This window comes from Gordonia sp. NPDC003422 (assembly GCF_053588675.1).
The window spans coordinates 115,217-171,854 of record NZ_JBSFQL010000007.1; the positions used below are offsets into that span (position 1 = coordinate 115,217).

The 56,638-nt window shown below is 66.9% G+C and carries 53 protein-coding genes and 4 tRNA genes (2 of these 57 cut by a window edge); 30 read left to right on the plus strand and 27 right to left on the minus strand.

All coding sequences use genetic code 11. The features are described 5' to 3' along the window. Window positions 1-388: the end of an MFS transporter gene (locus ACWDTF_RS08315; protein WP_355275506.1), read on the plus strand. It extends 1,067 nt beyond the left edge of the window; only the last 388 of its 1,455 coding nucleotides appear in the window; the start codon falls outside the window, past its left edge; it ends in the stop codon at window positions 386-388. A 210-nt stretch (window positions 389-598) separates the two neighbouring features. Here the strand turns inward: ACWDTF_RS08315 and ACWDTF_RS08320 are convergent, their stop codons facing one another. Further along, window positions 599-1,600, minus strand: coding sequence for an alpha/beta hydrolase family protein (locus ACWDTF_RS08320; RefSeq protein WP_355275508.1), 1,002 nt, complete (start codon window positions 1,598-1,600; stop codon window positions 599-601). A 91-nt stretch (window positions 1,601-1,691) separates the two neighbouring features. Between ACWDTF_RS08320 and ACWDTF_RS08325 the strand changes: the two genes are divergently transcribed. Next, entirely contained in the window at window positions 1,692-3,353 is a 1,662-nt protein-coding gene (locus ACWDTF_RS08325) for a flavin monoamine oxidase family protein (RefSeq protein WP_355275510.1), read from the plus strand. 4 nt (window positions 3,354-3,357) lie between these two features. Then, window positions 3,358-4,152, plus strand: coding sequence for a carbon-nitrogen hydrolase family protein (locus ACWDTF_RS08330; RefSeq protein ID WP_355275512.1), 795 nt, complete (start codon window positions 3,358-3,360; stop codon window positions 4,150-4,152). 69 nt (window positions 4,153-4,221) lie between these two features. Here the strand turns inward: ACWDTF_RS08330 and ACWDTF_RS08335 are convergent, their stop codons facing one another. The 3 genes from ACWDTF_RS08335 to ACWDTF_RS08345 form a co-directional block, all read right to left on the minus strand. Next, window positions 4,222-4,509, minus strand: a complete 288-nt coding sequence (locus ACWDTF_RS08335; RefSeq protein ID WP_355275514.1) for a hypothetical protein — start codon at window positions 4,507-4,509, stop codon at window positions 4,222-4,224. A 117-nt stretch (window positions 4,510-4,626) separates the two neighbouring features. Beyond that, a complete protein-coding gene (locus ACWDTF_RS08340) occupies window positions 4,627-5,505 on the minus strand; it encodes an AlbA family DNA-binding domain-containing protein (RefSeq protein ID WP_355275538.1) in 879 nt (292 codons plus the stop codon). Window positions 5,506-5,708: 203 nt separating this feature from the next. After that, the gene (locus ACWDTF_RS08345; RefSeq protein WP_355275516.1) at window positions 5,709-6,083 is read right to left on the minus strand and encodes a VOC family protein; all 375 of its coding nucleotides are present in this window, start codon (window positions 6,081-6,083) and stop codon (window positions 5,709-5,711) included. 29 nt (window positions 6,084-6,112) lie between these two features. On the opposite strand from ACWDTF_RS08345, the gene ACWDTF_RS08350 reads away from it, so the two are divergent. Continuing rightward, entirely contained in the window at window positions 6,113-6,328 is a 216-nt protein-coding gene (locus tag ACWDTF_RS08350) for a hypothetical protein (protein WP_433258206.1), read from the plus strand. A 128-nt stretch (window positions 6,329-6,456) separates the two neighbouring features. Here the strand turns inward: ACWDTF_RS08350 and ACWDTF_RS08355 are convergent, their stop codons facing one another. The 3 genes from ACWDTF_RS08355 to ACWDTF_RS08365 all read right to left on the minus strand — a co-directional run bounded on the left by ACWDTF_RS08355 (window position 6,457) and on the right by ACWDTF_RS08365 (window position 7,881). Continuing rightward, window positions 6,457-6,768 carry a hypothetical protein gene (locus tag ACWDTF_RS08355; RefSeq protein WP_355275520.1) on the minus strand — a complete coding sequence of 104 codons (312 nt, stop codon included), beginning with the start codon at window positions 6,766-6,768 and terminating at the stop codon, window positions 6,457-6,459. A gap of 112 nt (window positions 6,769-6,880) precedes the next feature. Continuing rightward, window positions 6,881-7,447 carry an RNA polymerase sigma factor gene (locus ACWDTF_RS08360; RefSeq protein WP_355275522.1) on the minus strand — a complete coding sequence of 189 codons (567 nt, stop codon included), beginning with the start codon at window positions 7,445-7,447 and terminating at the stop codon, window positions 6,881-6,883. A gap of 125 nt (window positions 7,448-7,572) precedes the next feature. Next, entirely contained in the window at window positions 7,573-7,881 is a 309-nt protein-coding gene (locus ACWDTF_RS08365) for a hypothetical protein (RefSeq protein WP_355275524.1), read from the minus strand. An 80-nt stretch (window positions 7,882-7,961) separates the two neighbouring features. On the opposite strand from ACWDTF_RS08365, the gene ACWDTF_RS08370 reads away from it, so the two are divergent. The 7 genes from ACWDTF_RS08370 to ACWDTF_RS08400 all read left to right on the plus strand — a co-directional run bounded on the left by ACWDTF_RS08370 (window position 7,962) and on the right by ACWDTF_RS08400 (window position 17,322). After that, the gene (locus ACWDTF_RS08370; RefSeq protein ID WP_449754266.1) at window positions 7,962-9,371 is read left to right on the plus strand and encodes a GTPase; all 1,410 of its coding nucleotides are present in this window, start codon (window positions 7,962-7,964) and stop codon (window positions 9,369-9,371) included. Between the two features lie 38 nt (window positions 9,372-9,409). Then, entirely contained in the window at window positions 9,410-11,257 is a 1,848-nt protein-coding gene (locus tag ACWDTF_RS08375) for a dynamin family protein (RefSeq protein WP_355275528.1), read from the plus strand. A 100-nt stretch (window positions 11,258-11,357) separates the two neighbouring features. Next, entirely contained in the window at window positions 11,358-12,848 is a 1,491-nt protein-coding gene (locus tag ACWDTF_RS08380; RefSeq protein ID WP_355275530.1) for an Hsp70 family protein, read from the plus strand. A 300-nt stretch (window positions 12,849-13,148) separates the two neighbouring features. Continuing rightward, window positions 13,149-13,847: a hypothetical protein gene (locus ACWDTF_RS08385; protein ID WP_355275532.1), complete on the plus strand. Its 699-nt coding sequence runs from the start codon at window positions 13,149-13,151 to the stop codon at window positions 13,845-13,847. Window positions 13,848-13,890: 43 nt separating this feature from the next. Next, a complete protein-coding gene (locus ACWDTF_RS08390) occupies window positions 13,891-15,081 on the plus strand; it encodes an esterase/lipase family protein (RefSeq protein ID WP_355275534.1) in 1,191 nt (396 codons plus the stop codon). 121 nt (window positions 15,082-15,202) lie between these two features. Next, on the plus strand, window positions 15,203-16,378 hold the full coding sequence (locus ACWDTF_RS08395) for a DNA polymerase IV (RefSeq protein WP_449754267.1): 1,176 nt from the start codon (window positions 15,203-15,205) through the stop codon (window positions 16,376-16,378). Continuing rightward, the gene (locus ACWDTF_RS08400; RefSeq protein ID WP_374247440.1) at window positions 16,375-17,322 is read left to right on the plus strand and encodes an esterase/lipase family protein; all 948 of its coding nucleotides are present in this window, start codon (window positions 16,375-16,377) and stop codon (window positions 17,320-17,322) included. Before ACWDTF_RS08395 ends, ACWDTF_RS08400 begins: the two co-directional genes overlap by 4 nt. A gap of 754 nt (window positions 17,323-18,076) precedes the next feature. Here the strand turns inward: ACWDTF_RS08400 and ACWDTF_RS08405 are convergent. From ACWDTF_RS08405 to ACWDTF_RS08420, 4 genes are all read right to left on the minus strand, one after another. Then, on the minus strand, window positions 18,077-18,205 hold the full coding sequence (locus tag ACWDTF_RS08405; RefSeq protein ID WP_449754268.1) for a hypothetical protein: 129 nt from the start codon (window positions 18,203-18,205) through the stop codon (window positions 18,077-18,079). A gap of 191 nt (window positions 18,206-18,396) precedes the next feature. After that, entirely contained in the window at window positions 18,397-19,587 is a 1,191-nt protein-coding gene (locus ACWDTF_RS08410) for an alkaline phosphatase family protein (RefSeq protein WP_433259417.1), read from the minus strand. A 24-nt stretch (window positions 19,588-19,611) separates the two neighbouring features. Further along, window positions 19,612-20,733, minus strand: a complete 1,122-nt coding sequence (gene menC, locus ACWDTF_RS08415) for an o-succinylbenzoate synthase (RefSeq protein WP_449754269.1) — start codon at window positions 20,731-20,733, stop codon at window positions 19,612-19,614. Beyond that, a complete protein-coding gene (locus ACWDTF_RS08420) occupies window positions 20,730-21,572 on the minus strand; it encodes a GNAT family N-acetyltransferase (protein WP_449754270.1) in 843 nt (280 codons plus the stop codon). The genes menC and ACWDTF_RS08420 overlap by 4 nt, the downstream gene beginning before the upstream one ends. A 70-nt stretch (window positions 21,573-21,642) precedes the next feature. Here ACWDTF_RS08420 and ACWDTF_RS08425 point away from each other — a divergent pair, with 70 nt between their 5' ends. The 5 genes from ACWDTF_RS08425 to ACWDTF_RS08445 all read left to right on the plus strand — a co-directional run bounded on the left by ACWDTF_RS08425 (window position 21,643) and on the right by ACWDTF_RS08445 (window position 24,872). After that, entirely contained in the window at window positions 21,643-22,164 is a 522-nt protein-coding gene (locus tag ACWDTF_RS08425) for a YtxH domain-containing protein (RefSeq protein ID WP_449754271.1), read from the plus strand. Between the two features lie 102 nt (window positions 22,165-22,266). Beyond that, the gene (locus tag ACWDTF_RS08430) at window positions 22,267-22,647 is read left to right on the plus strand and encodes a copper resistance CopC family protein (RefSeq protein WP_449754272.1); all 381 of its coding nucleotides are present in this window, start codon (window positions 22,267-22,269) and stop codon (window positions 22,645-22,647) included. 34 nt (window positions 22,648-22,681) lie between these two features. Further along, a complete protein-coding gene (locus ACWDTF_RS08435; RefSeq protein WP_433259419.1) occupies window positions 22,682-23,389 on the plus strand; it encodes a DUF1775 domain-containing protein in 708 nt (235 codons plus the stop codon). Then, entirely contained in the window at window positions 23,382-23,936 is a 555-nt protein-coding gene (locus tag ACWDTF_RS08440; protein WP_240860155.1) for a copper resistance CopC family protein, read from the plus strand. Before ACWDTF_RS08435 ends, ACWDTF_RS08440 begins: the two co-directional genes overlap by 8 nt. A gap of 3 nt (window positions 23,937-23,939) precedes the next feature. Next, window positions 23,940-24,872, plus strand: coding sequence for a copper resistance D family protein (locus ACWDTF_RS08445; RefSeq protein ID WP_449754273.1), 933 nt, complete (start codon window positions 23,940-23,942; stop codon window positions 24,870-24,872). 15 nt (window positions 24,873-24,887) lie between these two features. Here ACWDTF_RS08445 and ACWDTF_RS08450 read toward each other — a convergent pair whose 3' ends face one another. Continuing rightward, on the minus strand, window positions 24,888-25,805 hold the full coding sequence (locus ACWDTF_RS08450) for an alpha/beta fold hydrolase (protein ID WP_240860156.1): 918 nt from the start codon (window positions 25,803-25,805) through the stop codon (window positions 24,888-24,890). Between the two features lie 187 nt (window positions 25,806-25,992). Here ACWDTF_RS08450 and ACWDTF_RS08455 point away from each other — a divergent pair, with 187 nt between their 5' ends. Next, a complete protein-coding gene (locus tag ACWDTF_RS08455) occupies window positions 25,993-26,796 on the plus strand; it encodes an alpha/beta fold hydrolase (protein ID WP_240860182.1) in 804 nt (267 codons plus the stop codon). Window positions 26,797-26,898: 102 nt separating this feature from the next. Continuing rightward, a complete protein-coding gene (locus ACWDTF_RS08460; protein WP_240860157.1) occupies window positions 26,899-28,479 on the plus strand; it encodes an aspartate:alanine exchanger family transporter in 1,581 nt (526 codons plus the stop codon). Window positions 28,480-28,486: 7 nt separating this feature from the next. Here the strand turns inward: ACWDTF_RS08460 and ACWDTF_RS08465 are convergent. Continuing rightward, window positions 28,487-28,559, minus strand: a tRNA-Lys gene (locus tag ACWDTF_RS08465). A gap of 196 nt (window positions 28,560-28,755) precedes the next feature. On the opposite strand from ACWDTF_RS08465, the gene ACWDTF_RS08470 reads away from it, so the two are divergent. From ACWDTF_RS08470 to ACWDTF_RS08510, 9 genes are all read left to right on the plus strand, one after another. After that, a tRNA-Glu gene (locus tag ACWDTF_RS08470) sits at window positions 28,756-28,828 on the plus strand. A gap of 45 nt (window positions 28,829-28,873) precedes the next feature. Continuing rightward, window positions 28,874-28,950 (plus strand) — tRNA-Asp (locus tag ACWDTF_RS08475). 30 nt (window positions 28,951-28,980) lie between these two features. After that, window positions 28,981-29,057: transfer RNA gene (locus ACWDTF_RS08480), tRNA-Phe, on the plus strand. A gap of 259 nt (window positions 29,058-29,316) precedes the next feature. Next, the gene (gene ppk2 / locus ACWDTF_RS08485) at window positions 29,317-30,138 is read left to right on the plus strand and encodes a polyphosphate kinase 2 (protein WP_374246951.1); all 822 of its coding nucleotides are present in this window, start codon (window positions 29,317-29,319) and stop codon (window positions 30,136-30,138) included. A gap of 5 nt (window positions 30,139-30,143) precedes the next feature. Continuing rightward, window positions 30,144-31,244: a hypothetical protein gene (locus ACWDTF_RS08490; RefSeq protein WP_240857723.1), complete on the plus strand. Its 1,101-nt coding sequence runs from the start codon at window positions 30,144-30,146 to the stop codon at window positions 31,242-31,244. Window positions 31,245-31,275: 31 nt separating this feature from the next. Then, window positions 31,276-31,878: an NUDIX hydrolase gene (locus ACWDTF_RS08495; protein WP_374246949.1), complete on the plus strand. Its 603-nt coding sequence runs from the start codon at window positions 31,276-31,278 to the stop codon at window positions 31,876-31,878. A 135-nt stretch (window positions 31,879-32,013) separates the two neighbouring features. Continuing rightward, window positions 32,014-32,568, plus strand: coding sequence for a YceI family protein (locus tag ACWDTF_RS08500; RefSeq protein ID WP_355278297.1), 555 nt, complete (start codon window positions 32,014-32,016; stop codon window positions 32,566-32,568). 171 nt (window positions 32,569-32,739) lie between these two features. Beyond that, entirely contained in the window at window positions 32,740-34,455 is a 1,716-nt protein-coding gene (locus ACWDTF_RS08505) for an adenylate/guanylate cyclase domain-containing protein (RefSeq protein ID WP_355278294.1), read from the plus strand. Window positions 34,456-34,527: 72 nt separating this feature from the next. Beyond that, window positions 34,528-35,406 (plus strand): oxidoreductase, encoded by an 879-nt coding sequence (locus tag ACWDTF_RS08510; protein ID WP_240857719.1) that lies wholly within the window; start codon window positions 34,528-34,530, stop codon window positions 35,404-35,406. 518 nt (window positions 35,407-35,924) lie between these two features. Here ACWDTF_RS08510 and ACWDTF_RS08515 read toward each other — a convergent pair. The 5 genes from ACWDTF_RS08515 to ACWDTF_RS08535 form a co-directional block, all read right to left on the minus strand. Continuing rightward, window positions 35,925-36,437, minus strand: coding sequence for a hypothetical protein (locus ACWDTF_RS08515; RefSeq protein ID WP_240857718.1), 513 nt, complete (start codon window positions 36,435-36,437; stop codon window positions 35,925-35,927). A gap of 69 nt (window positions 36,438-36,506) precedes the next feature. Beyond that, complete coding sequence (locus ACWDTF_RS08520) at window positions 36,507-37,136, minus strand: alpha-ketoglutarate-dependent dioxygenase AlkB (protein WP_240857717.1); 630 nt, start codon at window positions 37,134-37,136, stop codon at window positions 36,507-36,509. A gap of 111 nt (window positions 37,137-37,247) precedes the next feature. Beyond that, window positions 37,248-38,951 carry an FAD-dependent oxidoreductase gene (locus tag ACWDTF_RS08525; protein ID WP_449754274.1) on the minus strand — a complete coding sequence of 568 codons (1,704 nt, stop codon included), beginning with the start codon at window positions 38,949-38,951 and terminating at the stop codon, window positions 37,248-37,250. Continuing rightward, window positions 38,948-40,465 (minus strand): flavin-containing monooxygenase, encoded by a 1,518-nt coding sequence (locus ACWDTF_RS08530; RefSeq protein WP_449754275.1) that lies wholly within the window; start codon window positions 40,463-40,465, stop codon window positions 38,948-38,950. Before ACWDTF_RS08530 ends, ACWDTF_RS08525 begins: the two co-directional genes overlap by 4 nt. Continuing rightward, window positions 40,462-41,040, minus strand: coding sequence for a TetR/AcrR family transcriptional regulator (locus ACWDTF_RS08535; protein ID WP_240857714.1), 579 nt, complete (start codon window positions 41,038-41,040; stop codon window positions 40,462-40,464). The genes ACWDTF_RS08530 and ACWDTF_RS08535 overlap by 4 nt, the downstream gene beginning before the upstream one ends. Before the next feature lie 83 nt (window positions 41,041-41,123). On the opposite strand from ACWDTF_RS08535, the gene ACWDTF_RS08540 reads away from it, so the two are divergent. Next, window positions 41,124-42,107, plus strand: coding sequence for an LLM class F420-dependent oxidoreductase (locus ACWDTF_RS08540; RefSeq protein ID WP_240857713.1), 984 nt, complete (start codon window positions 41,124-41,126; stop codon window positions 42,105-42,107). A gap of 4 nt (window positions 42,108-42,111) precedes the next feature. On the opposite strand, the gene ACWDTF_RS08545 is transcribed toward ACWDTF_RS08540, so the two are convergent. Then, entirely contained in the window at window positions 42,112-43,266 is a 1,155-nt protein-coding gene (locus ACWDTF_RS08545) for a pyridoxal phosphate-dependent aminotransferase (protein ID WP_449754276.1), read from the minus strand. A 109-nt stretch (window positions 43,267-43,375) separates the two neighbouring features. Between ACWDTF_RS08545 and ACWDTF_RS08550 the strand changes: the two genes are divergently transcribed. Next, on the plus strand, window positions 43,376-45,109 hold the full coding sequence (locus tag ACWDTF_RS08550) for a serine/threonine-protein kinase (protein ID WP_355278279.1): 1,734 nt from the start codon (window positions 43,376-43,378) through the stop codon (window positions 45,107-45,109). Window positions 45,110-45,127: 18 nt separating this feature from the next. Here ACWDTF_RS08550 and ACWDTF_RS08555 read toward each other — a convergent pair whose 3' ends face one another. From ACWDTF_RS08555 to ACWDTF_RS08585, 7 genes are all read right to left on the minus strand, one after another. Then, window positions 45,128-46,795, minus strand: a complete 1,668-nt coding sequence (locus ACWDTF_RS08555; RefSeq protein WP_355278276.1) for a DNA repair helicase XPB — start codon at window positions 46,793-46,795, stop codon at window positions 45,128-45,130. 66 nt (window positions 46,796-46,861) lie between these two features. Continuing rightward, window positions 46,862-47,782, minus strand: a complete 921-nt coding sequence (locus tag ACWDTF_RS08560) for an oxygenase MpaB family protein (RefSeq protein WP_449754277.1) — start codon at window positions 47,780-47,782, stop codon at window positions 46,862-46,864. Then, complete coding sequence (locus tag ACWDTF_RS08565; protein ID WP_355278272.1) at window positions 47,779-48,330, minus strand: oxygenase MpaB family protein; 552 nt, start codon at window positions 48,328-48,330, stop codon at window positions 47,779-47,781. Before ACWDTF_RS08565 ends, ACWDTF_RS08560 begins: the two co-directional genes overlap by 4 nt. Next, a complete protein-coding gene (locus ACWDTF_RS08570; RefSeq protein ID WP_240857707.1) occupies window positions 48,327-48,485 on the minus strand; it encodes a hypothetical protein in 159 nt (52 codons plus the stop codon). Before ACWDTF_RS08570 ends, ACWDTF_RS08565 begins: the two co-directional genes overlap by 4 nt. A 526-nt stretch (window positions 48,486-49,011) precedes the next feature. Further along, complete coding sequence (locus ACWDTF_RS08575; RefSeq protein WP_240857706.1) at window positions 49,012-49,635, minus strand: TetR/AcrR family transcriptional regulator; 624 nt, start codon at window positions 49,633-49,635, stop codon at window positions 49,012-49,014. 91 nt (window positions 49,636-49,726) lie between these two features. Beyond that, window positions 49,727-50,938: an RtcB family protein gene (locus ACWDTF_RS08580; protein WP_449754278.1), complete on the minus strand. Its 1,212-nt coding sequence runs from the start codon at window positions 50,936-50,938 to the stop codon at window positions 49,727-49,729. Window positions 50,939-51,029: 91 nt separating this feature from the next. Beyond that, the gene (locus ACWDTF_RS08585) at window positions 51,030-53,360 is read right to left on the minus strand and encodes a helicase-associated domain-containing protein (RefSeq protein WP_449754279.1); all 2,331 of its coding nucleotides are present in this window, start codon (window positions 53,358-53,360) and stop codon (window positions 51,030-51,032) included. 60 nt (window positions 53,361-53,420) lie between these two features. On the opposite strand from ACWDTF_RS08585, the gene ACWDTF_RS08590 reads away from it, so the two are divergent. Further along, window positions 53,421-54,530, plus strand: a complete 1,110-nt coding sequence (locus ACWDTF_RS08590; protein WP_240857703.1) for an alanine racemase — start codon at window positions 53,421-53,423, stop codon at window positions 54,528-54,530. Between the two features lie 15 nt (window positions 54,531-54,545). Here ACWDTF_RS08590 and ACWDTF_RS08595 read toward each other — a convergent pair whose 3' ends face one another. After that, window positions 54,546-56,638, minus strand: partial view of a protein kinase domain-containing protein gene (locus ACWDTF_RS08595; RefSeq protein WP_355279790.1) — the 3' portion only. Its footprint extends 109 nt past the window's final position; only the last 2,093 of its 2,202 coding nucleotides appear in the window; its start codon lies beyond the right edge, outside the window; it ends in the stop codon at window positions 54,546-54,548.

The window sequence follows — 56,638 nt, forward strand, 5'->3', positions numbered from 1 at the left end:
CGCCGGCCTTGCGTGGGCGGTCGACCACGGCTACCTGCCGATCGCGATCTTCATGGTCACGCTCACCATCGGCCTGCGGACGGTCATGACCATCTGCGCGGTCGCGCTGGTCGCCGCGATGCCCGAGAATCGCACGTCGATTGGGACCGCACTCAACGACACCGCGCAGGAAGTCGGCACAAGTGTCGGTACTGCTGTGGTCGGCACCTTGATCGCGGCGCTTGTGACGGTGAGTTTGCCTGCGGGAGTGTGGAGCAACGAGTTGGTGACCTCGTTCTTCCACGGCGAGCGGGTCACCTACGCGATCCTGGCGGTGATCGTCGGCCTGGTCGCCGGGTTCGGTGCGATGACGCTGACCGACTCGCACGAGACCGAGGAGCAGCACTGAACCTCGCTGATCCTGTTCGGCCGGCTCGACTCGTGCAAGGACGAGGATCTGACCGGTAACACGAACGGTCGCACGCTGTGCGGTGTATACGCAGTCACCGATCCGTCGGCCACGGTGAGCGCTGCCTCGGTGACGGCGTTCGATTCGCGCGGCTCGACGTCGGACGCGGCGTTGTACACCTGGAAGAGCTGACCCGGTCGGAGTGCTGCTTCAGCCCACCGGCAATGTGGTGATGGTGTTGGTGCGCAAAAGGAATCGGTAGTAGCTGCCGCCGGGATAGAAGGCCGGGGTCACGGTGTGCGACACCATGTCCGACGACCAGTGCGTGGCGAGGGTGCGGATCACCCGGCCGTTGCGTGGCCGGGGCGCACCGAGCCCCGACAACACCCCGATCAGGTCCGTCGACTCCATCTCGACGTCGATGTGGATGCCGGTCACCAGGCGCACACCCAGGAACTTCTGGTGCGTGGTGCGCTGCAGGATCGACACACCGATGCCGAAGGTGTTGGAGAACGACGGCTGCGACGCGATGACCCGGATCGGCAGGCGTGCGGCGGCGAGGTCGGCGGCCGCGGTGACGAAGTGGCTGCCGAAGAACGAGTTGACCGGGTCGAACAGCATCAGTCCCCGCAGGCGCCGGTAGGCGGTGGGGTCCGCGATGCGCAGGGCGTCGGCGGCCATCAGCACGAACTCGCCGCCCGCGGAGTGACCGGAGAAGATCATCGGCCCCGGCATGGCGACGTCGCGGTGCCGCGAGGCTGCCGCACTTCGAAGGCTGCGGGCGAGTGGGCTGTCGGGTTCCGAGGCGTGCCCGAACACGTCGGCGATCGTGCGTGCGAAGGCGGCGTTGTCGGCGATGTTGTACGCGACCCCGCACCCGGCGAGGTTGACGGAGTCGAGATCGGGGGCCACCACCAGAAACCCGCCGGCTGCGTAGGCACGCGCCATGGTGTCCAGGTTGCGTGCCGAGCGTGAGAACCCGTGCTGCAACCACACCAGCGCGGTGGGCTGTCGGGCTGGGATGTACCAGTGGGCCCTGAGGGTCACCGGTTGGCGGGCGCAGGTCGCGGTGATCGTGGACTGAGCCGTTGTGACCGAGGGCGACGACCCTGCGCGATCGGGCGCGAGCAACCCGAGGCAGAGCGCGACGATGACGGTCGTGATCGCTACGAGAGCGATGCGCGTCGTGGTTGTGTGTGAACCCCGGTGCATGTGTGTGAGCGTATGCCGGTCTGCGCCTTCCCGGCGCGACATTCTCCCGCCACGACCGGTGAGACGGCCCGTGCTGTCCTACTCTCACGGTGTGCAGCCCAATCGGCCGGTGACGATCTTCGGTCCCGACTTCCCGTTCGCCTACGACGACTGGATCACCCATCCGTCGGGGATCGGGTCGGTGCCGCCGGATGCCCTCGGCTCGGAGGTCGCCATCATCGGCGCGGGGATGGCCGGCATGGTCGCGGCCTACGAGCTGATGAAAATCGGGCTGCGGCCGGTGGTCTACGAGCCAGAACGAATCGGTGGGCGCCTGCGGTCGGAGCACTTCGTACCCGGGGAACCGGAGGTCGCCGAGCTCGGGGGTATGCGGTTCCCGGCGTCGTCGTCGACCTTCTTCCACTACGTCGACAAGTTCGGACTGCGGACGCGTCCATTCCCGAATCCGTTGACCGAGGCGGCCGGCAGCACCGTCATCGACCTCGGTGGGGAAACGCTCTACGCCCGCAGTCTCGACGATCTGCCGCCGATCTACACCGAGATCGAAAAGGCCTGGGACAGTGCGCTGGAACGCGTTGCCGGATTCTCTGCGCTGCAGGACGCGATTCGCGAGCGTGACCGCCCGAGACTGAAAGAGCTGTGGAACCGGTTGGTGGTCGATTGGGACGACCGGAGCTTCTACGATTTCCTCGCCACCTCCGACGAGTTCGGTTCGCTGAGCTTCCGTCACCGGGAGTTGTTCGGCCAGGTCGGCTTCGGCACCGGCGGTTGGGATTCCGACTTCGCCAACTCGATGCTGGAGATCTTTCGGGTGGTGGTCACCAACTGCGACACCGATCAGCATCTCATCGTCGGCGGCGTCGAACAGCTACCGCGCCGGCTGTGGTCGGAGAGTCCGCCCAAGATCGCACATTGGCCCGTCGGCACGAGTTTGTCGTCGCTGCACAGCGGCGTGCCCCGCGCGGGAGTGGCCGCGGTGCGCCGCCTCGGCCCGGACCGCATCGAGATCGTCGACACCTGGGGCCACTCCCACGTGTACCCGGCCGTCATCGCCACCTGCCAGGCGTGGCTGCTCTCGACCGAGATCGAGTGCGACGAAAGCCTGTTCAGTCAGGATCTGTGGATGGCCCTCGACCGTACCCGGTACATGCAGTCGTCCAAGACGTTCGTGATGGTGGACCGACCGTTCTGGTTGGACCGGGACCCGGCGACGGGCCGTGATGTGCTCAGCATGACGTTGACCGACCGGTTGACCCGCGGCACCTACCTGTTCGACAACGGGCCCGACCGGCCCGGCGTCATCTGCCTGAGCTACACGTGGATGAGCGACGCGCTCAAGGTGCTGCCGCACCCGGTGGACAAGCGGGTCTCGTTGGCGCTGGACGCATTACGCAAGATCTATCCCGACGTCGACATCGCCGAGCACATCGTCGGGCGGCCGATCACAGTCAGCTGGGAGAACGAACCACACTTCCTTGGGGCGTTCAAGGGCGCGCTCCCCGGACACTATCGCTACAACACGCGGATGTACGGCCACTTCCACGGGCAGGATCGACTGCCCGACGCCGAGCGCGGCATCTTCATCGCGGGCGACGACGTGTCGTTCATGCCCGCCTGGGTCGAAGGGGCGGTGCAGACCGCGCTCAACGCCGTATGGGGTGTGATCCACCATTTCGGTGGCGCCTCGCACCCCGACAACCCCGGTCCGGGCGACTGTTATGCCGACCTCGGACCGATCGACATCGGGTTGTGACCGAATGACCGATATCCTCCGAATAGCGCTTTGGCAGTGCGAGTCTCAGCCAGGATGCGTCGGCGACAATCTCGATCGTCTCGAATCGGCCGCGATGGAGGCCGCCGCACGATCCGCGGATCTGCTGATCACTCCCGAGATGTTCGTCACCGGGTACAACATCGGTGCCGACGCGGTGCGCGCGCTCGCCGAGCCTCCGGATGGTCCGATCGCCCAATGGGTTTCCGACATCGCTGTCCGGTCGGGTGTCGCAGTGCTGTACGGGTGCGCCGAGATCGGCTCCGACGGTCGGGTATTCAATACGATCAGGCTGGTGGACCGTGGCGGGACGGTCGTAGCGACACACCACAAGACGCACCTGTTCGGCGACGTCGACCGGGCGATGGTCGATGCGGGCGACGTTGCGCCACCTGTCGTTTCGCTGAACGGATGGCGCCTCGGGTTGTTGACCTGCTACGAGGTCGAATTCGGTGAACTCGTGCGGTCGCTTGCGGTGCGCGGCGCCGAGGTGGTGTGTGTGCCGACCGCCAACATGATCGCCTACGACGTGGTGCAGGACGTGCTGCTCCCGGCGCGAGCTCTGGAGAGTCAAGTGTTCATCGCCTACGCGAATTACTGTGGTTCAGAAGGAGATCTGCAGTATGGCGGGCGTAGCGTCGGCGTCGCTCCGACGAGTGAGAGCATCGCCACTGCCGGTCGCGAGTCGGCCCTTGTGGTCCTCGACGTCGACCGAACGGTGTTGGAGACGTCGCGGGCGCGGTACCCGTACTTGCGGGACCGTCGTCCGGAGATCTATTGACACCGTTCGGCAAGACACTTTCGGCCCCCGCTCGTGGTGAGCGGGGGCCGAATTCGGGGGAGGGGGGTGTCAGAGGACGTCGAGGTCGCCGTCTCCGTCGGTGTCGGTGAGGGCGGTCTCGAATTCGCCGTCGCCGTCGGTGTCGAATGCGCCGGTGTCGGCGATGCCGTCGCCGTCGGTGTCGAAGGCTGCGCCGTCGTCGAACTGGCCGTCGCCGTCGAGGTCGTAGGTGACCTCGACCAGTCCGTCGCCGTTGACGTCGGTGACCAGGCCGTCGATGGTGCCGTTGTTGTCGTAGTCTTCGCCGACGGCGTCGGTGGTGCCGTTGCCGTCGAGGTCGATCTTCGTTCCTGCCATGATGTCTTCTCCTTGTGTGTGGGCGGTGATCGGCTCGAGTGCCGTTCTGTGGATAGGAGGGCCGCCGGCGCCGGAATGTTCCAGGGGTGTCCCCACACATTCAGATGAATGACACGATTACCGCTCCACGGAGAACCGAATCGCTGCGCGCGCCTGCGCTGCCAGCGCCGAACCGGCACCCAACGGCCAACGGTGCATGACGTAGTCGGCTGCGGCGTCGACGTTGAGCTGGCGGCTGGAATTGCCGGTGCGCACCCACAATTCGGGTAGTGCGTTCTTACCCGGCTTCAGGTAGACGGGCTGCGGTGAAGGTACGCAGGTGATTCGGCAGACCGGCTGCGAACCGTCTTGAACCGCAACATCTTCGATGGAGACCCCGACGGAGGCGGCAGAGTTCTGGCCGAGCGTCGTGGTGAGCAGGTCGCGCAACCACAGTTCGAAGCGGTCGGCGTCGGGGACCTTGAGCGTCGCGTAGTCGGGGTCGAGACCGAGAGGTGTGCCGTCGTCGTCGACGCCGATCAGGAGTGTGCCGCCGTCGGCGTTGACGAACGCCGCGATGGTCTTCGCGATGACGTGCTCCATCTTCGGATCTTTCTGTCCGGTGCGCAGATTGATGCGCGCGGTGGACTTGAACTCGACGCGGTCGGACTCGCCCTGCGCGATGAGGTCGGTGATCGGGGCGTGCTGTTGACGCTGGAAGCGGGCGGCGACGGCGCCGTAGATCGCGACCACGACGATCGACCCGGCGAGCGCCAACAGGATGGTGACCGGATTCAGCACCCGGATGTGACGGTCGATGAGGCCGGCGACCAGCAGTCCCACCGTCGACCCGAGCATCGACAGCACGATGCATGTCGTGAGTTCGAGGTGTGCGTGGCGGCGCAATACCAGTCTGGCGACCCCGGCGAAGACCATCGCGACCGCCAGCACGATGAGGATGCCGATGGCCGCGGTCCACACCGGGACCGCCGTCTCGATCTCGGTGGTGTCGGCCACGGGGCGGATGCCGCCGCCGGCGGCCAGGTTCAGAAACGAGTCGTCGCGCACCCGGCCAGTATCGCCAACCGCGCCGGCCGGCATCGCCGACCCCCACCCTCGGAAAGCTGTACCTGTCAGCCCGACGAGACGCACTGTGCACTCGGCTGGGCTGCCACGTACGGATTTCGGTAGGTCAGAGGGTCGGCGACGAACACGTCTGATCAGCCCTGGTCGCGGTACGGGAGGAACTGCACGTTCCAGTGGTTGCCGTCGGGGTCGTCGAAGTAGACGAAGTGCCCCCACGGCTGAATGTCGACGTCGCTGACCTCGATGCCCGCGTCGACGAGGTGTTGGTGGGCGGCGTTGATGTCGGAGACGCAGAGCATCAGGGTGCCGGCATTCGGTGGTGCGGCGTCGACCAGGCCCTTGCCGAAGGCGATCGAACATCCCGATCCAGGCGGTGTCATCTGGACGAATCGGATGTCGTCACTGGGGGACTGGTCGTGGTCGGCGTGGAATCCGACGCGCGTGTAGAAGTCCTTTGCCCGGTCGACGTCGGTGACGGGGAGAAAAGCGACTTCGAGTGTCCAGTCCATGATGTCGGTCCTTCGCTGTGGTGATGTTGATGACAAGACCTATCATCGCGGGTATCGAGGACAGCTTCGGTCCTCGTTACCACCTGAAGCGCGTGTTCCTCATCTTCTACTGCTCGTTGAGCAATTTCCGGTGCTACCAGATCAACGGTCAGTACGCCCGGGGCCTGCCGAGCCACTGCTACTGGATCCACCAGCGAGTCAACTCGCGGGTGACCACCGGAATCTGCAACAAGTTCTTGCACTGACCGGCAGGCGCAGCAAAGGCGGTCCCACCAGTCGTGGGACCGCCTTTCGTGCGCCTGCGCCCTTCGGCGCTCACACCGAGAATCCCGGTGTGCCTGGGCACACCGGGATTCTCCGGGGTCACGCTACATCACACGTCGACGTTGCCATCTTCGTCGACGGTGGCGTCGGCGACCTCGTTGCCTTCCGAGTCGACAACCGTGTCGAAGGTGCCGTCGAAGTCGGTGTCGACCGCAATGACGTCGGCCTCGGCGTCACCGTCCACGTCGTAACCGACGGCGTCGATTTCGCCGTCCTCATTGGTGTCGACGGAGATCTCGACGAGGCCGTCGTTGTTCACGTCGGTGATGACGGCGTCGTCGACGCCGTCATTGTCGGTGTCGACCACCAGTGCATCGGTCACGCCGTCGCCGTCGACGTCCACGGGGGTTGGTTCGGTCATTGTTCGGTCCTATCGGGTTGGTGTTGCCGATTGATGTTGTATCGATTGGAGTGCTGGGAGTTCGAAAATGTTCCCGGTCCCTGCAAAAGACTCGGCGGCGAGGCACGGGCACTCATCGCACGTCCGCCAACAGGTCCTGCAGGATGTCGCGCGCGCGGGAGATCCGGCTGCGAACGGTCTGGACGCCGATGCCTTGCGCCTCGGCGATCTCGGCATAGCTCAGGTCGCCGTATACGCGCAGGACGAACGTGGCCCGATATGCGTCCGGCACCCGGCTCAGCGCGTCCTGGATGCGGTCGGACAATACGATGCCGGACGTGAAGTCGACCGTCGACACCGGTTGGTGGTCGTCGATGTCGTCGGTGTCGGGGCGCTTGCGGATCTGGGCGAGTGCAGCATTCGACGCGATACGGAACAGCCAGGTCGACAGCTTGGCGTCGCCGCGATACCGGCCGATGGCGCGCCACGCCGCGACCAGCGCGTCCTGCAGCGCATCCTCGGCGTCGTGCGGATTGCCCGTGATGCGCAAGCAGATCGCCCACATCCGGTCGCGTTGCGCCTCGACGAGTTCACCGAAGGCGCGCTGATCACCCGTACGCGCACGATCGATGAGTTCGGTTTCTGCGGAACCATTCTCGGCAGCTTCCAGCCCTGGGGCGATGGGTTCCGATGACGGCATGTCAGGCCTCGAAACGTGGGTGGGAGCCGGTCCGGGCGGGCACCCGCTCATGGTAGAGCCGGTGCGGGTTTGCCGCAGTTCATCCGACATTTCCGGTACTTCGGGCAGCGGCCGTAACGTGAAGGTCAGATGTCGATGTCGTCGACATCGTCGGCAGCTGCCGCATCGTGGTCATCGTCGAACGACGCGGCCTCGTCCCAGACCCCCGCGTCGTCGACGACGAAGTCGGCGTCGTCGTCGACCGTCTCCACCTCGGGAGAGTCGACATCGACGTCGGTCTCTTCGCCGACCGGCTCGGTGAGATCATCGTCGACCTCATGCGCCGGATCGAAGGAGCCGGCCAACGTGGTCGCCCAGACGTCGTCGGGGACGGTCAGTGCGCCCGGGTCGTTGGCGATCAACCACGCGTCGAAGTCATCGGGTGTATCGGTCATCGCTGCTGCTCCTGATCGTCATATCCTCTTGGAGAGACGGGGCGGCGAAAAAGTTCCCGACTATCCGAAGGCGGTATCGCGTGGGCCGGCGCATCACCCTGCGGGGCAGGATCGAGCAGTTGCTCGACGAGGTGGCGCAGATCTCCGGCGATGCCGAACTCGTCAGCGGATTGCGCGCCCAGTTGGCCCATCCGCTGACCGTCGCGCTCGTGGGACGGGTCAGCTCGGGCAAGTCGACGCTGCTCAATGCCCTGGTCGGGGATCGGGTGGCGCCGACCGACCGTGCGGAGTGCACACAGGTCGCGACCCTCTACGCGGCCGGGTCGCCGCAGCGCATCGAGGTGATCGGCCTCGACGGTTCGGTCGAGGAGTTACCCGGCCCGATGCGCGGCGAGCTCGGCCGGGCACCCGAGGAGATCGACCACGCCGTCGCCTACATTCCGTCGCGATTGCTGCGCGACACCTTCCAGGTGATCGACACACCAGGGTTGTCGGGCTTCACCGGCACCGCGGAAATCGCGACGCGACGTGTGTTCGGCGGTGGGTCGACGACACCGCGCGGCGGCCTGCCCCGCCCCGACGTCATCCTGTTCCTGCTCGACGACGCGGCCGGTCCCAAGGACGACGAGGTGGAGTTCCTCCAGACCTGCGGAGCGTCGGCCCAGAACACCATTCTCGTTCTCTCCCAAGCGGATCTGATCGCCGCCGACGCGCCGATGGTGAAGGCGCAGGAGATCGCCCGCCGGATCTGGCGCCGATTCGGAGCCATAGCGGGTGCCGTGGTGGCGATCTCCGGGTTGATGGCCGAGGCGGGTGTCTGTGGGCTGACCGAGCGGGAGACCGCGCAGATCGCGCGTCGGGGCCAGATCGAGAGCTGGGAGCTGCTGTCGATCCTCGACGGCAGTGTCCCGCCGCCACCCGGTGTGTCCGTCGACGACCTCGCGCGTGTCGAAGAACTCGTCGGGGCCTACGCGATGGATGCGGGTGCCGAGATTGCCGCACAGGGTGCGCAGGCGTTCTGCGACTGGTGTCACCACGCGTCGGGTCTCGCTGAACTGCGTCTGGCGATCGGGCGACGATTCGTCGCGGTGGGCGACGTGCTCAAGGCGCGGACGACGATCGCCGAGCTGCGGGCGGCGGCCTACCGGAGCCCGAATCGGGACGCGATCCTGGGCGCGATCGAGGACACCGAGAGCACGCCGGAGGCACATCGTTTGCGCGAGGTGGCCGCGGTGGAGTCGCTGGCCCGCTGGCAGCCCGACAGCGACGTGATCGGCGAACTGACCTACGCCATCGCCGTGCGCAGCGTCCACCAGTTGCTGTCGTTGCCGCCGGGTGCCCCGCCCGCGCAGATCGAGGACGTCGCGCGCCAACGCGCCGCCGACGCCCGCGCACGCCGGTCGCTGGCCGCGTCGTCGGCCGAGCGGGAGGCGCTGCTGGTGCTCGAGCAGACCTATCAGCTGGTGCGCCGCGGCCTCTGGGCCAGTTGATGTGTGAGCCTGTGTGACATGAGAACGGAGTGCACCTCATGAGCGAGAAGGTCGCCGGCAAAGCCGAACCCGCTGCGGGCAAGGCCACCGTGAATGCCGATGCCGTGCTGCAGAGCGCGCTCGACCTGCTCCGCAAACACGGCGAGGGCGAGGTTGCCGAACGGGCCCTGCAGGTGCGGGCGCGTCCCGCCCCGGAGGGCAGTGTGGTGGTGGTCGGCGAGGTGAGCCGCGGGAAGAGTTCTCTGGTCAATGTCCTTGCCGGACAACCAGGTCTGGCTCCGGTCGACACCGAGATCACCACCGCGGTCTACGTCCGGTTCGTCCCGGCCACGCCGGACCTCGACCTGGGTGCCGCAGAGATCGAGTTCCCTGGACTGACCCGGACCATCGCTGCCGCCGAGTTGTCCGAGTGGGTGACCGTCGACGGTCGTCATGCCGACGGTGCCGCCATCGTCGCCGACGAGGCCGCGGACGGGGGCACGGTCGGGTTGCCGGTGGTCGGCGCGCGCGTCGCCATCGATTCGACCCTGCTGCCCGACACGATCATCGTCGACACACCGGGGGTCGGTTCCCTGGTCGCCGAACATGTCCAGGCGGCGGTGACGGCTTCCCGCGGTGCCGGCGTCCTGCTGATGGTGTGCGACGCGACCGCCCCCATGAGCGCCCCGGAACTGACTTTCCTCAACACGATCAGCGCGGAGATCGCCTCGGTGGTGCTGGTGGTCACCAAGATCGACCTGGTGATGCGGCAGTGGCGCACGATCGTCGCCGAGAACCGCGCCCTCATCACCAGCCACGCCCCGCGCTTCGCGCACATCCCGATCATCGGTGTGTCCAATCGGATCGCCGAGCAGGCGACCGCGATCACCGACCCCGAACGAGCACGACGCGCGCTGGACGCGTCGGGTATCGCCGAGCTGGCACACACGCTCACGTCGTTGGTGCGGGGCTCGGCAGACTCGTCCGTGCGCAACGCCCTGCAGGTGACCTTCGTCGGACTCGACGACGTACGCGGCCGGTTGGTGCTGGAGATCAAGGCGACCGCCGCCGCCCCGCAGATCAAAGCGGAGGTGGAGGCCGAACGTGATCGGCTGCAACAACTTCGGGCGCGAAAACAGGAGTGGGCGCACCGGTTGCAGCAGCAACTGACCGAGTTGGCGGTCCGAGCCGACGACCTGCTGCGCGACGAGTTCGAGACCCTGGTGACCCAGTGGTCCATGCGGATCGACAAGTTGAAGTTCTACGAACCGCACCGCGCGTCGAAGGAGTTGGTCGGGCAGATGACCGTCGACCTGGAAGCGGCCGCGCGCACCGTCAGCGAGATGTTCGTGGCCGGTGTGGAGGAGATCGCCGATGACCTGTTCGACGACGCCGAGATCCGGGGGTCGGTGCTGACGCGGCTGTCGGAGGGTGACGAGCTGGCCCTGCGCGGGCAGCAGAAGGTGTCGCCGTGGAAGAACATGGTCGATCCGATCCTGCTCAGTGCCATGGCCGCCGGCGGGCCGCTCGCCTTGATCCCCGGCGTCAACCTGGTGGCCGTGCCCATCTGGTCGGGCATCGTCATCGGCTTCCGGGCCTCGCGGGTGGGCAAGGAGAACCACCGCAAGTGGCTGACCAAGGCCGCGAACGACATGAAGGCCGATCTGCGGTCACAACTGAAGGCGATGAACGGCCAGGCGGTCGGCGAACTGCGCATCGCCTATGGCGCGCTCCTGGAGAAGCGGATCGCCGAGTCGACGGCGATCATCAACGAGGCGGCCGCGGAATCCAAGAAGTCGACCGCGCAGCGTCAGCAGACGGTCAACGAGTTGCGCACCCAGGTGACGGCCATCGACGGTGTGCGCAAGTCGATCGCGACGGTGCTGCGCACCCGTCCCGCTCCATAGACTGCTCAGCCGGCGGAGAGGCTGCCAGGTGTCCGGGTGTGGAACCATGGGCAGATCGCCGCGGCGCGTGTGAAAGTGTTCTGTACAGAGGAGGTGCCCGGTGCCAGAGGACGTCAAACGGCGGCTGTGCATCGACTTCGGCACCAGCAACACCGCCGCGGCCTACCGCGTGGGCGTCGCCGAACCCGTCGTCGTGCCGCTGTCACGCGAGGGAGTCGCAATGCCGTCGGCCGTGTTCGCCGACGGCGACTCGCTGTCCGTCGGCGCCGCGGCCATCGCGAGTCGGCTGCAGCGTCCAGATGCCTTCGAAGGCACCCCGAAGTCCCGCATCGCCGAGGGCGAGGTCGAACTCGGTGATCGCTTCTGGCCGGTCGAGGATCTGATCGGTGCGGTCCTTCGTCACGTCCATCACGCGGCGCTGCGGCACAGCGGACTGCCGGCATTCGACTCGGTCGTCCTGACCCACCCCGACAAGTGGAGCGAGCGTCGCAAGCGCGTCCTGCGCCACGGCGCCGAACGCGGTGGCATCCGCCCGGACCAGATCCGGTTGGCGTCGGAGTCGCTGGCCGCCGCGTGGTACTACGTGTATCGGGGTCACGACGTCTCGCCGGGTGAACGGATGTGTGTCTTCGACTTCGGCGCCGGAACCTGCGACGTTGCCGTGCTCATGCGTGACACCGACGGCAGCTTCACCGTCGTCGGCTCTGGCGGTGACAACTACCTCGGTGGTCGCGATTTCGATGTGCGCTTGCTGCGCTGGGTCTCCGACGAGGCTGCCGAACTCGACCCTGCACTGCCGGAACGACTGCGCGGCAACGCAAATCAGCTCATCCTGGCCGAGAAGGTGCGGATGGCCAAGGAGGCGTTGTCGGAGAACTCGCAGGCGGCGATCGAGTTGCCCGACGTCGGACGCTCGCTGCTGCTCACCCGCCGCGAGTTCGAATCCATGGTCGCGCCGTTCGTCGAACGTGCCACCGAACTCACGCGCGAGGCCATCAAGGGGGCCGACGCGGTGCAGGGTGCGCAGGCCTCGGACAAGCCTTCCGAGCGATTGGCGGTCTACGTGACCGGCGGAACCAGCAGCATTCCGGCCGTGCAGGCAGCGCTGTCGGCGGTCGGCCGGGTGGCGCGGATCGGTGACCCGAAAGTCGTTGTCGCGCAGGGTGGACTGCTGCGATCGACGAACGTCGAGGTACCGGCGTCGGCGGCGATATCAGTGATCGGCGCCGCCCGGAACCAGGCCGGCAACCGGATCACCTTCCCGCAGGCCCAACCCGGCTCGATGGTGTCTGCGGTGCACGTGCGCAACGGGCAGCCGGTTCGTACCGGGGCCGCGTTGGCGACCGTCGACATGCCGTCGGGCAGGGCGGTATTGGAAGCTCCGTGCGATGGGGTGGTGGACGGGGTGAACCTGCGGCCGGGGGTGCCTGTGTCGCCCGGGGCCGTGTTCATGGTGATCGGACCGCCCGATCTGCCGCACGGCGCCTGGGCATCGCTGCACCGCGTGCCGGCGCGGTTCTCGTCCAATGGCGGCCGGCCGGCCGGGCGTGCTCCTCATGTCCGGCCGATCGGTCCGCGAGAATCCCGCTGAGGGATTCACGCTGAGAGATTCGCAGGTAACTTCGATCACAATCTGGGCTTTACACGGGCCCCGCCATACCCTAACGTAGGCTACGCATCGGTAACCTACTCACGGGTAGCGCCGTCGCAGGGGGTCATTGGGGGAGCAGACACGCTCTCGTGCAACAGTTCTGGCTTGTCGCTGGTTCAAGGCGAGCGAAGCGACGCGGAGTTTCGCTGCGGGGCGAGCGAAGCGACGGGGAATTTCGCTGCGGGGCGAGCGAAGCGACGGGGAACCTTACATCCGGTCGGGGTTGAGGGGAGGGCTTTGATGACCGATGTACTTGACCTGTACCTGCCGCAGCGCACCACGAAGCGGTATCTCGGGGCTGCCGCGTTGCTCGAGGCCATCGAGATCGAGCAACTGATCGTTGTGCCGGGTCTCAACGCATTGCTCGCCCAGCCCAGCCGGTTCGGCTTGGCCGGGGAAACGGCGGCAGCGTTGGCCGCGACACTTCGGCAGCACGTCCGCACCGTCGCGCAACTGAAGACGATGGCGCTCGAAATTCTGGGCGAAACACGATGTAGCGCAGCACATATGAACAAGATGCCATCGTCTCTGCCGGTTCGCGGACTGGCGACGATCATGGCGCACCCGCGCCGCGCCGACGACCCGGATGTGCGCGCGATCGTCTCGATCGGGTTCGCATTGGTCGCCGTGCATGCCGTGACAGATCCGACGAACTGCACCACCGCGTCGCCGGCGCTCAATCTGGTCCCGCCGCCGCTGCATCGGGATCGGTCGCTGTTGGGCCGGGTTCTGGCACGAGCACTCCCGGGACTGGATGCGGAGTCGGCGATGCTCCTGACACTGTACGTGACCAAGGCGAGCTCGTTCTTCGCTGCCGCCGAGCGCCGCCGCGGGGACACCGAGGAGTTCTCGCTCGTGCGCTACAACCCGCATGCGTTACGCGCGACATGCCAGCGCATCGGTTTGCGCACAAGGCAATTACGCATCGCACAGCCGTGAGATGCGCGTTCTCGAGATGACGATGAATCAAAGGGGGAACGCCGTGACGGCGTACAAGAGGGTGTCGGGCAGAGTCGCTGCATTCGTGGCGGCGGTGGTGATCACGAGCTTTGCCATCACCGCCGTGCCGGTGCAAGCCGAGCCGTCAGGAGCTCGGACAACCGTGGCGGCACCGTCCGCGATCGCGGACGAGACAGCGCAGGCACAGCGAATCGTCGACTACATCAACTCAGCACAGCGGCAGGGTGCGGCGAAGGGTCAGGTGCGGGCCGTCAACGCCCTGACCCACGACGTGGCGACCCGGCCACTGGGGCCGGTTCCGGACACCGGTGCGGCCGGTCCGGCCCAGCGAGGTTTCTGGCCGGCTTTCGCCTACGGCCAGGTTCATCCAAATGCGGCACCACCCGGCGCCAACGACTTTTCGTGCAAGCCGAAGGCCGGGCAGAATCCGGTGGTACTCGTCCACGGCACCTGGGAGAACGCGTACGACAATTGGGCTGCGTTCGCACCTGTCCTGAAACGGGCCGGCTACTGTGTCTTCGCGCCGAATTACGGGCGCACCGACCTGCTCAACGGCGGCGGCCTGGGGGTAGCGCTCCCGGGCACGAACGGTGTTGTGGCCATTGAATACTCGGCCGCGCAGCTCGGTCAGTACATCGATCGGGTACGACGAGCGACCGGTGCGTCGAAGGTCGACATCATCGGGCATTCCCAGGGTGGTCTCGTCGCGCGACAGTGGATGAAGTTCGGTGGGGGAGCCGACGATCGGCATCCCGAGCGCAATAAGATCGGCAGGCTGATCACCTTCGGGGCGACCAACAAGGGGACGACGCTGCTGGGCATCGGCGCGCTCGGCCGGGGTATCAACAATCTCGGTCCGGCTTTCAACGTGCTGGGCGTGGTCGAGATCTTCGTCGGTCGTTCCGGTATCCAGCAGACGGTCGACTCGCCGTTCATCCGGAACCTGAACCGATCGAAGCTGGTGTTCCCCGGAGTCGATTACACGATTGTCGGCACCCGGTACGACGAGGTGACAACACCCTACGACCTCACGTTCATCCGTCGCCCCGGAGTGCGGAACATCGTCCTGCAGAACGGTTGTGAACAAGACACCTCCGATCACCTGGCGATGTCGTACTCGCCGCGGGCGATCTCCATCGCGCTGCATTCGCTGGATCCGGTGCGATTCCCGCGTCTCGCGTGCGGGCCGAGTCCGTGGTTCTTCAGCTTCTGACTCCTTCTGACTCCTTCTGACTCCCTCATGCGGACGCCGGGGAGGGCGTCGATGAGGGACCGGTCGGGCCGATCGTCGATCGATCGGCCCGACCGTGGTCTACAGGCGTACCCTGCGACTTGTGACCGCCTCGGACCCATCGCGTTATCGGTGGCTCCTGCACGTCGATCTCGACCAGTTCCAGGTTTCGGTGGAACGTTTGCGCAGTCCCGAACTGGTGGACGTCCCGGTGATCGTCGGCGGCAATGGCGATCCCACAGAAGCACGCAAAGTGGTGACGTGCGCGTCGTATGAGGCACGCGAGTACGGTGTGCGCGCAGGCATGCCGCTGCGCGCGGCCTATCGCAAGATGCCCGATGCGGTGTACCTACCACTCGACTTGGGTGCTTACGACGTCGCGTCGGCGGAGGTCATGGAGGTGCTTCGCGGATACGGCCACCCGGTCGAGGTGTGGGGATGGGACGAGGCGTACCTCGGTGTCGGGTCGCTCGACGGGGGCGAACCGTCGCTCGACGACGCCGAGATCGCGGCGCTGGCCACGCGGATCCGTGCCGACATCCGTGACGAGTGCGGGTTGAGCAGCTGCGTGGGTATCAGTGACAACAAGCAGCGGGCCAAGATGGCCACCGGATTTGCCAAGCGTCCCAACGACTCCGGCTCGGTCGTCGAGTCGCCGAAGGTCTTCCTGCTGGACGGTCGTAACTGGCTCGACCTGATGGGCGAGCGGCCCACCCGGGACCTGTGGAGTGTCGGGCCCAAGACGTCGGCCAAGCTGGGCCGTAACGGAATCGAGTTGGTGCAGGATCTGATCGGCACTCCGCGTGACGTGCTGATCGCGTTGTTCGGACCCCATCAGGGCAACTGGCTGTACGTGCTGAGCCGGGGTGGCGGTGACTCGACGGTGACGCCGGAGCCGTGGCTGGCTCGGTCGCATTCCAAATCGCAGACCTTTGCCCGTGATCTGCACACCTACGACGAGATGCGTTCGGCAGCCGCCGATCTGCTGCGTGACCTGCTCGACCAGGTGGTCGGCGAAGAACGCATGCCGTTCCGGGTGGCGGTCACGGTGCGGACAACGACCTTCTTCACCCGCACCAAGTCGCACAAGCTCGATGCGCCCACCACCGACTACGACACGCTGGAAGCGGAGGTCGCCGAGTTGCTCGCCAAGTTCGAGATCGACCGTCCGGTCCGGTTGCTCGGCGTGCGGCTCGACCTCGAGACCGATGACGACACCGAAGTCGGCGGTGACAACGAGATCGGCGGGGGCCGGGAGACGAGTGCGGGGACAGCATGATCGGCGTGAGGCAGGCGACGGTGGTGATCGCTCTCGGCGTGCTGACGACGTTGTCGGGTCTGGCGGCGTCGGCGCACGCAGATCGCCCGATCGCTGTGACCTACGACTATCGCGCCGGTATCGAAGCAGAGCTGCGTCGTCCTGGCGGGTCGCTGCCGGGTACCAACGACTTTCGTTGCCGGCCGACGACGGCGCATCCGCGTCCGGTGATCCTGCTGCACGGCAGCGGTGGTGGCCGACAGACCAACTGGGCGACGCTGGCAGCGGTCCTGCACAACGCCGGATACTGCGTCTTTGCACCCACCTACGGCACTCTGGGTGAGGTGTGGCCGGCGTCGGCGCTGGGCGGGCTGGGCCCCAAGCTCGACAGTGCTTGGCAGGTCAAGATATTCGCGGATCATGTGCGGGCCGCGACCGGGGCGCGTCAGGTCGACATCGTCGGGCATTCGCTCGGCACCGAGATCCCCACGTACTGGCTCAAGTATCTGGGTGGTGCCGGTTCGGTTGCCCACTACGTGTCTCTCGCTCCGTACTGGCGCCAAGGACCCGACGAGGACGACGCACGCGGGGAGTCGATCTACCGCCTCCGTGATCTGCTCGGCGTGTCCGGTCCGCGTCGCTCATGTCCGGAATGCAGCTCGCCGCCAAGGGATCTCGACTTCAACGCGGCAGTGCGTCGGCCGACGCCCTATCTGCCCGGCATCCGATACACCAACATCGTGACCCGCCACGACGAGATCGTCACCCCTTACACCAACGGTCTGCTCGCCGGGCCGACCGGGACGACGGTTCGCAACATCGTTCTGCAAGATGGTTGCGCCGCAGATCATTCCGGCCACCTCGGGCTGGTCGCGGGCCGCCGGTCGACCGCGCTGGTGCTGGCTGCCCTCGACCCGGCACGTGCGCCGCCGATCCCGTGTGTTCCAGTGGCACAGACCATTTGAGGTCCCTTTCCGCTACCTCGAGCAACTCCGGCAGCGGATGGGACTCTTCGAGTCAGCGACCCACCCGCCGACCTTGTCAGCGATCGCGGCGGCGGGAAGAGGGGCGTGGAGCGCGGCGCGGCGACGATGATCCACGAAAAATAGGGGAAGAAACTCGTCCCCTATCCCTGGAGTCCTCCCCGCGAATTTTCTCGCGGGCGACTCAACAAGCAGGGGCAGAAAGTAGGGGAAGAACCTTCCCCTACTTCCAGTGGTCCGGCGCCTCGCTGACGTGGCCCGTTCGCCTGCCCTTCGAGGTATCCCTCGGCTGGCGCCTCGGGTACCTCAGAGAGCGGTGGGGTGGTGGACGCTTATGTGCAGGTCAGGGCGCTAGTCACCGAACTCGTCGGATCAGCGATCCACCCGCCGACCTCGTCGGCGATCGGCGGCGGGAACAGCGCGGCCTCGCGGAAACCGCACCTGTGGCCAGAACCCGCAGGTGAGGCCAGAAACCGCTGGCGCGCATCGGGTTTCTGGCCAGACGCGGGTTATGGTTCGCGGCACGCCGACGCGCACTCAGACGAGGGTGGTCGTCGGGCCTGGGGCGCACAAGAAAGTAGGGGAAGAAGCTTCTTCCCCTGGCGTTGGAGTCCTCCCCACAAATTTTCGCGGGGACGACTTAGAACTTGGGGGAGGAAGTTCTTCCCCTAGATTCTTGCGGCAGGACGCTGACGCAATTCCGCAGTTCAGGAGGCCGAAAGCAGCACCCTTCGGATCAGCCGACCCACCCGCCGACCTCGTCGGTGATCGTCGAGGCGGGCAGAGCGTGGTCGCTGAGCGCGAAGGCAATCCGACTCACCGGCACGCGTCCGAAACGGGCCTCCTCAGTGCACTCCGAGGGCATATTGCCCTCGGTGACACCTCACGGCGACCGTTTCAGACGCCGACCCCCGCGGGCGAGCCGTTCAAGCATGGAACGCACCGCGACCCCGTCGGATGTCTGCACCCCATCCCGACCACGTGCACTATGCACGTGGCCAGCCTCCCAGGTGCAGATTGCCGCAGGTCGCGGTGGCGATCACCCAACGCGTCGAGTCAACCCGTCGCGATCAGCAGCGGCACAAGCTGTTCGGCCGACGACCACGCGCCATGGTGGCCGAGCAGCCGGGACTCGAGTGGTTCGTTGCGACTGCGGACGAGGACGGTGTCGCCGGTCGCGACAGCGATGACATCGCCGAGGCGGTCGGCGATGCGGCGCCCCACCTCCGGGCCGAACCAGCCCTCCTCGACCGCCTGCTCGCGGGTGGCGACGCGGGCCAGGCCGTGCAGCGTCGACGACCACGCATCCGACACATCGGTCGCGGCGGCAGAACTCGCGTAGGCGTGGCGCACCCGCGCCTCGCCGGCCACCGCGTCGGTGCCGGCGAGTAGTGCGGGCGTGGTGTCGATGTCGACGGCGGTACCCGCGGTGACCATGCCGTGGTCGCCGGTCACGAGGAGCGTGGCGTCGGGCGGAAGGGCGTCGGCGAGGTCGGCCACGAGCGTGTCGACGAGACGCAGCTTCGCCAGCCACTGCGGCGATCCCGGGCCGTGGAGATGTCCCGCGGTGTCGAGTTCGCTGAAGTAAACGTACACAAAGCGCCGACGGCGAGATCTGCGACGCAGTGTCGCGGTGACCGCGGCCCGAATTCCGTCGGATGTGACCGCGGGAATATAGCGTCCGGGTGCGGGAAAGGCGAGTTGGGTGAGCCCGGTTCCGCGGAACTCACCCGGCATCACGTAGGTGATCGCGATGCCGTCGTCGTCGAGGTTGTCGAGCAGGGTGGCGTGCGGCTTCACCAGCGCCGGTGGGTAAGTGACCAATGCCGACGGCCCGTCCGCGTTGTCGAGCGACCACCGCAGTGCATTGAGCACCCGACGCGACCCGCGTGCCCGGCAATCGTCGTCGGGCCGGAACGAGTAGCCGACGATTCCGTGTACGCCACAGGACGTTCCGCTGGTGAGGCTGGTGATGCTGGTCGCTGTGGTGGCCGGAAAGCCCGCGCGCAGTGCCGGTCCCCGCAACGACGCGAGATGGGGCGCGGCGTCGGCGTGTTCGTCGAGCAGGGTCGCCCCGAGTCCGTCGACGAGGAACAACACCACGGTGTGTGCGGTCGGGACCGTGACGTCGGTTGTGGCCCACGCGCCGAGCGCGGCACCCGCCGCCGGCATGACGTCGGCGAGTGTGTGCGGAAACTCCGACCAGCGGTCCGGCGTCAGGTCGCGCGGACCGACCTCGTCGGGCAGGGAGTGTTTGGGTGGCACAGTGTTTCAGCCTGCCGAATCCGTCGCCGGAATCCACTCGCGCCACGTGGTGGCTGCGGCGAGTGCGTCGGGAAGTGGGTCGACGCCGATGCCGGGGCCGGTCGGAACCCGCATCGCCGATCCGGAGTCGACGACAAACGGTTCGGTGATGTCGTGATCGAAGTAGCGGTCCGACGCCGAGATGTCGCCGGGCAGAACAAAACCCGGCATGGCGGCCAGCGCCAGGTTCGCGGCCCGGCCGATGCCGGTCTCCACCATGCCGCCGCACCACACCGGAATCCCGTGCGCCGCACAGACATCGTGGATTCGCGCGGCTTCGAGATAGCCGCCGACGCGTCCGGGTTTGATGTTGACGATGTCGCAGGCGCCCATGATGATGGCGTCCGCGGCGGCTCGTGCCGAGACCACCGATTCGTCGAGGCAGATCGGCGTCGACGACATCGCCCGCAGGCGAATGTGACTGCGCATGTCCTCCTCGTCGAAGGGTTGCTCGATGAGTGTCAGGCCGAAGTCGTCCAACTTCACCAGGTGGCGCAGATCGACCGGCGTGTACGCGGTGTTTGCGTCGACCTGCAGCATCAGGTCGGGTCCGAAGTGGTCGCGCACCGCGCGGACCGGAACGAGGTCCCAGCCCGGTTCGATCTTGAGTTTGATTCGCCGGTAACCGTCTTCGATGTAGCCGGATACCTCGTCGAGCAGTTCGGGCAGGGTGTCGCGGATGCCCACCGAGACTCCCACCGGTACCGAGGAGGCGATGCCGCCCAGACGGCTCGCCAGTGAAGTTGCGGTGGATCGCAACTCGGCGTCGAGGATGGCGGTTTCCAACGCTGCCTTCGCCATCCGGTGGCCCTTGATGGCCGCGATCCGCGGAGCAACCTCGATGGCGGTGACGTCGGTTCCCATGAGTGGTGGGATCAGGAAGCGCCGCAACACGTCGATCGCGCCGTCGGTGTACTCCGACGAGAAACTCGGCTCGTCGATGCTGACGCACTCGCCCCAGCCTTCGCCGACATCGGTGACCGCGCGAACGAGAAGTGCGTTGCGGGAGTGCTCGATTCCGAACGAGGTGCGGAACGGCGTGACCAGCGGCAGTTCGACCCGCAGGAGTTCGATCCCGGTCAGCTTCATGGGTTCTCTGATCCGGGTGCCGCACCAGAACCGGCTGCACCGAGCACGTAGTGGCCGGATCGCAGGAAGTCGACCGACCGGCGCGAATGGCCTTCGACGAGAAGGGGACTCAGAGCCTCGCGCAGTGCGATACGCCAGCGGGCGGCATCTACCGGATGACTGTGCCGCATCGCCTCGATGTCTCGTGGGACGGGCACCACGATCGTCGTGGCTGGATCGAATCGGTCGGTCCGCGCCTCTGGACGACCGGATTCGATGTCGATGCCGAGCACCGCTCCGCTTGCCACGAGTTCCTCGGCCGAATTCGCCTCTGCAGCTGGCTCGTCGTCGGCGCGCAGGTCCCAGGATGCGAGCACGCGGTCGGAGTCGTCGTCGCCGCCGAGTTCGTCGCCGATGTCGCCGTAGAAGTCCTCGTAGTAGTGGCAGGGCTCAGCACCGAGTTTGGTGATGTTGAAGTAGGCGTTGCGCGCGACGAGTGGATCGAAGGTCCACGTGATGGTGCTCAGCCCGCGATGCAGCGCCCATCGTCGTTGGTGCATCTTGAGCGCATACCCGACGTGGTGGCCACGGCCGCGTCGCGAGACGCCGGTGATGTGACTGTGCAACGTCTGCCCGACCGGTGCCGCGAAGAAGGCGACGCTGCCGCCGGCGAGGTGGTCGCCGATGAATGCGCCCGTCACGTAGTTGCCCGAATGCGACAACGCGCGCAGCATATCGGTGCTCACCGGGCGGTTCGCCGGGTCGGGCCGCCACACGTCGTCGAACACCCGGGCCAGGTCTTCGAGTTCGTCGGGAGAGGAGAGTTCTCGGATCTCGACGCCGGGGGATGCGTGCGGCATGTGCCCATTGTTCCATCGTGTGCGTGGCCCGGTGGGCCAGTTGGGGGAGCGCGCCGCATACGATGCCCTCATGCATCCGGCGTCGCAGCGACCGTCCGACGCGTTGACGCGCGTCGCGGTCGGTGCCGTCGTACCCGCGGTGGCGGTGGCTGCGCACGGTGTCGCCGGTGGCGGGATTCCCGGTGCTGCGGGCCTGCTCGTCAGCGTCGCCATCGGGGGACTGCTCGGATGTGTGGCCCACTCACCCCGTCGGACCCGGACTGCGGCGATGGTCACGACGACGCTGCTGCTGAGCTTCGCCCAGGTCGCCTGCCACTGGGCGCTCGCGGTCGGCGACGCCGGGCACGCAATGCACCAGGCGGGCGGGCCCGGGATGCTCGTGATGCACGCGATCGCGATCCCGGTCAGTGCCGTTCTCCTCGTACTGGCCGCGACACTGGCCGACGTAGTCACCTCAACCATCCGATCCATGACGCCACCGCCTGTCCTGCGCACACCTGCGCAGCCGCGGATGCGGTGGGTCGAGCCGCTCGTTTCCTCGGGACCGGTCCTCGGTGGGCCGGGTGTGCGTGGGCCGCCGGTCACGGCCTGAACCACGCGTCAACCACCGCGCCGCGACGTCGGCGGGTGGCCCACACCCATGTCGTGCGCCCTGACGATGGCGTGCGCATTCCCGAGAGGAACCCGAAACATCATGAAATCCATCGTTCGCTGGTCCGTCGTAGCCATCGTGATCGCGGCCGCCACCGCACTGCTCGGTGCGGTGTACGCGCCGAACGCCTCCGCACATTCGACGGTGAAGACATCGAACCCGGCCAACGGGGCGACGCTGACATCGGCGCCTGCCCAGATCACCATCACCTTCAACTCGCCGTTGCAGCGCGCGAACGCCACGGTCTCCGTCGTCGACGAACACGGTCGCGCGTGGCAGACGGGTGCGCCCGTGGTCCGCGGAACCACGGTGACCCAGGCGGTCAACCCGCGTGCCGGTAAGGGCCGCTATCAGGTCCGGTTCTTCTTCCTCGCGGCCGACGGGCATCCGTCGCCGGGCGTGCTGAACTACCGCGTCGCCTGAACCACACAGTCGTGATCGAAAGAGAGTGAACACCTTGCTGAACAACACATCTCGCGCCCACCTCCGGCGCATCCTGGTTCCGGTGGCTGCGGCCGCAGTCGTCGGTGTGGCGTCGTTGACCGGGGCCGGCGCGGCGTCTGCGCACGTCACCGCGAACTCGGCGACCGTCACCCAGGGCGGCTACGGCATCGTCAATTTCGTCGTACCCAACGAGGAAGACGTCCCGACGGTCTCGCTGCGGGTGTCGGTGCCCAACCTCGCCGGTGTGCGCACCGAGCCGATGCCGGGCTGGAAGTCGCAGATCATCAAGGACCCGGCGACCGAAGAGGTCACCGCCGTGGTCTGGACGGCCGATCCCGGCCAGGGCATCCCGGTCGGACAGTTCGAGGAATTCCGCATCCAGGGCGGCCCGTTCCCCGAGCAGGAAACCGTCGCGTTGCCCGCGGTGCAGACCTACGCGAACGGCGTGACCGTCGACTGGTCGCAGCCGGAGAACGCGGACGGCTCCGAACCGGAACACCCCGCTCCGACCCTCACCCTGGCGCCGAGCAACGGTGACCATCACGGCGGGGCGCACGGCGCGAACGATCAGGCCGACGCCCAGTCCGATTCGTCGACCTCCGACACCGCCGCGCGCTGGCTGGGCGGCGTCGGACTGCTGCTGGGTGCGATCGGCGCGGTCGTCGGCGTCGCAGCGTTGAGCCGTCGGGGCAAGAAGTCAGGTGGCTCCGACGATGCGTGATCGGCGGATCCCGTCGCTGGTGACCCTGCTGGCGTTGTGTCTGGGCGTGTTGGGCTTCGGCGTTGTCGGGACCCTCACCGCGCCCGTGGCGTCGGCGCATTCCAAGCTGGAGTCGATGGACCCGGCCGACGGCGCCAAGCTCGACCGCGCACCGGCGGCCGTGACGCTGACCTTCAACGAGGGTCTGCAACGCTCATTCGCTGTGCTCAACGTGGTCGGCCCGGACGGGCACTACTGGCAGAAGGGTGATCCGGTGGTGCGGGGCCCGCAGATCAGCGTGGTGGTCGGCGAACTCGGTCCGGCGGGGAAGTACACGGTGAACTACCGGGTCACCTCCGCCGACGGCCATCCGGTCGAGGGTTCGCGGAGCTTCGAGATGACCGTCGCCGGAAACGGCACTCCGGGACCGGTCGCCGACACCTCCTCCGGCGGCGACGGCGGCGGATTCCCGGTGGTGGCGCTGCTGATCGGCGTCGGCGTCCTGCTCGTCGTCGGGTTGGGCGTCGTGTTCTGGCTGAACCGACGGTCGTCGGGCTCGTCGGCCTGATCGATGCCCTCTGGTTCCGGTTTCGCGGCAGCCCGGTCACGTGACCTCATGGTCGTGGCCGGGCTGCCCGTGATGCTGGCCGGGCTCGCGCTCTGTTGGGTGCTGACCCAGCCGATCGGTCCGGGCGCCGTGGCGATTCCGACGACGGTCGCGCTCGGCGCGGCGGTGATGCTCGTCGGACTCGGAGCGTTGCCCACGATCGGAGCCGAACCGTCGACGCGGACGATCGGTGTTCTCGCCGCAATCTGGTTGATGGCGGTGCTGTTCGCGGCGTGGCTGCGTGCCGCGGACGTGTCGGGGGTCGAGCCGGCCGACGTCGATCTCGGCCAGTTCGGTGACGTGCTCATCGGCGGTGCGCCCGAACTCATCGCCGGAGCGGCGGCCGTGCTGGTGCTGGTGTGGGTGGTGGCGGATCTGTTGACCACCTCGACGGTTCCCGTGGCCGTGGTCGCGGCACTCGCCGCGATCGGCGTCCTCACCATGGCGATCTCGGGGCACGCGTCGGTGCATGCCTGGGGTCCCGTCGTGGTGGGCGCCCACGCGATCGGCGCGGCGTGGTGGTGCGGGAGCCTGGCCGCGATGGTGCTGTCGGTGCGCGGCCGATCGGGCTGGGCCACAACACTTCCCGCGTTCTCGCAGCGGGCCCCGTGGGCGGTCGGCGTGGTCGCGGTGACCGGCGTGGTTGCCGGCCTCGTCGAAGTCGGTGGGGTGACCGAACTCGTCACCACCGGCTACGGCCGGGTGCTCCTGGCCAAGAGCGTCGGCCTCTGCGTGCTGCTCGGCATCGCTTGGTGGCATCGCACCCGCTGGGTGCCCGCGGCCCAGCGGCATCGGAGGACCGAGGCCGCGTCGATCCGATCGGGCGTCGTCGAGATGCTGGTCATGGCCGTGGTGCTCGGCCTGGCGGCGGGGTTGTCGGCGACGTCGCCGAACTGACTGCCGCGCTTCGATTCAGCGGATCGCGCGCGGCTGATCCCAGATGGCGCCGAGTTCCTCGAGGATGTCGGTGGCCATGTGCAGCGTGCTGATGTGGCTTTCCCCGGCCAGCTCGAACAGTTTGGCGTCGGGCAGCAGGTTCACCATGTGTTCGCCGTGGAAGTACGGGATGATGTGGTCGTGGTCGCCGTGCCACCAGCGGACCGGGACGTTCACGTCGCCGACGCGGAACCCCCAATCCCGGGCGAACACAACCACATCGGCGAACGGCGCCTCCATGCGTCGGCTCCCGCCGTGCAGCAGGTCGTCGAGGAACATCGCCCGGAACTCAGGGCGGGCCAGGATCTCTCGGTCGGCTTGCGGGGAGAGGCGACCGTAGATGCTGATCGCGGGGTCGGCGATCGGGCGTGCGACGCCGAGGATGGCGCTCAGCACCTGTCCGATCGGTGCGCCCGCGACCCGCACCGCGGGTGCCAGCAGCGTGCCGATCCGCATCGCGCCGCCGCCGATGGCGTCGGGGCCCACAGTGGGTGCGACACCGCCGAGGATGCCCGCCGCGACCACCCGCTCCGGCATCGCATGCGACACGGCCAGCGCGTACGGGCCGCCGCCGGAGAGGCCGATGACCGCGAATTCCTCGATGCCCAGGGCGTCGACGACGGTGGCGAAATCGTCGGCGAACTCGGCGACGTTCACGTAGCGGTGCGGAGTCGACGATCCGACGCCGGGACGGTCCAGGCCGATCAGCCGGATGCCGTGCGTGGCAGCGTACTCGCGGGCCTCGGTCGGGATCTGACGACGTGCCCCGGGTGTGCCGTGCAGCCACACGACCGGCCGGCCCGAGGCCGACCCGAACTCGGCGAATCCGATGCGTCGTCTGTTCTCGCCGACGGCGATCGAGCCCTCGATCTTCGGACGAGCGATGTCCATCATCACTCCAGCATCGCATGAGCTAGATCACAGGCGGGACGGGTGGTCGGTTTTGTCTCGCGGACCCGCGCGGGCGTGGCTCCCTGCGCGTACCGTCGATGCGGTGAGTCCTGCCATTTTCTCGAGCGTTGCGCGTGCCTTCAATCACCTACTCAAGCCGTATCCGGCGCGTGATCTGCCGCCCGGCGAGATGGTCGAGTTGCCGGGTCGTGGCCGGACCTTTGTGACCGACTCCGGTCCGCGTGACGCGCCCGCGGTGTTCCTGTTGCACTCGGTGCTCACCACCGGGCTGCTGTGCTGGTACCCCTCGATTCCTGCGCTGAACAAGCGCTATCGCGTGATCACCCTCGACCATCGCTGGCATGGTCGCGGGATCACGTCACCCGGCTTCGATCTCGAGGACTGTGCCGACGACGTCGTCGCCCTGGCCGACGTACTGGGCATCGACAAGTTCACCGCAGCAGGCTTCTCGATGGGCGGCGGAATCGCCCAGCTGGTGTGGCGTCGACACCCGAGTCGGGTGTCGGGGCTCGTATTGTGTTCCACCGGACCGTATTTCAGCACCCACGATCCCGAACACCGTGAACGCGCACAGCGGACGGGCCGGTTTCTCGCCCCGATCTACCGGCGCCTGCCGCGGCCGTCGGAGAAGAGTCTGAACAAGACGACGTCGCACACCTCGGTGTGGGCGATGCGGCAGTTCTTCTCGACCCCGCTCTCGCACATGGGTGACTTCGGTGACGGCCTGGGCCGCTTCGATTCGCGCGACTGGCTCGGTGAGATCGACGTGCCCACCGCGGTGGTGGTGTCCACCCGCGACAAGGTGGTCGAGCCGGAGCGTCAGCAACTGCTCGTCGACGGCATCCGCGGTGCGCAACGTTTGGAGGTCGACGGCGGACACGCCTGCTGCGTCCTCGGCGCGGAATGGTTCATCCCGCCGTTCGTCGAGGCGGTCGACGCGGTGACGGTGGGGGAGCGTCAGCCCGCCGGGTGAGGCGAAAAATGCGGATCAGTCGGTGAATGACGTGACGTCTCGCGTCGCCGCGCCATAGGATTGCCCTACCTGGATCGACACAGTTCCACGTCAGGAGCAACGGTGCACTGGTTCGTCGAAAGCCCGCTTCTTGCTTTGTTTTTCGCGGTCGGGGTCGGAAGTCTGCTGGGTCGGATTCCGTTTGGTCCGGTGTCGTTCGGGCCGGCAGGCGCACTGTTCGTCGGGCTTGCGCTGACGGCGATCGACGGCGACATCGAAGTTCCGCAGATCATCACCAGCATCTCGCTGTGCGTCTTCTGCTACATGGTGGGCATTGCCGCGGGTCCCGCATTCGTCAACGCGATCAGGACCGGATGGAAACCTGTGCTGGTCTCGGTTGTCGCGATCTTTGCGATGGCGGGGACCGCGCTGGGTGTCGGCAATCTGCTCGGCTTCGACATCGGGACGATCGCCGGCGCGTTCTCCGGGGCCGGAACCGCCACCGCAGCGCTGGGCGCCGTGCAAGAACAACTCGCTGACGGTGGAGCCATTCCGGCGGAACCGGCGATCGGCTACGCGGTGGCCTATCCGATCACTGTTCTCCTGACGATTCTGTCGTGTGCCTGGCTGATCAGTGTCGGCCGGAGCAGGCCGAACCGCGAGGATCGCGAGAAGGTGTACCCGATCCTCGTGCGGACCCTCGAGGTGGTGGGCGATCCGGGCCTCACCGTCGCCGGCTTGTCCGCGCGATATGAAGCCGTGGTGTCGAGGCTGACGCACGACGGACGCACCGTCGTAGCGCACGACGCCGAACCCATAGCCGACGGTGATCTGCTCACCATCACTGCGCGCGAAGACGAGATCGCCCGTGTCGTCGACGATCTCGGCCGTCTCGCGGACCGCGAGCCGTGGTTCGACCGCAGTTCGATCGACTTTCGACGTGTCACATTGTCGAACCGGACCATGGTCGGTCGCCAACTGCACGAGCTACGGATGGAGGAACGGTTCGACGCAGTTGTCAGCCGCGTGCGTCGTGGCGACATCGATCTTGTGGCGACTCCAGACCTGATCCTGCAGAGTGGCGACCGTCTGCGTGTGACCGCACCGCGTGACCGCCTGGCTGAGATCACGAAAGAACTCGGCGACTCCGAACGCGGCGCTGGCGACATCAACGCGATCGGCCTGGGTCTCGGTCTGACCATCGGGCTGGTGCTGGCCTTCGTCGAGATCCCGATGCCCGGCGGGGGCACGTTGATCCTCGGCACTGCCACGGCTCCACTCATCATCGGGGTGGTTCTGGGAGCGATCGGCCGGACCGGGCCGATCGTCTGGACCCTGCCCGGCAACGTCACCAATACGCTCAACCAGTTCTCGTTGCTGATCTTTCTTGCCGCGGTGGGTATCGGTTCCGGCGCCGGTCTCGTCGACGCCCTCGGCGACAGCGGTCTGCAGCTCGTCGTACTCGGATTCTGCATCTCCGCCGCGCATGCGCTGATCTGCCTCGTCGGGCTGCGTTATCTACTGCGATTCGGGACGGCACGTTCGCTGGGCGGGCTCACCGGTTCTCAGCTGAATCCGGCGCCGTACGCGTTTGCCATGGCACGGGTGCCCGATCAACGGGTCGCCGTGGGCTACGCCGTGCTGTTCCCCGTGAGCATGATCGTCAAGGTCTTCCTGGCCCAGCTTATGGTCGTCTACTTCTGACCGTCGGTGCCCCCTCTCGGGCTCGAACCGAGGACCTGCGGATTAAAAGTCCGTAGCTCTACCAACTGAGCTAAAGGGGCTTGTTGCGCTGACGAGTGTAGCGCGACGAGAGTGACACTTCCGACTCACCCTGCACGACGATGAGGTTGCCATGGCACTCGGAAAGCGAGCGCGATGGCAACCTCATCGAAGTGACCGTTTTGGGCCGTGACCTAACGATTTGTGTATTCACGACGCCGTGTCCTAAGCTGAGTCGGCTCCCAACGGAGAACACCGGCCCCCTTCGTCTAGCGGCCTAGGACGCCGCCCTTTCAAGGCGGTAGCGCGGGTTCGAATCCCGTAGGGGGTACGCTTGCCCTCCCCTTGCGGGTTGGTGGGTAACACAACAGAACAAGGCCCTGTGGCGCAGTTGGTTAGCGCGCCGCCCTGTCACGGCGGAGGTCGCGGGTTCGAGTCCCGTCAGGGTCGCCAATGGTTTCGGTATTTCCACCGGCACCGTCCGGCCAGGTAGCTCAGTTGGTACGAGCGTCCGCCTGAAAAGCGGAAGGTCGCCGGTTCGATCCCGGCCCTGGCCACCACAAAACCACCTGGTAACAGGTGGTTTTGTCGTTTCTGGGTCTCCGCCGGGCCGGTTGACGGAGTGCGGTATCCAGGCCCGGCCGCTGCACCGCGGGATACATGAGGCGAATCCGAACAACACGCGTTGTGTGGTGATCGAGAAACCAAGCTCACGGATCGGTCAGGTGACGACACGGCCACAGTCCCGCGCCGGTCGACGGCGACGTCGTAAAGTTCACGGAATCCGGCAGAGACGATTCGCAATGGTGAGGATTCGCAGTGGGCAAGAAGAAGAGCGACAAGAGCCACGACGACGAACCCGGAGTTCCGGGTCCCATGAAGAACAAGGAGTATCTGCCGGAGCTCAAGAAGCTGCACGCGGAACTCGTTGCGCTGCAGGAGTGGGTGCGATCGACGGGCGCCAAGGTGTGCATCGTCTTCGAGGGCCGCGACACGGCAGGCAAGGGCGGCGTCATCAAGGCCCTCACCCAGCGGGTGAGCCCACGGGTCTTCCGGGTGGTCGCGTTACCCGCGCCGACCGACCGCGAGAAGTCGCAGATGTACATCCAGCGCTACGTCAAGCACCTGCCCGCCGGCGGTGAGGTCGTCATCTTCGACCGCAGTTGGTACAACCGGGCGGGGGTGGAGAAGGTGATGGGGTTCTGCACGCCGGAGCAGACGCAGCAATTCCTCACCGACGCACCAGCATTCGAGCGAGCTGTGGTCGCCTCCGGTGTCATCCTCCTCAAGTACTGGCTCGAGGTGAGTGAGGACCAGCAGACCCTCCGGTTGCAGAGCCGCATCGACGACCCTCGCAAGTATTGGAAGCTGTCGCCCATGGACCTCAAGTCCTACACCCACTGGGACGACTACTCGCGGGCGCGCGACGACATGTTCCGTTTCACCGACACCGGTTGGGCGCCTTGGTATGTGGTCAACACCGACGACAAGAAGCGGGGTCGTCTCAACGTGATCACGCACCTGCTCGGGCAGATTCCCTACACGCCGCTCGCGAAGCCCGACATCGAACTGCCGAAACGCAAAACCGGGAAGTATCAGAGTCCCGATCTCGAGCTCCGTCGAATCCCGACGCCCTACTGATCGCCATGACGCCACCCACGCCCGCAACCGGTCGGGTCGCGCCGGTTCGTCCGACCGCTGTCCTGGTGCGCAGCGCCTACGGTGCGGTGGCGGTCGAGTGGTTCCTCATCGTCGCCATCACGACCATCCTGGTGACCCGCGCCTACCTCGCGTTGACGGGATATCCCCAGGTCGGCGGCGGCAATCTGCACATAGCCCACGCGCTGTGGGGCGGCGCGCTCATGATGCTCGCGCTGATCACCGGGTGGTTGTTCCTCGGTGCAGTGCCACGTGTGGTCGCGGTGATCATGGGCGGCATCGGATTCGGACTGTTCCTCGACGAGGTGGGCAAGTTCGTCACCCGGGACAACGACTACTTCTACGGCCCGTCGGCCGAGATCATGTACATCCTCGTCGTGCTCATCCTGCTGATCAGCCGGATCGTGCGCGATGTCCGCAAACCCACCACGGCCGAGGCGCTCGCCAACGCGGCGTCGATCGCGGCCGACGGTGTGGCGCACGGACTTCCGGCCCGACGACGCGAACAGGCGACCGAACTGCTGAGCTTTGCCGAAGATCGTGGGGGCGATCCCGCGCTGGTCGCGAACATCCGGGGCGTGCTCGCGTCGAGCGCCGACACCCCGGACCGGTTGATGCAGTGGCGCGATCGAGCGATCCGGCTGGTGCCCGGGTTCCTGCGGAGTCCGCGCTGGGTCTCGATCGTCGGCTGGGGGCTGGCGTTCCTGTCGGCGGTCACGGTCGTCGCCGGCACGTTGAGCTTCTACTTCCACGAGGGTCGACGGGGCGACGTGGACATCTACCTCGAATTGAGCCGTAGTCACATCGCGACGTGGATTCTGCTGATCAGTGGCGTGATCACTCTCGCACTGACGCTGCCCGCGATGATCGCACGCCGACGTGGCGCAACGCTGTGGCCGCTGCGCTCCCTGCGGCTCGGTGCACTGGTGTTCACGTTGTCCAATGCGCTCGTCGACTTCGCGCTCGAGGGTTTCGGCGCGCTGGCGAACCTGGCGCTGGGTCTGTTCGCGCTGAGTGTGATCGCCTATCACCTGTCGCAGGCGCAGGTTGTCACCGCGGCCGGCGACCACGACAACGTGCACATGTGACGCACCGACCAGCACGTGATCAACTGAAGGAATGGACCACCTCGACCGTGCCCAAGTGACCGCTCGCATGGCTGGCTTCGAACGCCGACCCGCTCCTGCCGCCGACACCCGGCCGGCCGCGGTTGCGGTGGTCATCGCCGAACGGGATGGTGCGCAGGGCATCTGGCTGATGAAGCGACCCGCCACCATGCGACGCCATGCCGCGCAGTACGCCCTGCCCGGCGGCCGGCTCGATCCCGGTGAGGACGCGATCACCGCCGGGTTGCGGGAGTTGCACGAGGAACTGGGCATCGAGCTCGACGCGTCGTCGGTGATCGGCTTGCTCGACGACTACCGGACGCGGTCGGGTTTCGTGATGACGCCGATCGTCTGCTGGGCCGACGACGCGTTCGAACCGGTGCCCAACCCGGACGAGGTGGCCCAGATCTTCTTCGTGACGTTCGACGAACTCGGCGTCGAACCGCGTTTCTTGACGATTCCGCAGTCGCCGCGGCCGGTGATTCAGCTGCCGATAGTCGGGGCACTGGTTCATGCGCCGACCGCCGCGGTCATCTATCAGTTCGCCGAGGTGGTCCTGCGGGAGCGCCACACTCGCGTCGATGGTTTCGAACAACCCGTTTTCGCCTGGTCATAGGCGCGCAACGCCGACTGTGGTGCGGATCACATCAACTCTTTTCACGGACCTGGAATCGAATCGGACCGCGGTCCGTTTAGAGTGGTGATGGGCCGAGACGGTCCACAGACCTGACAGACCTCAAGGAGAACCACAATGACTGCAGCAACCGTCACCGCTCCGATCGCAGCCGGCACCTGGACGATCGACCCTGTCCACTCCACCGTCGGCTTCTCTGTGAAGCACCTCATGGTGAGCAAGGTCCGCGGCAAGTTCGGCACCTTCAGCGGCACCATCACCGTCGCCGAGGACGGCACCCCGTCGGTGCAGGCCGAGATCGACGTCACCTCCATCAGCACCGGCAACGACCAGCGCGACGGCCACATCCGTTCGGCCGACTTCTTCGACGCGGAGAAGTTCCCGACGGCGACCTTCGTGTCCACCGGCGTTGCTCCCAAGGGCGATGATTACGTCCTGACCGGCGACTTCACCCTCAAGGGCGTCACCAAGCCGGTCGAGCTCGAACTCGAGTTCAACGGCGTGAACCCCGGCATGGGACAGGGCCCGGTCGCGGGCTTCGAGGCCAAGACCGTCATCAACCGCAAGGACTTCGGCATCGACATCGAGATGCCGCTCGAGGGTGGCGGCGTTGTCGTCGGTGACAAGGTCACCATCACCCTGGAGATCGAGGCAGGCCAGCCCGCCGCCTGATCCCACCTGGCTCGGCTTTGTCGGCATGACCTGTCGACATCGCCGATGAGTACGAGGCCGGCACCGCGAACATCCCCGCGGAGCCGGCCTCGTCGTCTTGGGCCGTATGGCGCTGTCTGATCTGCATCGCGCTCGGTACGCTGCGACTACCAGTGAAAGGTAGGAGCAGCGATGACACGAACGCGCGGGAGACGCGCTCGTGGGTTCTGGACGCGTCTGCGTCGTCGTCGTGCCTCCCTCGCCTGGGGTCTCGACAAGGTGTCGACGCCACGAGGCTGGGCGCGCATCGGGCCGGTCATGCGCACGCGAATCGCACGCTATGCCGTGGTGGTGGCGGTGTTGGCGATCGTGGGCAGCAACGCTCTGATCGGCCTCGAGACCTTCCTGCTTGTGCAACTCGCCTACAACGGCGGGCAACTGACCTTCGAAACCACGCTCGGGGCACCCAATTTCCCCGCGGTGATCTTCGCCGTGGTGGTCGGCATGGTCATCAACGTGGTGCTCGGCGTGGCAGTGTTGCGCCCGCAGTTGCAGTGGTTCATCAGCTGCGCACCGGCCGACCATGATCGGCGTCGGGCGGTGCAGCGCATTCCACGTCATCAGGTCTTCGGCACGATGGTCGCGTGGAGCGCGGCGGTGATCTGTTACGCGCTTGCGGCCGACGACCTCACCGTCAAGACGTTGTCCGGGGTGGCGGTGGCATTCACGATGGCCGGCTGTTCCAGCGGTTGCCTCACGTATCTGTTCGCCGAGCGTGCCGCGCGTCCGATGTCGGTTGCCGCGCTCCACGATTTCCCCGCCATCCACGTCTTGCACGGTGTTCGCGGCCGGATGCTGGCGGTGTGGGCGGTCAGTTCGGCGGTCCCGATGGTCGGGCTGCTGGTCGTGAATGTCGGACGCTGGACCGGAATGCTGCCCGACGTGCAAGGGGCGGTCGACTGGACGACGGTGGTGCTGGCCATCGTCGGACTGCTGGCCGGTGCGCGCGTGATCTTCTTGGTCGGCAAGGCCATCACCGATCCGCTGACCGAGATGCGCCGGGCCGTGGAACGTGTCGATCGCGGCGACCTCAACGCGCGGGTCCCGGTGTACGACTCGTCGGAACTCGGTGTGCTGCAACATGGTTTCAACGAGATGGTGGACGGTCTCGAGGAGCGGGACCGGATGCGCGAGATCTTCGCACGGCACGTCGGCGGCACGGTCGCCGAACTCGCGATGGAACGCGGACTCGGATTGCACGGCACCAAGGCGTACGTGGGAGTGCTCTTCGTGGACATCGTCGGCTCCACGGCGATCGCGGCCGAGCGGGGACCCGACGACACCGCCCGCCTGCTCAACTCGTTCTTCGGAATCGTCGCCGACGTCGTCGACCAACATTCGGGTTTCGTCAACAAGTTCGAGGGTGATGCCGCACTTGCTGTGTTCGGTGCTCCCGTCGACATCAGCAATCCGGCGGCCGCGGCACTCGCGGCGGCGCGCGACCTCACCGACCGTCTCGCCGAGAACCTCGACATCGGCTGGGGGATCGGGGTGTCCTACGGCGAGGCGTTCGCCGGGAACATCGGCGCCGAGCAGCGCTACGAGTACACCGTGATCGGCGACCCGGTCAACGAGTGCGCCCGGCTCGCCGACATGGCGAAGACCGGTCGTATCTCGGTACTGGCCAGCGGTGCGGCGGTGCACACGGCGGGCGCCGAAGCGCAGCAGTGGCAGTTGCTCGGCACACGTGTGGTGCGCGGCCGGACCGAACCCACCGAATGCTTCGCGCCGGTCGAGGTGGTGGCGCGCACGCCGTCGGCCGGCCTGTTCTCCGGGCTGTTGAAACCGGCCCGACGACTGGTCGGCACCAACCCATTGCGATTGCCGCTCAACATGATCGGCTGGTGACGCAGGTTGCGTCGTTGACGCGGCGCGGTCTCGTCAACAGCGTGGGAAACACCACAACCGGGAGGATTGCACGTGAGTGACTGGGCGAGTGCGGACATCGAGGATCAGACGGGACGCAAGTTTGTGGTCACCGGCGCCAACAGCGGGCTGGGTGCGCAGACCGCGAAGGCCTTGGTCCGCGCGGGTGCCGAGGTGATCCTGGCCTGCCGCAACACCGCCAAGGCCGACGTGGTCGCAGCCGAGTTGGGGTCCAAGGCCACCGTCGCCCAACTCGACCTCGCCGATCTGAAATCCGTGCGCGCGTTCGCCGACGCCTTCGACGGCGCGGACGTCCTCGTCAACAACGCCGGCCTCATGGCTGTGCCGCTGAGTCGGACCGCCGATGGCTTCGAAATGCAGATCGGCACAAACCATCTCGGGCATTTCGCGCTCACCGGCCTGGTGTTGCCCAAGATCGCCGATCGCGTCGTCACCTTGTCGTCAGGTGCCCACCAGATCGGCCGCATCGACCTCGGTGATCTCAACTGGGAGAAGCGGCGCTACAAGCGTTGGCAGGCCTACGGCGACTCCAAGATGGCCAACCTTATGTTCGGCAAGGAACTGGCCGCGCGGCTGTCGGCGAGCGGCTCGCCGGTGAAGTCACTCATCGCCCATCCGGGTTACGCCGCAACCGAATTGCAGGGTCGCACGGAGACCTTCAGCGATCGTTTGGCGCGCTTGGGTAACAAATTGCCGATCGCGCAATCGGCGGCCGACGGCGCGTTGCCGACCCTCTATGCCGCAACCGTTCCCGACGTGAAGTCCGGCGAGTTCTTCGGCCCGAAAAAGTATTTCGGACTCCAGGGCCCTCCCGGGCGGTCGCGCTACAACAAGAAGGCCGACGACGTCGCCTTCCGCTACGGCCTGTGGTCGCTGTCGGAGAAGCTCACCGGGGTGACGTTCGAGATCTGAGGCCTGGCTGATCCGAAGAGTTCGGTGACCGACGCTCTGACCTGGGCAAACGCCGCAGTGCTCTGTCCCTGAAAATAGGGGAAGAACTTCTTCCCCGGGGTTCACAGTCGTCCCCTAGAAATTCCTAGGGGAAAACTCCAAGGGTAGGGGACGAGTTTTCTTCCCCTACTTTCCGCGGGTGCCGCGAGCGTGCGGCGCGTTCCGCGGAACGCGCCGATCGATAGTCGCGAGCACCCCTTGAGCGGGAAGCGTCCGCGTGCGGCGAGACGGTTTCCGAGGCCGCCGCCGAGACGCATGGTCGGCGTGTCGCGATCCAGAAACCGCGTGTCTGGTGAGAAACCCGGTGCGCACCAGCGGTTTCCGATCACGCTGGCGGTATCTGGCCAAGAATGCGGTTACTGCGACGAGATCGCGCTCTTCCCGCCTCTACGATCGCTGACAACGTCGGCGGGTGGGTCGCAGATCCGAAGAGCGCTCCACCGCGCACTGTTGTGAGTGCGAGTTTCGCTCCGGTCCCCTTACTGCAGCGTGAACTTGATCGAGTTCGACGCACCCGAGACGCCGTCGGTGACGGTGATCTTGTAGTCGCCCGCGGTCTTCAGTTGGTACGACTTCACCGCCGTACAGTCGGCGGTTTTGGTGACGGCGGCCTTCTTGGGGATCTTCGGGCCCGACAGCACGACGGACATCTTGCACTCGTTGCCGTCGATGACATTGCCGGCGTCGATGGTCGAGTTCCACTTCACGCCGATGCGGGTGTTGCGCGGGTACACGCTCGGGCTGATCTCGGGAGTCTTGTTGGGCGTGTAGACCCACACGTTGATCGACTTGACGCCGTTCGGGGCGTCGGGACGACCCAGCTTGCCGTAGTGCTGCGGCTTTTTGCTCGAGGAGCCGAGAGCAGCACTGCCGGAATCCAGGCTTCCTGACGCGCTGCCGAACGGGTCGGCCGACGATGATCCGGCGGCGACGGTGATGGCGGATGCGGCAAGCATGGCGGCGGTGATCGAAGTCAGGTACGTGCGCTTCATCGAACTCTCTCAGGTCGGTTTATAACGATTCGATTAAAGCATGCGCGTCGACGTCGGCCGCAGTTCGGTTCACCACACACCGGGCGGACGGAACTGAACACTGATCCGCGGGCCGGCTCCGCGAGCCTTGGGAACTGCATGTTCCCAGGTCCGCTGGCAGCTGCCGCCCATCACCAGCAGATCGCCCGACGACAACGTGAATCGCAGCGACGCACCGCCCGTCCGTGGCCGCAGCGCGAGGACTCGCGGCGCACCGAGTGACAGGATCGCGACCATGGTGTCGTGCGTCGCGCCACGGCCGAACCGATCGCCGTGCCAGGCCACCGAGTCGGACCCGTCCCGGTAGAGACACAGCCCGGCGGTGGCGAATCCCTCGGGTAACTCGTCGCGGTAGTGGGCGCTGAGCGCCTGCCGGGCCTCGCTGAGCAGCGGCTCGGGCAGGGGTTGATCGGCCTGGAAGGTCGCGACGAGCCTCGGCACGTCGACGACGCGGTCGTACATGCGGCGACGTTCGGCCCGCCACGGCACGTACTCGTGCAGGGCGTCGAACAGCGGCACCGACGACCCCACCCAGCCCGGCCGTAAGTCCACCCAGGCGCCGTCGGACAGGTGTCGTCGGCGTGTGGCGCCGTGCAGTTCTCTCAGGGTCGGCGCCGACTCATCGGCGTCGAACAGCGACGTCTGCATGCCGGCGGTCATGGCGCGAGCTTACCGCACGCTCGAACAATTGTGCGATAACGCACGTCAGGGAGAGGAGGGGACCTGTCGAGATCAACCAGTGGTGGACAGCGCGCGTCGGTGGAAATCGGGTCACGCTCGCTGACGTACGGGCGTGATTGGCAGCCGCAGCGCCCCGGGCGCGTGGGTCGGAACCGTCGGGTGCAGCGGCTGCGTCGGCTCGATCGGCGAGTAGACGCTGCCGAGGGGTGGACGCCGATCCAGTTCGCCGGCATTGGGCCACATCGCGAGGGCGCGTTCGGCCTGGGCGGTGATGGTGAGCGACGGGTTGACGCCCAGGTTCGCCGACACCGTCGAACCGTCGACGACGTGCAGTCCCGGATGCCCGAACACGCGATGGTAGGCGTCGACCACACCATCGTCGGCGCTGGTGCCGATCGAGCATCCGCCGAGGAAGTGGGCGGTCATCGGGATGTTCAGCAGGTCGACGACGGAGCCGCCGGGATCGCCGTCGATCTCGCGGGCCACCGCCCGGACGGCCGTGTGTCCCTCCGGTATCCAGCGCGGTGGCGGATCTCCGGCGCCCGGCCGGCTGCGCAGGATCGGCCCGAATCTGCCTCGGCGCGAGGTCAATTCGATCGAGTTGTCGACCGTCTGCATCACCAGCGCGATGATCGTGCGTTCGGACCACCGGCGCACCGACAGGCTGCGGGCGGTGGTCAACGGATGCGTGAGCATGACGATGATCGCCTTGAGGAGGCGCGGGATGCGTCCACCGCCGTCCACCAGAACCGCTTGCAAGAGCCCGATGAGGTTGCTGCCCTTGCCATATCGCACTGGCTCGATATGCGTGTGGTCGTTCGGGTGGAACGACGACGTGATCGCGACGCCGTGGCTGTAGTCGACGTCGCCGACGCTGCGCGCACTGGCGGCGAGGACGGCCTCGGAATTCGTCCGGACCACTCGGCCGAGCCGCGACGACAGCCTGGGTAGCCGTCCCCCGCGCTGCATGTCGAGCAGCAACTTGTTGGTCCCGTACGTACCGGCCGCGAGAACCACGTGGTCGGCGGTGAAAGTGTGGCGGGTTCGGCGTCGGCCGCTGCGATGGGCGTCGAGTACGTATCCGCCGCTGCCCTCGGGGGTGATGGCGTGAACCGTTGTCATGTCGATGATCTCGGCGCCCGCGGCCTCCGCGAGGTGCAGATAGTTCTTCACCAGCGTGTTCTTGGCGCCGACCCGGCAGCCGGTCATGCAGGCGCCGCATTCGGTGCAGCCGGTGCGGTCGGGGCCCGCGCCACCGAAGAACGGGTCGGCGACCGATTGGCCGGGTGTCCCGAAGAACACGCCCACCGGCGTCGGCACAAAGGTGTCGCCCGCGCCCATCTCGTCGGCGACGCGGCGCATCACCTCGTCGGCCGGGGTGACGTGCGGGTTGGTGGTGACGCCGAGCATGCGCGACGCCTGGTCGTAGTAGGGGTCGAGTTCGGTGGCCCAGTCGGTGATGGCACCCCAGTGCGGGTCGTCGAAGAACGCCGGCAACGGACGGTAGAGCGTGTTGGCATAGTTCAGCGAACCGCCGCCGACGCCCGCGCCGGCCATCACCAGCACGTCCCGCAGCAGGTGCATGCGCTGCACACCGAACAAGCCGAGCGCCGGCGCCCAGACATAGTCGCGCAGCCGCCAACTCGTCTTCGGTAGTTCGTCGTCGGCAAAACGCCGCCCGGACTCGATCACGCCGACGCGATAGCCCTTCTCGGTGAGGCGAAGTGCCGCTACCGAACCGCCGAAACCGGAGCCGACGACGACCACGTCGAAGTGCCGTGGAGTGGTTGTCACCGAACGACTTCCACGTCGTCGACGGGATCGGCCATCGGACGCGACTCGCTGCGCAGGATGTGATCGGCGGGTTCGAAAGTGGCCATGAGCCGCCGGTAGGTGCTGGTGTAGTTCGGCCACATCACCGAGTTGTGACCGGTGTCGTCGAGGTACCAGCTCGAGCATCCGCCCGAATTCCACACGGTGCCATCGAGCTCCAGGTCGAGGTGGGCGTTGTAGTGGTCTTGTGCGGCCTGCGTGACCTCGACGGTCGTCTTGTTCATGCGTCGCAGGGTGCCGATCGTGGTGCTGACGTAGTCGGCCTGGGGTTCGAGCATGAGCACGATCGAGCTGTGGCCGAGGTTGGTGTTGGGGCCGTACAGGAAGAACAGATTGGGAAATCCGTGAACGGACACACCGCGATATGCCCGGGGAGATCCGGCCCAGGTGTCGGCGAGCGTGTCGCCGGTGCGGCCTCGGATCGCCGACGCGATCGGGGGAGTGGTCGGGGTGAAGCCTGTCGCGAAGATCACCGTGTCGACCTTGTGTTCGGTGCCCGCGTCGTCGATGGCGCCGCCCGGCGTGAGGCCGGTGAGCGCGCCGGTGACGGTGACGTTCGGCCGCTGCAGCGCGGGAAACCACTTGTTGGTGAGCAGCATCCGCTTGCAGCCGATGGTGTAGGACGGCGTGAGTCGACGTCGCAACTCGCGGTCGTGCACCTGCACGCGCAGTTGGGCTTTCGCGATCGCCGTGGCGATCGGCAACAGCTTTGGGCGGCGCGCCATCAACAGGACGTAGAATTCGCGGTAGGCCCAGACGAGTTTCCGCATCAGGCGGTGGGCGGCGGGAATACGCCGGTAGAGTCCGCGTTCGAGCAGTCCTATGGACCGGTCGAGCCGCGGCACCACCCAGGCGGGTGTGCGTTGGAGAACGGTCAGGTGCTCCACCTTGTCGACGATCTCCGGGACGATCTGGATGGCCGACGCGCCGCTGCCGACGATCGCCACCCGCCGGCCGTCGAGACGATGGCGATGGTCCCAGTGCGCGCTGTGAAAGGTCGTGCCGCCGAAGTCATCTGAACCGGGGATGCTCGGTATGCCCGGCTCCGACAGCGCGCCCGGCGCGGCAACGAGGAAGCGGCAGCGGATCGGTCCGTGCTCGGTCTGTGCGGTCCACTCCTGATCGGTGTCGTTCCATGAGGCGTCGAGAAGCGCGCAGTTGTACCGGATCTCGTCGGCGAATCCTTCCGCGACGTCGCGCAGGTAGCGATATATCTCGTGCTGAGCGCCGTAGGTGTGCGACCAGTCGGGGTTGGGGGCAAAGGACAGCGAGTACAGCGACGTCGGAACATCGCACGCGGCGCCGGGATAGTTGTTCTCCCGCCACACGCCGCCGGCGGTCGCGGCGCGTTCGATGGCGAGGACGCTCAGGTCGGGATGGTCGCGTCGCAGACTGTGCAGGGCGGCGAGACCGCCGAAGCCGACGCCGACGACCAGCACGTCGACGTACACGGGGAGACGACTGAAAGCGTTCATGGGTTGAGGAGGTCCTTCCAGACGGGCAGCAGTCGGGCGATGAAGTCGCGGTTGGCGGCCGGGCCGCGCAGGATCGACGACACCGCGATGCCGCGGGCCAACTCCGCGCTGAGTGCGATCTGCTCGGGCGTGTAGAGATCGCCGAAGAGTTCGAGCGCGCCGGTGGCGATGGCGTCGGACACCTTCTGTTCCAGCGGGACCATCGCGGCCCGCAGGACCGGCTCGGTGCGGGCGGCCACCCACAGTTCGAGCGCCGCGTCGAAGAGCGGTCCGCTGAACGCCTCGAGGAGGATCTCGATGTCCTCGTCACCGGTCCGTGGTCGGGACAGCAGTTCGGTCATTCGGGCCTCGACGAGGTGTGCGACCGCCGCGACGACGAGCGATTCGCGGGTGGGGAAATGGTGCAGGAGCGCGCCGCGCGAGATCCCGGCACGCCGGTTGACCTCCTGGGTCGTGGTGCGCGCGTAGCCAACTTCGACCAGGGACTCGATCGTCGCGTCGAGCACCAGCGCGCGCGTCGCGGCGCTGCGTTCGGCCTGGCTGCGCCGTGGTCGTGGTTCAGGTTCCTCGCTCACGGTGGTGATGCTAGCGAGAAATCTACAAACAGTCCAGACTGATTGTAAGTTCGGTCCGTTCCGGGTGGCGTAGGTTGGAACCCATGCGTTTCGGCATGTTCATTCCGCAGGGTTGGCGTCTGGATCTGGTCGGCATCGAGCCGTCCGCGCAATGGCAGACGATGTCGTCGGTCGCCGGCGCGGCCGAGAAGAACGACTGGGACTCGGTATGGGTCTACGACCACTTCCACACGGTTCCGCTGCCGACCGACGAGGCGACCCACGAGGCGTGGACGCTGGTCTCGGCACTCGCGGCGACGACGAGCCGTGTCGACATCGGGCAGATGTGCACCGCGATGAGCTACCGCAATCCGATGTACCTCGCCAAGGTCGCCGCGACCGCCGATCTGATTTCCGGCGGCCGTGTCCAGATGGGTATCGGCGGCGGCTGGTACGAGCACGAGTGGCGCGCCTACGGATACGGATTCCCTTCGGCGGGTGAGCGTCTCGGGCGGCTCGACGAGGGTGTGCAGATCATGCGGCGGGCGTGGGCGGACGGTCGGGCCACCTTCGCGGGCAAGCACTACACCGTCGACGACGCGATCTGCGCGCCCCGTCCGACCAACGGCTCCATCCCGCTCTGGATCGCCGGAGGTGGCGAACGCAAGACGCTACGGATCGCCGCTCAGCACGCCGACTACACCAACTTCGACGGCACCCCCGATGGGTTCGCGCACAAATCGCAAGTGCTGCAACAGCATTGTGCCGATATCGGCCGCGACTTCGACGCGATCACCCGCTCGGCCAACTACAACGTGATCCTCGCCGAGTCGGCGGCGGAGGTCGACCGCAAGCTCGACGACCTGCAGGCGACCTACGCCAAGACCGTCGGCGACGACATGGCTGCCGCCACCATGGGCGCCTTCCGTGGCATGCCGGGGGTCGGGACGCCGGAGCAGGTGGTCGAGAACCTCACCGCGCTTGCCGCACAGGGTATGTCGTATGCGATCTGCTACTTCCCGAACGTCGCTTATGACCGCGGCGACGTCGAGTTGTTCGAGCAGCAGGTGATGCCGGCGCTGCGGTGAGCGCTCACAACCTCCGCAACCGCTCCGCCGCTTCCGCGATGACGTCGGCCCGTTTGGCAAACGCGAAGCGCACCATGTGCTGCCAGGGTGCGCGGTCGTCGGCGAAGACGCTGACCGGCACGGCGGCCACTCCGACCAGTCCGGGGAGCGAGCGGCACAGCTCGACGCCGTCGGAGTAGCCGAGTGGTCGAGGGTCGGCGCAGACGAAGTACGTTGCCTCGCTGCGGTGGACGCCGAACCCGGCATCGCTCAACGCCGCCGACAGCAGATCGCGCTGCTTCGCCAACGAAGCGGCCGACGATGCCACCCAGTCCATCTCATGTTCCAGTGCATGGGCCACCGCCGGCTGAAACGGTCCCGAACCGACGTAGGACATGTACTGCTTGGCGGTCCGGGCGGCGGCCACGAGTTCGCGCGGGCCACTGATCCAGCCGACCTTCCATCCGGTGCAGTTGAATGTCTTGGCCGCGCTGGAGATCCGCAGGGTGCGCTCGCGCATCCCGGGCAGCGTCGCGAGGGGTGTGTGCGTGCGACCGTCGAAGAGCAGATGCTCGTACACCTCGTCGGTGACCGCGATGACGTCGTGCTCGATGCAGAGGCGGGCGATCTCGGCGAGGTCGTCGTCGTGCAGCACGGTCCCGGTCGGGTTGTGCGGTGAGTTGACGATGATCATCGCGGTCTGCGGGCCGAACGCGTGGGCGAGACGGTCGCGGTCGAGGACAAAACCGGCTCCGTCGGCCACCAGCGGCACCGTGCGTCGAACACCGCCGGCCATGGCGACGGTCGCGGCGTAGGCGTCGTAATACGGCTCGATCATCACGACCTCACGGCCGGGTTCCACGAGCCCGACGACGGCTCCCGCGATCGCCTCGGTGGCCCCGACCGTCACCAGAACCTCGGCGTCGGGGTCGTAGTCGAGGCCGTAGTGGGAGCGCTGATGCGCCGACACCGCGGCGCGCAGTTCGGGCACTCCGATCCCCGGCGGGTACTGATTGCGGCCGCCGGTGATGGCTGCTTTCGCGGCGTCCAGCATCGACGCCGGACCGTCGGTGTCGGGGAAGCCCTGACCCAGATTGACCGCGTCGTGGGTGACCGCCAGCGCCGACATCTCGGCGAAGATGGTGGTGGCGAAGGGTCGCAGGCGTTCAACGGTTGCCATGGACCCAGGCTGTCATACTTGTCATTCGAGGATCCCCGCGCTATCGCGGCCTCCGGGCCTCGGATGACAGACTGGGACATCTCGCGAGTCGATCGGATGAGGAGAGTGGATGCCGCGCAGTCCGGGCGAACAATTTGCCGGCTACACCATCATCAAGCTCATCGGTCGCGGCGGTATGGGCGAGATCTATCTGGCGCGCCATCCCCACCTGCCCCGCAACGAAGCGCTCAAGGTGCTGCCCGGCGAGCTGAGCCGCGATCCTATGTATCGGCAGCGGTTTGTGCGGGAGGCCGAACTCGCGTCGAGCGTCGTGCATCCGGCGATCGTCACGATCTTCAACTCCGGCGAGTACGACGGTCACCTGTGGATCGCCATGGAGTTCATCGACGGGATCGACGGCCTCAAGTTGCTTCGCCGCCATCAGCGCGGGCTGCCGGTGTCGACTGTGATCGCGGTGGTGAGTTCGGTTGCGGCGGCCCTCGACCGCGCCCACGCCACCGGTCTGCTGCACCGCGACGTCAAGCCTGCCAACATCCTGCTGCAGGACGCGGAGGGGCCCGAGCCTCGAGTGCTGCTTGCCGACTTCGGCATCGCGAAGTCGCAGCAGGACGTCAGCAATCTCACCTCGACCAACATGTTCCTGGGCACCGTCGCCTACGCCGCCCCCGAACAGCTTCTCGGCGACCCGGTGGACGGCCGGTCCGACCAGTATTCGCTGGCGGCCACCGTGTTCGAATTCCTCACCGGGCGTCCGCCCTTCCAGGGTGCGAACTCGGCGTCGATCATCGCCCATCACCTGAACAGCTCGGCGCCGCACGCGAGCAGCGCCCGCCCGGAGATCTCGCCCGCCGTCGACGACGTCCTCGACCGCGCGCTCGCGAAGTCGCCGTCCGATCGGTTCGAGTCGTGTCGGGCTTTCGCGTCGGCCCTCGAGAAGGCGCTGGCCTCGCCCGCGGCGAGCAGCACGCTGCCTCCGCCCCCGCCGCACCGTCCGGCGCCGGCGTTGCGCAAACCCCCGCCGCCGCCACCTCAGCAGGCGCCGATGGGTGGTCAACGGCCAGGTGGTCCCCCGCCCGGTCAACCCCCGCCGACCCCCGGCTATCCGTACCCGATGGGCGGGCCGCCGCCGAGTGGGCCGATGGCGGCCCAGCCGCCGAGCGGGCCGTTCAGTGCGCCGATACCGGCCCAACCCGAACGCGGCTCGGGCGTCCTCATCGGCCTGAGTGTGGCCGCGGTGGTGTTGTTGATCGCGATCGTCGCCGGCGTCATCTACGTCGGCAAATCGATCTCCGACGCCGCAGACAAGGCCGACACGACATCCGACCGCACTGCTGCCACGACGGTGCGCGACGGCACCACCGTTGTGCCCGACGGAAACCCGGCGACCCGAACGACTGATTCCTCACCACAGCCGATCACCGGTCCGTCCGAGATCACGCCCGGCGAATGCCTCGCCATCGCCACCCAGCCGGGGTCGGCGGGCACCGTGCTCGCGTCGAAGGTCGATTGCGATTCGGCCGGCCTGAACTTCTACGCCGGCGAGGTCATCGCGTCGAGTGCGTCGTGTTCGAGTGACAAGAGCGCGATCATCACTTTCCCGTCGTCGAATCAGAAGCTCTGCCTCACACCGAATTTCATTCAGTCACTGTGCTACCAGGTGCCGACGAACGGCGGCTCGCTCGCGGACTATCAGGAGGTCTCCTGCTCCGGCCCGGCGGGCGCGAACACGACATTGGCCAGGGTGACCCGGCGTTCGGATGCATCGATCTCGTGCGAACCGGCAGAGTCGCGGTGGACCTTCTCCCGGCCACAATCGATCGGTTACTGTCTCGCCGAGGTGTGATCCCCGCCGGCCAGTGTCCTAGTTCGACGCCTCGTCACCGATGGCGGGTCCCAAGAGGTCGTCGGCGTCGGTGATCCGGTAGGCGTACCCCTGCTCGGCGAGGAAGCGCTGACGGTGGGCGGCGTAGTCGGCATCGAGGGTGTCGCGGGACACCACCGAGTAGAAGTGTGCTTGTCCGCCATCGGATTTGGGACGCAGCAGGCGTCCGAGCCGCTGTGCCTCCTCCTGCCGCGAACCGAAGGTACCCGACACCTGCACCGCCACCGACGCCTCGGGGAGGTCGATGGAGAAGTTCGCCACCTTGGACACGACGAGGGTCTGCAGTTCGCCGGACCGGAATTGGTCGAACAGCACCTCACGATCCTTGTTCTTGGTGGAGCCCTGGATCACCGGGGCGTCGAGCTCACGGCCGAGTTCCTCGAGCTGGTCGATGTAGGCGCCGATGACCAGCGTCTGGGAACCGTTGTGCCGCGCCAGGATCGACTTCACGACGTTGACCTTGGTGTGGGCGGTGGAGCAGAGTTTGTACTTCTCCTCCGGCTCGGCGACGGCGTACTGGAGACGTTCGTTGTCGGTGAGGGTCACCCGGACCTCGATGCACTCGGCGGGCGCGATCCAGCCCTGCGCTTCGATGTCCTTCCACGGGGCGTCGTAGCGCTTGGGGCCGATGAGGCTGAACACGTCGCCCTCGCGGCCGTCTTCGCGCACGAGGGTGGCGGTGAGTCCGAGGCGTCGTCGGGATTGCAGGTCGGCGGTCATCCGGAACACCGGGGCAGGCAGGAGGTGTACCTCGTCGTAGATGATGAGACCCCAGTCGCGGGAGTCGAACAGATCGAGATTTCGGTACTCGCCCTTCGACTTTCGGGTCATCACCTGATAGGTCGCGATGGTGACCGGCCGGATCTCCTTGCGTTCGCCGGAGTACTCGCCGATCTCCTCCTCGGTGAGCGTGGTGCGGGCGATGAGCTCACGCTTCCACTGACGTCCGGCGACCGTGTTGGTGACCAGGATCAGCGTGGTGGCACCCGCCTTGGCCATCGCGGCGGCGCCCACCATCGTCTTGCCCGCGCCGCAGGGCAGGACCACCACGCCGGAGCCGCCGGCCCAGAAGGAGTCCGCGGCCATCTCCTGATAGTCGCGCAGGTGCCAGTTGCCCTCATCGAGTGCGATGGGGTGGGCCTCACCGTCGACGTAGCCGGCCAGGTCCTCGGCCGGCCATCCGACCTTGAGCAGGATCTGCTTGAGGCGGCCACGCTCTGACGGATGCACGACGACGGTATCGTCGTCGATGCGCGCGCCGAGCATCGGGGCGACCTTCTTGTTGCGCAGCACCTCCTCGAGGACGGCGCGGTCGAGGCTGACCAGCGTCAGGCCCTGGCTGGGGTGCTTGACCAGCTGCAGCCGGCCGAACCGGCCCATGGTGTCGACGACGTCCATCAGCAGCGGCTGCGGCACGGCATAGCGCGAGTACGTGACGAGGGCGTCGACCACCTGCTCGGCGTCGTGGCCGGCTGCCCGCGCATTCCACAGGGCCAGCGGGGTCACCCGATAGGTGTGTACGTGTTCGGGCGCGCGTTCCAACTCGGCGAAGGGTGCGATCGCCGCACGGGCCGCGGGGGCGTCGGGGTGGTCGACCTCGAGCAGCAGCGTCTTGTCGGATTGCACGATCAGGGGTCCATCGGTCACCCGATCCATTGTCCAGGTCAGTGCAAATCCGGGCCACCCCGTTCACCGCCCGCGGAAACGAGTGAATCAGAAAACGCGCAGACCCAGCCGACGTCGGACGCGCAGGTCGAGCAGGTTCAGATGCAGCATGCCCTTGACGACGGGTCCGAGGATCGGGTCGACGAGGCGGAATCCGGCGAGCGTGGCCCGGTAACGACGTGCGTCACGCTCGGTCCATTCCCACCCCATGAGGTCGCGGACCTCCTCGGGCAGTCCGCCGCTGATCACATAGGTCAGGAAGGAACCCAGCGTCACGTGCGCCAGCGTCCCGAGTCGCCCGACGCGATACTCGAGGAACGACAGGTCCGACAAGCTCTGCAACTCCTCGCGGACCGGTGGATCGATGCGTAGGCGTGTCACCTCGTCGTTCCAGTAGCGGATCAGCTCGTCGTAGCTGTGCGGCCACTTCGACACCGGCACGTTGAGCGCGGTCCCCAATGGGTGACCCATGCGCACCACCAGCTCCTTCTCCCGCGCCGACAGCGGACCGTAGAGGAGTTCGTACTGGTCGATGAAGTACTTCAGCAGGCAGACGGCGACCCAGAGCTGCAGTCGCGCGTCGCTCGCGCTGTAGCGGACCGGGCTCTGCGCGGTCGAGTACACCTGCTGGTGGATTCGGCCGACCTCTCGGTGGACATACGCCTGATCGTCGGCGTTGCCGAGGAGCGCCACCGCCAGGAAGGTGCCGGTGGTGCGGCCGCGTTTGATGGGTCGTTTGATGGCGTTGCCGGAGTCGACGCGGCTCTCGTTGACGCCGTATCCGACCTTCGGGTTGGCCAGCTGCATGATCACGTTCGCGCCGGCGATGGTCGGTCCGAGGCCGGTGACGAGGTCGGCGGGTTGCCGAATCGGGCGACGACGCCGGGCGCGCGGGATCGCGGCCACGAGGTCGTGCTGGTAGGTGTCGACGACGTCGGGCGGATCGATGAACTCGGGCGCCGCGGTCATGGCTTGGCCGCCTCTCGTGTGGTGAAGAAGTCCGGCAGCTTCGGGGTCGGGGTGATACGCCGGAACGGATACCGATCGGTGCACAGATTGCGTTCCAGGACGTCGTCGACCACATGCCAGTAATACGCCCAGAATTCGACGCGGGTGGGCGGAATGACGCGTTCGGACTCGCCGAGGACTCGTGCGGTGCGTTTCCAGTCCTCGTAGAGGGCGTCCTCGAGTTCGTCGTCGACCCGCCCGCCGAACGCCCGACGGATGTCGGCCTGCGTCGAGTAGCCGGTCGCGGCCACCCAGAGGAATGCGTCGGCGTTCAGGGCGTGATACGAACGTCCTTGATTGTCAACATCTTTCACCTGGCTGTGGATCGCGCGTAGATGTTCGGAAGCGACGCGGGCACCCTCGTCGCCGTGCCCGCCGTAGATGGCGAACATCGTCTTGAACCGCCGGGTCAGGGTGCCCCACCGGTCGGTGTCGAATCTGGAGTGTTGGCCCACACCCGCCCCGACCACGGGGTGGGCCACCTCCAACCAGATGGTCGACCGTTTCATTCGGACCCGCTCGCTGCGCTCCCGGCGTCCAGGGCGCCGAACAGGCCACGCCAGTCGTTGCCGTACTGCCAGCTGGCCGAATCCGGCCCCAACGGCTGGGCCGATGGTTCCGCCGATCCGACGTCGTCGCTCGATCCGGAATGTCTGGTGTCCACTCGCATCGTCGCGCCCCCCGAATCCTGTCTGATAGATAAGGCGGCGCTAGTCTATCAAAATGAGACGTGGAGCACACTTAACCTCGTGGTGGCGATCGTGGAGGTGGGAAGAGTGCGGCCTCGCTACAGAAACCGCACTTGTTGCCAGAAACCGCCGGTGCGGCCAGAAACCGCTGGTGCGCCTCGGGTTTCTGACCAGACACGCGGTTTCTGAAAGCGCGACACGCCGACGACGCGCCCCGGGGGTGGGAGAAGCTGCCGTCGCGACCACGATCTTGGGCGCCCGCGCAAACCCTTCTCGCCCGACGGTCTGCTGAGATCTGCTCGCACGTCGAGCACAGAAGGCGCTATCCGCCGCACAAGAAACCTAGGGGAAGAAAACTCGTCCCCTACCCCTGGTGTCTTCCCCCAGAAATTTCTCGCGGACGACTACAAACCCCGGGGAAGAACTTCTTCCCCTAGATTCTGCGGGCACGGCACTAACGTATTTGCCCAGTTCAGCGCTGTGGTCACCGAACTCTTCGAGTCAGCGACCGGTCGCTTGGAGCAGCGGGACCAGGTAGGTCTGCGCGAAGCGCCGTGCTGCGGCGGGGTCGGCGATGGGGATGGCGCTGTCGTCGGGCGCTTCGATGAGGGAGTTCATCAGGCGGGAGATCATCTCGCCGACGATGACGAGGTCGAGGTCGGCGGGCAGTCGGCCCGCCTCTTGCCACGGCCGGAGGCTGGTGGCGATTGTCGAGCGGCCGAGGCTGATGATCGTCGCGTCGTTCAGGAACGCCGACAATTCGGCGGCCTCGCCGGACTCGCGCAGATTTCGGGTGAGGAGTTTGGGTTGTGAGGCTTCGTGGACGAAGGCGGTGAAAGTCTCGACGACAAGTTCCTCGGGGCCCGACGCCGATGCACCCGCAGCCGACAGGAGATTTCCGAGCCGGATCGCCTCGTCGATGATCGCGTAGCGGACGATGCGCTTGCGGTGGCCGAATCGCCGGTAGACCGTGGCGACCCCCACCCCGGCTGCGTGCGCGATGTCTTCCATTGTGGTGTCGGCGAATCCGCTCTCGGAGAATCGGATTCGCGCGGCGGTCACGATCTTGCGCGCAGTGGGGTCGAGGTTGCCGGGCAATTCCCACGGCGAGTCCGCGTCGGTCATCGGATTCCTCGGAAACGTTGCACCCGACCAGTTTACGTCCACGCCGAAGGCCACCCGGGATCGGAGGTGCCTCCGACCCCGGGCAACCATCTCAACCCTTGACACACACCACCTGGCGCAGGCGGGCGACGACCTCCACGAGATCGGTCTGCGCGGCGATCACCGAATCGATGTCCTTGTACGCGGCCGGGATCTCGTCGACCACACCCGCGTCCTTCCGCGACTCGACACCTTGGGTCTGGGCCACCAAGTCCTCGGCGGTGAACATCTTGCGTGCCTTGCTCCGGCTCATCGTCCGCCCCGCGCCGTGCGACGCGGAGTAGAACGAGTCGACCGACCCGAGGCCGCGCACCACGTACGAACCGGTACCCATCGACCCGGGGATCAACCCCAGCTCGCCTGCCACGGCGCGGATGGCGCCCTTGCGGGTGACGAGCAACTCAAGGCCGTCGATATGCTCGGTGGCCACGTAGTTGTGGTGGCAGCTGATCGGCTCGTCGAACACGACGCGCCGCTGCGCGAAGCTCTCCCGGACCGCACTGCACACAAGCGCCAGCATGACCCGGCGGTTGCGCGCAGCGTATTCCTGCGCCCAGTCGAGGTCGTGTCGGTAGGCATCCATCTCCGCTGTCCCGGAGACGAATACGGCAAGATCACGATCGGACAGGTCCGCGTTGTGGGGCAGCTTCGCCGCGATGGACATGTGCCGCTCGGCGAGTTCCTTGCCGATGTTGCGCGACCCCGAGTGCAGCATGATCCACACATGGGATTCGGCACCGTCGGCGGGCTCGTCGAGGCAGATCTCGATGAAGTGGTTGCCGCCACCGAGGGTGCCCATCTGCTTGCCGGCGCGGGTATCGAGTTGCCGCACACCGCGATGCAGATCACCGAACCGGGACCAGAATCCGTCCCAGCCGCCGCCGACCTGCAGTCGCCGGATGTTGACCGGCTCCTTGTGCGACGTGAAGCCCACCGGCACCTTCGCCTCGATGGCGCCGCGCAGTCCGGAGAGGTCGTCGGGCAGGTCCGACGCGGTGAGATCGGTTCGGACGGCTGCCATTCCGCATCCGATGTCGACGCCGACCGCAGCCGGGCACACGGCATCGCGCATGGCGATGACCGAGCCGACGGTGGCGCCCTTGCCGACATGGACGTCGGGCATCACCCGGACCCCGTGTACCCACGGCAGAGCAGACACCCGGCGGAGCTGGTTGAGCGCCTGGTACTCGATCGACGTCTCGTCGGCCCACAGCAGGGTGGAGGCGGACGCGCCGGAAAGGGGTACCGGGAACTGGGTGTTCATGATTCTTCCTGTGGTCGTGAGGTATTCGCCACGGGTGTGGCTCGACCACCGTACGCGCGCGGTGGACGGCGGTCGAGCGAGTTTCTCGAGCTCAGTTGTCCAGCAGTTCGATGCTGGTGATCCGGTGCAGCGAGAAGCGTTGTTCGTCGTCGGTGCCATCTTCGAGTGCGACGAGCTGTCCCGCGCCCAGGGTGCGTGGGCTCACCACGTGGCGGCTGGCCGATCCCTGGGCGTCGACGTACCCGACACGCAGGCGCCGGTTGGCCCGTAGCGCCAATTGGATCAGGGCCGTCGAGCTCTCGCCGCCGCCGACCGCCCGAACCGGGGCGCGCGAGGTGCCGGCCGGCGTGGCGGCATCAGCGCGGTCGTGAGATCGCATGCGGTTGACCACATTTCGGATCTGCTCGGCCGACGGTGGGGTGCGTCTGGGTGGCAGGTGCCGGTTCTGGCGCGCAACGTTCACCCGGCTGCCGTGCTGCCGCAGGTCGACGATGGTGCCCGACGAATCCTCGCCGGCCGGCGCGAATCCGGCTGCACGCAGTTGGTCGAGCACGTCACGGAGCTCCGACGGTGATACGGCGACGGTCGGCGCCAGGGCGCGCAGGGCGAGGGGTTCGGCTGCCGGAGAACGAAGTACGGCCGCCATCGTGGTGGCGTCCTCGCATCGGATGAACGAGGATGCGATCCCGACCCGCAGTTGGCCATGCTTGCGGCCGACGTCTTCGATCAGGTAGGTCAGCGACTGGGGGACCGGTGTGCGGGAATGGGTGGTGAACATGGCGACCAGTTCGCTGCTGCTGCGCCCGGCATCCAGGGCGCGTCGTACGCTCTCCTCGGAGACGCGGTAAACCGAAGCGGCGCCGCCGGATTCGAGATCGGCGACGAGTTCCACCTGTTCGGCGAGTTCGGGTGTCATCGGTCCGGGTACGGTCAACGTGAGGTCGGCTTGGGTCAGGAAGTGGTCCACGGGTTCGGGGAGGGCCGCGTGCATGGCCTTGTGGGTGGCGGCCTCGATGTCAGTGGGATCGCCGTCGGCGATGGCCGCCCGGCCGACCGCGGTGAGCGCCCCGTGTGCGACGACACCGAGTTGTCTTGCCTCATCCAGGGTTTCGCGGACCGTCGACAGCAGAAAGCGGCGCATCTGACGCGGTCGGCGCCACTGTAGCGCCGCGGTGGTCGCCTCCGGTGAGACAGTGACCGCCGGGCGGGCATCGGCGAGGGTGGACAGGACGAGTCGTCGGTGAATGGGGGCGTAGGCGTCGTGGAGTTCGCCGCCGAGCGCCGCCAGGGTGGTCCCGTCGATACCTGGCTCGCCGACCCGCCATGCGTTGCGGGGCATGTGCAACCACGCGTCGAGCAGTGCGGCCCACTGCCTTTCGCGTGGCTGGTGCAGCCAGCTGTCGGCGGACGCGGTGGGCGCAAAGGCTTGTTCCCCGGTGTCGCCCGCCGGCGGTGGTTCCGGGAATCCGGCGTCGATGAGGCGCAGGTAACCGGCGAGTTCGGCAAGAAGGGCAACGCGGCCCTGATCCAGGCCGGTGACCTTGGCCAGGCGGCGCAGCTCGCGAACTCCGAGCGCGCCGCTGCGGAGCACCGAGGCCGGCGTCGTGCCGAGCACACCCAGCAGGCTCGTCATGTGGCGGATCAGTTCGAGCGCCTCGCCACCCGCCGCGTCGTCGACCGCGCGGGCGCTGAATCGCGGTTTCGCACCCGGCTCGTGCAGCACTGGTGGGCGCAGATCGTCGGTGCGCAGTGGTGGTTCGCCACGCAGGATCGTGCCGACGGTCGGTGGGAGTTCGACGGTGTGATCGTCGACGCGGGCCAGCAGGCCGGCCTCGATGAGACGTGGGATGGGTGCGTTGGGGTCGGCTGCCGGCCCTGCGTCGCGGCTGCGGCCGAGTGCCGGGCCGCGAGAGAGCGTCTGCAACAGTTCGCGCTGGCGGTCGTCGAGCTTCTCGAGGAGGGCGCTGATGGTCTCGGGTGTACGCGTGCACAGCAGGCCGGTGAGGTGATGGGCCTTCCACGGCAGCGCGGCGTCGGCATGGGCCCCGGCCTGCAGCGTGGCGCCCTCGGTCCAGAGAACGGCGCGGAGTGTCAGCAGGTCGATGCGGTCTGCGATGTCTTGCGGATCAGCTCGATTGCCGATCGCGGTGACGATGGCGCCGGCCGTCGCGTGCGAACTGCCTGCGTTTCGACGAGCGCCGAGCGCCAGCGCCTGCTCGAGGACGGCAACGCTCAACAGGTCGAGATCCTCGCCGGTGTGTGCGAGCGACGCGGGCGCGAGCGCGCGCTGTGCGAGGACGGCGCTGCCCTGCGGGGGTGGCGAGGCGAGGTCGGGACGCTGCGCCAGCAGCTCGGCGAGTGCGTCGTCGGATCGGCCGGCCAGGTCTTGCGCGAGGCTGCGCCGCTGGTCATCCGAACTCATTCGATCGAGTCTACCGACGCCGGGTTCCGATTGCGGGGTCGCGGGTGACAGGCTGGGCTCATGCCAGTTGATTCTGTGCCGGCCGGGCCCGACACTCCGTTTCTGGCCGTGGACGCGGCACGAATGCAGCACAATCTGGATCGGGTGGCCGGGGTGGCCCGCGCCGCGGGACTGGAACTGAGACCGCACGCGAAGACGCACAAATGCCTCGAGGTGGCGCGGCGTCAGATCGCTGCCGGCGCGACGGGTTTGACCGTGGCGACGATCGGCGAGGCCGAGGTGTTCGCCGCGCACGCCGCCGCGACCGGATGTCGTGATCTGTTCATCGCCTATCCGTTGTGGGTGACCGGCACCAAGGGTCGCAGGCTGGCCGCGCTGGCCGACCAGGTGCGCGTTCGGGTCGGGGTCGATTCCGTCGAGGGCGCGCGCCAGTTGGCCGGTGAGCTGGGCACTCGGTCGGTCGAGGTGGTGATCGAGGTCGACTCGGGGCAGCACCGCACCGGGGTGGCGCCCGAGCGGTCAGGTGAAGTAGCCTCGGCGGCAAGAGATCTGGGTCTCGACGTGGTGGGTGTGTTCACCTTTCCTGGGCACGGATATGGGATCGGTGATACCCGGCGCGACGCGGCTCACGACGAGGCGAGGGTGCTTTCCGTTGCCGCGCAACGACTGTCCGACGAGGGGATCGAGCCTCGGGTGCGCAGTGGTGGCTCGACACCGACCCTGGACTTCGCCGACGGTGGGGTACTCACCGAGATCCGGCCCGGTGTCTACCCGTTCAACGACGCGCAGCAGTTGGAGATGTGCTCGTGCGGCATCCACGACGCGAGCCTGTGGGCGGTGACGACGGTGGTCCACCGCACCGGCCACCGCGTCGTCGTCGATGCTGGCAGCAAGATCCTCGGCGCGGACCGTCCTTCGTGGACAACAGGGTTCGGTCGTCTGCCGGATCACCTCGACGCCCGCGTGACGTCGCTGTCGGAACATCATGCCGTCGTCGAGTTCCCCGATGGTGCGGCTTCGGAAGGCATTCCGGCGATCGGATCACGAATCCGGTTGATTCCCAATCATGTCTGTACCGCCGTCAACCTGGTCGACGAGCTGATGATCGTCGACGATCGAGGTGATGTGACCGAGCGGTGGGACGTCGTGGCGCGAGGGGAAAACAGCTGACCAGGGCGTGTCTCCCTAGAAGTACACCTTTTGCGGCGTGGGTTGGTCGGTCGTGTTGCCGTTCCCCACTTGGCCGTTGCTGTTGTTGCCCCAACACAACACTTCGGAGTCCGATTGTGCGCAGGCAGTCCCGAAACCTGCGGCCACCGTCGTCAGACCTTCCGGTCCGGTCACCTCGTGCGGTATTGCCACCTGCCCGTCGCTCGAGAACCCGAGCTGGCCATCGGCGTTGTCGCCCCAGCAATAGGCTTTGCCTTGTGCGGCGGCGCACGTGGAAGTCCACCCGGTGGCAATCGACGTCACGCCGTCGAGTGCGTTGACGGGCGTCGGTGACGTGCGCTGGGTGGTCGTGCCGTCGCCGATCTGACCGTACGTGTTGTCACCCCAGCAATAGGCTTTGCCGTCGGCGGTGGCGCATGTTGTGCGGCGGTACTCGCCGTCCGCACTGTCTTCCGTGTTCGGGTCGTAGTTGTAGCCGCCGACGGACACCGAGGTGACCTTGTCCAGCGCGACCTTCGTCGGTGCCACTGGTTCCGTGGAGGTCGAGCCGTTTCCGACCTGCCCTGTTCGGTTGTCGCCCCAGCAATGCAGGCCGGTGTCGGCGATCGCGCAGGTGGTGCCGAATCCGGTTGCGATGGCCCGCACTCCGGTGAGACCGGGAACCTTGACAGGGCTTGTCGACGTCCGGGGTGTCGACGCCCCGAGCTGTCCGCGGTCGTTGTCGCCCCAGCAATATGCCTCGCCGGCTGAAATCGCACATGTGGTGCCCCAGCCGGTAGAGATCGCGGTGACGTCGCTCAATGAGCCGACCTGGGTGGGTGTCGACACGGTGGTGCCGGTCTGACCGTCACCGACTTGACCAAAGGCGTTGTCGCCCCAGCAGAATGCCTTACTGGCAGACACCGCGCAGGTCGTCGCCGGCCAGGTGTTGTCCGACTTGCGGAACGCGCCGATGCTGATATCGGTGATCTCGGTCATACCGCTGAGTGAGACGGGCGCGGGGCGTTCGGTCGTCGTTCCGTCGCCGAGTTGTCCGAAATTGTTGTTGCCCCAGCATCGAAGCGTGCCGCCCTGCGCCGCGCATGATGCTCCGCCGTCAGTCGCGATGAGCTTCTGCGCGGCCACGGTGGTGGATGTCTCGTCGGACCCCGATCGGGACTTGTTCCAGAAGAACACCCCGACACCGGCTGCCACGAGAAGCACGATGACCGCGGCCACCGACGCGACGATGAGGCCGGTTCGACGGCGCGCGGGCGGCGGAGGCGTCGGCGCGCCGGGTATCGGCCGCGGAGTGGAAATGCGATCGTGGTGCGGGGTCGGCGGTGGCGGAGTCTGCGGTGGTGGGGGCGTGAACGGTTGCGTCTGAGCGGTCAATGCGCTGCCGAGAGCGGCCGCGAACGCGCGACAGTTCGGAAATCGGTCGGCGGGGTTGCGCGCAAATGCCCGCGCGAACACATGGTCGGTGGCGGCCAGGTCGGGCCGCAGTTGCGAGACCGGCGTGATCGCACCGCGGACGTGCGCCATGACCACGGCCGACGGTGTGCTGCCCACCAGTGGCGGCTGCCCGGTCAGCAGCGCGTACGCCGTTGCGGCTAGTGAGTACTGATCCGCGGCGGGTGTTGCCTCGCCGCCGTCGATCACCTCGGGCGCGGAGTACGCGAGTGTGCCGATGAAGCCCTGGGTGCCGGTCAGTCCCGCCGTGTTGGCAAGTTTCGCGATTCCGAAGTCGAGCACCACGGTGCGTTCGATGGCACCCCCGCCATGTTCGATCCCGCCATGTTCGACCCCGCCGGGTTCCCGGGTCACGATGATGTTGGCGGGCTTGATGTCTCGATGGATCACCCGGTGCCGGTGCGCGTAGTCGAGCGCGTCGGCCACCTGGCCGACGACCTGGGCGACCTCGGCGGGCCGGAGACGCTCGGCCGAAAGATCCCGCCCTTCGATGTAGCTCATCGAAAACCACGGCGCCCCGTTGTCGATGCCGTACTGGTGGACCGTGATGATGCTCGGATGGTTCAGCTTGGCGGCGGTTCTGGCCTCGTTGGTGAAACGCTGCTGGAAGCTCGGGTCGCCCGCGCCTGCGATCGAGATGACCTTCAGTGCCTCAC

Excerpts from the sequence above, each read along its gene's own strand:
- ACWDTF_RS08365 (WP_355275524.1), bottom strand. The coding sequence starts at position 7,881 with ATGACCGATACACCCGATGACTTCGACGCGTGGTTGATCGCCAACGAC.
- ACWDTF_RS08580 (WP_449754278.1), bottom strand. The coding sequence starts at position 50,938 with ATGAACACCCAGTTCCCGGTACCCCTTTCCGGCGCGTCCGCCTCCACC.
- ACWDTF_RS08540 (WP_240857713.1), top strand. The coding sequence starts at position 41,124 with ATGCGTTTCGGCATGTTCATTCCGCAGGGTTGGCGTCTGGATCTGGTC.
- ACWDTF_RS08500 (WP_355278297.1), top strand. The coding sequence starts at position 32,014 with ATGACTGCAGCAACCGTCACCGCTCCGATCGCAGCCGGCACCTGGACG.
- ACWDTF_RS08355 (WP_355275520.1), bottom strand. The coding sequence starts at position 6,768 with ATGACCGAACCAACCCCCGTGGACGTCGACGGCGACGGCGTGACCGAT.
- ACWDTF_RS08565 (WP_355278272.1), bottom strand. The coding sequence starts at position 48,330 with ATGAAACGGTCGACCATCTGGTTGGAGGTGGCCCACCCCGTGGTCGGG.
- ACWDTF_RS08515 (WP_240857718.1), bottom strand. The coding sequence starts at position 36,437 with ATGAAGCGCACGTACCTGACTTCGATCACCGCCGCCATGCTTGCCGCA.
- ACWDTF_RS08520 (WP_240857717.1), bottom strand. The coding sequence starts at position 37,136 with ATGACCGCCGGCATGCAGACGTCGCTGTTCGACGCCGATGAGTCGGCG.
- ACWDTF_RS08335 (WP_355275514.1), bottom strand. The coding sequence starts at position 4,509 with ATGGCAGGAACGAAGATCGACCTCGACGGCAACGGCACCACCGACGCC.
- ACWDTF_RS08530 (WP_449754275.1), bottom strand. The coding sequence starts at position 40,465 with ATGAACGCTTTCAGTCGTCTCCCCGTGTACGTCGACGTGCTGGTCGTC.
- ACWDTF_RS08505 (WP_355278294.1), top strand. The coding sequence starts at position 32,740 with ATGACACGAACGCGCGGGAGACGCGCTCGTGGGTTCTGGACGCGTCTG.
- ACWDTF_RS08445 (WP_449754273.1), top strand. The coding sequence starts at position 23,940 with ATGCCCTCTGGTTCCGGTTTCGCGGCAGCCCGGTCACGTGACCTCATG.
- ACWDTF_RS08400 (WP_374247440.1), top strand. The coding sequence starts at position 16,375 with ATGATCGGCGTGAGGCAGGCGACGGTGGTGATCGCTCTCGGCGTGCTG.
- ACWDTF_RS08425 (WP_449754271.1), top strand. The coding sequence starts at position 21,643 with ATGCATCCGGCGTCGCAGCGACCGTCCGACGCGTTGACGCGCGTCGCG.
- ACWDTF_RS08350 (WP_433258206.1), top strand. The coding sequence starts at position 6,113 with ATGACAAGACCTATCATCGCGGGTATCGAGGACAGCTTCGGTCCTCGT.
- ACWDTF_RS08455 (WP_240860182.1), top strand. The coding sequence starts at position 25,993 with ATGGTCGAGTTGCCGGGTCGTGGCCGGACCTTTGTGACCGACTCCGGT.
- ACWDTF_RS08560 (WP_449754277.1), bottom strand. The coding sequence starts at position 47,782 with ATGACCGCGGCGCCCGAGTTCATCGATCCGCCCGACGTCGTCGACACC.
- menC (WP_449754269.1), bottom strand. The coding sequence starts at position 20,733 with ATGAAGCTGACCGGGATCGAACTCCTGCGGGTCGAACTGCCGCTGGTC.
- ACWDTF_RS08575 (WP_240857706.1), bottom strand. The coding sequence starts at position 49,635 with ATGACCGACGCGGACTCGCCGTGGGAATTGCCCGGCAACCTCGACCCC.
- ACWDTF_RS08450 (WP_240860156.1), bottom strand. The coding sequence starts at position 25,805 with ATGATGGACATCGCTCGTCCGAAGATCGAGGGCTCGATCGCCGTCGGC.
- ACWDTF_RS08375 (WP_355275528.1), top strand. The coding sequence starts at position 9,410 with ATGAGCGAGAAGGTCGCCGGCAAAGCCGAACCCGCTGCGGGCAAGGCC.
- ACWDTF_RS08585 (WP_449754279.1), bottom strand. The coding sequence starts at position 53,360 with ATGAGTTCGGATGACCAGCGGCGCAGCCTCGCGCAAGACCTGGCCGGC.
- ACWDTF_RS08550 (WP_355278279.1), top strand. The coding sequence starts at position 43,376 with ATGCCGCGCAGTCCGGGCGAACAATTTGCCGGCTACACCATCATCAAG.
- ACWDTF_RS08490 (WP_240857723.1), top strand. The coding sequence starts at position 30,144 with ATGACGCCACCCACGCCCGCAACCGGTCGGGTCGCGCCGGTTCGTCCG.
- ACWDTF_RS08330 (WP_355275512.1), top strand. The coding sequence starts at position 3,358 with ATGACCGATATCCTCCGAATAGCGCTTTGGCAGTGCGAGTCTCAGCCA.
- ACWDTF_RS08420 (WP_449754270.1), bottom strand. The coding sequence starts at position 21,572 with ATGCCGCACGCATCCCCCGGCGTCGAGATCCGAGAACTCTCCTCTCCC.
- ACWDTF_RS08345 (WP_355275516.1), bottom strand. The coding sequence starts at position 6,083 with ATGGACTGGACACTCGAAGTCGCTTTTCTCCCCGTCACCGACGTCGAC.
- ACWDTF_RS08590 (WP_240857703.1), top strand. The coding sequence starts at position 53,421 with ATGCCAGTTGATTCTGTGCCGGCCGGGCCCGACACTCCGTTTCTGGCC.
- ACWDTF_RS08405 (WP_449754268.1), bottom strand. The coding sequence starts at position 18,205 with ATGCCCTCGGAGTGCACTGAGGAGGCCCGTTTCGGACGCGTGCCGGTG.
- ACWDTF_RS08360 (WP_355275522.1), bottom strand. The coding sequence starts at position 7,447 with ATGCCGTCATCGGAACCCATCGCCCCAGGGCTGGAAGCTGCCGAGAAT.
- ACWDTF_RS08440 (WP_240860155.1), top strand. The coding sequence starts at position 23,382 with ATGCGTGATCGGCGGATCCCGTCGCTGGTGACCCTGCTGGCGTTGTGT.
- ACWDTF_RS08320 (WP_355275508.1), bottom strand. The coding sequence starts at position 1,600 with ATGCACCGGGGTTCACACACAACCACGACGCGCATCGCTCTCGTAGCG.
- ACWDTF_RS08545 (WP_449754276.1), bottom strand. The coding sequence starts at position 43,266 with ATGGCAACCGTTGAACGCCTGCGACCCTTCGCCACCACCATCTTCGCC.
- ACWDTF_RS08495 (WP_374246949.1), top strand. The coding sequence starts at position 31,276 with ATGGACCACCTCGACCGTGCCCAAGTGACCGCTCGCATGGCTGGCTTC.
- ACWDTF_RS08385 (WP_355275532.1), top strand. The coding sequence starts at position 13,149 with ATGACCGATGTACTTGACCTGTACCTGCCGCAGCGCACCACGAAGCGG.
- ACWDTF_RS08430 (WP_449754272.1), top strand. The coding sequence starts at position 22,267 with ATGAAATCCATCGTTCGCTGGTCCGTCGTAGCCATCGTGATCGCGGCC.